Annotated in this window: 44 protein-coding genes and 1 pseudogene; 22 read left to right on the top strand and 23 right to left on the bottom strand. The window is 66.0% G+C overall.

What is annotated here, in order from left to right; all coding sequences use genetic code 11:
- The first annotated feature begins 114 nt into the window (after positions 1-114).
- The 8 genes from ASF32_RS02960 (at position 115) to ASF32_RS02925 (ending at position 13,161) form a co-directional block, all read left to right on the top strand.
- The gene (locus ASF32_RS02960; RefSeq protein ID WP_056423523.1) at positions 115-1,290 is read left to right on the top strand and encodes an aminotransferase class V-fold PLP-dependent enzyme; all 1,176 of its coding nucleotides are present in this window, start codon (positions 115-117) and stop codon (positions 1,288-1,290) included.
- Between the two features lie 123 nt (positions 1,291-1,413).
- Positions 1,414-2,706, top strand: coding sequence for an MFS transporter (locus tag ASF32_RS02955; protein WP_056423520.1), 1,293 nt, complete (start codon positions 1,414-1,416; stop codon positions 2,704-2,706).
- A 320-nt stretch (positions 2,707-3,026) separates the two neighbouring features.
- Positions 3,027-4,250 (top strand): CoA transferase, encoded by a 1,224-nt coding sequence (locus ASF32_RS02950; protein WP_056423517.1) that lies wholly within the window; start codon positions 3,027-3,029, stop codon positions 4,248-4,250.
- 140 nt (positions 4,251-4,390) lie between these two features.
- Complete coding sequence (gene map, locus ASF32_RS02945; RefSeq protein ID WP_056423514.1) at positions 4,391-5,143, top strand: type I methionyl aminopeptidase; 753 nt, start codon at positions 4,391-4,393, stop codon at positions 5,141-5,143.
- Positions 5,144-5,477: 334 nt separating this feature from the next.
- Positions 5,478-6,716 (top strand): MFS transporter, encoded by a 1,239-nt coding sequence (locus tag ASF32_RS02940; RefSeq protein WP_056423512.1) that lies wholly within the window; start codon positions 5,478-5,480, stop codon positions 6,714-6,716.
- On the top strand, positions 6,713-7,426 hold the full coding sequence (gene fhuF, locus ASF32_RS02935; protein ID WP_056423509.1) for a siderophore-iron reductase FhuF: 714 nt from the start codon (positions 6,713-6,715) through the stop codon (positions 7,424-7,426). Before ASF32_RS02940 ends, fhuF begins: the two co-directional genes overlap by 4 nt.
- The gene (locus tag ASF32_RS02930) at positions 7,420-9,201 is read left to right on the top strand and encodes an ABC transporter ATP-binding protein (protein WP_056423506.1); all 1,782 of its coding nucleotides are present in this window, start codon (positions 7,420-7,422) and stop codon (positions 9,199-9,201) included. Before fhuF ends, ASF32_RS02930 begins: the two co-directional genes overlap by 7 nt.
- Before the next feature lie 1,227 nt (positions 9,202-10,428).
- The gene (locus tag ASF32_RS02925) at positions 10,429-13,161 is read left to right on the top strand and encodes an EAL domain-containing protein (protein ID WP_244477872.1); all 2,733 of its coding nucleotides are present in this window, start codon (positions 10,429-10,431) and stop codon (positions 13,159-13,161) included.
- A 127-nt stretch (positions 13,162-13,288) separates the two neighbouring features.
- Here the strand turns inward: ASF32_RS02925 and ASF32_RS25045 are convergent, their stop codons facing one another.
- A complete protein-coding gene (locus ASF32_RS25045; RefSeq protein ID WP_156467658.1) occupies positions 13,289-13,477 on the bottom strand; it encodes a hypothetical protein in 189 nt (62 codons plus the stop codon).
- Positions 13,478-13,779: 302 nt separating this feature from the next.
- Here ASF32_RS25045 and ASF32_RS02920 point away from each other — a divergent pair, with 302 nt between their 5' ends.
- Positions 13,780-14,847 (top strand): spore photoproduct lyase family protein, encoded by a 1,068-nt coding sequence (locus ASF32_RS02920; RefSeq protein WP_056423503.1) that lies wholly within the window; start codon positions 13,780-13,782, stop codon positions 14,845-14,847.
- Positions 14,848-14,887: 40 nt separating this feature from the next.
- Here the strand turns inward: ASF32_RS02920 and ASF32_RS02915 are convergent, their stop codons facing one another.
- The 6 genes from ASF32_RS02915 to ASF32_RS02890 all read right to left on the bottom strand — a co-directional run bounded on the left by ASF32_RS02915 (position 14,888) and on the right by ASF32_RS02890 (position 21,753).
- Positions 14,888-15,571 (bottom strand): class I SAM-dependent methyltransferase, encoded by a 684-nt coding sequence (locus tag ASF32_RS02915; RefSeq protein ID WP_056423500.1) that lies wholly within the window; start codon positions 15,569-15,571, stop codon positions 14,888-14,890.
- Positions 15,572-15,632: 61 nt separating this feature from the next.
- Positions 15,633-16,700 (bottom strand): glycosyltransferase, encoded by a 1,068-nt coding sequence (locus ASF32_RS02910; RefSeq protein ID WP_056423497.1) that lies wholly within the window; start codon positions 16,698-16,700, stop codon positions 15,633-15,635.
- A complete protein-coding gene (locus tag ASF32_RS02905) occupies positions 16,697-17,614 on the bottom strand; it encodes a galactosyltransferase-related protein (RefSeq protein WP_056423494.1) in 918 nt (305 codons plus the stop codon). The genes ASF32_RS02910 and ASF32_RS02905 overlap by 4 nt, the downstream gene beginning before the upstream one ends.
- Positions 17,615-17,662: 48 nt before the next feature.
- Complete coding sequence (locus ASF32_RS02900) at positions 17,663-18,799, bottom strand: glycosyltransferase (RefSeq protein WP_056423722.1); 1,137 nt, start codon at positions 18,797-18,799, stop codon at positions 17,663-17,665.
- A 22-nt stretch (positions 18,800-18,821) separates the two neighbouring features.
- Positions 18,822-19,709, bottom strand: coding sequence for a galactosyltransferase-related protein (locus ASF32_RS02895; RefSeq protein WP_056423491.1), 888 nt, complete (start codon positions 19,707-19,709; stop codon positions 18,822-18,824).
- Positions 19,699-21,753 (bottom strand): HAD-IIB family hydrolase, encoded by a 2,055-nt coding sequence (locus ASF32_RS02890; protein WP_056423721.1) that lies wholly within the window; start codon positions 21,751-21,753, stop codon positions 19,699-19,701. Before ASF32_RS02890 ends, ASF32_RS02895 begins: the two co-directional genes overlap by 11 nt.
- Before the next feature lie 60 nt (positions 21,754-21,813).
- Between ASF32_RS02890 and ASF32_RS02885 the strand changes: the two genes are divergently transcribed.
- Positions 21,814-22,854: a glycosyltransferase family 4 protein gene (locus ASF32_RS02885; RefSeq protein ID WP_056423487.1), complete on the top strand. Its 1,041-nt coding sequence runs from the start codon at positions 21,814-21,816 to the stop codon at positions 22,852-22,854.
- Positions 22,854-24,062, top strand: a complete 1,209-nt coding sequence (locus ASF32_RS02880; RefSeq protein WP_056423485.1) for a glycosyltransferase family 4 protein — start codon at positions 22,854-22,856, stop codon at positions 24,060-24,062. The genes ASF32_RS02885 and ASF32_RS02880 overlap by 1 nt, the downstream gene beginning before the upstream one ends.
- On the opposite strand, the gene ASF32_RS02875 is transcribed toward ASF32_RS02880, so the two are convergent.
- Entirely contained in the window at positions 24,050-25,033 is a 984-nt protein-coding gene (locus tag ASF32_RS02875) for a hypothetical protein (RefSeq protein ID WP_056423719.1), read from the bottom strand. The genes ASF32_RS02880 and ASF32_RS02875 overlap by 13 nt on opposite strands.
- Positions 25,034-25,113: 80 nt before the next feature.
- Here ASF32_RS02875 and ASF32_RS02870 point away from each other — a divergent pair, with 80 nt between their 5' ends.
- Together ASF32_RS02870 and ASF32_RS02865 are read left to right on the top strand one after the other, a co-directional pair.
- Positions 25,114-25,743 carry a hypothetical protein gene (locus ASF32_RS02870; RefSeq protein WP_056423717.1) on the top strand — a complete coding sequence of 210 codons (630 nt, stop codon included), beginning with the start codon at positions 25,114-25,116 and terminating at the stop codon, positions 25,741-25,743.
- A 46-nt stretch (positions 25,744-25,789) separates the two neighbouring features.
- A complete protein-coding gene (locus ASF32_RS02865; RefSeq protein WP_056423482.1) occupies positions 25,790-26,434 on the top strand; it encodes a hypothetical protein in 645 nt (214 codons plus the stop codon).
- Between the two features lie 98 nt (positions 26,435-26,532).
- Here the strand turns inward: ASF32_RS02865 and ASF32_RS02860 are convergent, their stop codons facing one another.
- Positions 26,533-27,441: a LysR family transcriptional regulator gene (locus ASF32_RS02860; protein WP_056423479.1), complete on the bottom strand. Its 909-nt coding sequence runs from the start codon at positions 27,439-27,441 to the stop codon at positions 26,533-26,535.
- A gap of 89 nt (positions 27,442-27,530) precedes the next feature.
- Between ASF32_RS02860 and ASF32_RS02855 the strand changes: the two genes are divergently transcribed.
- The gene (locus ASF32_RS02855) at positions 27,531-27,974 is read left to right on the top strand and encodes a PACE efflux transporter (protein ID WP_056423715.1); all 444 of its coding nucleotides are present in this window, start codon (positions 27,531-27,533) and stop codon (positions 27,972-27,974) included.
- 80 nt (positions 27,975-28,054) lie between these two features.
- Here ASF32_RS02855 and ASF32_RS02850 read toward each other — a convergent pair whose 3' ends face one another.
- The 8 genes from ASF32_RS02850 to ASF32_RS02820 all read right to left on the bottom strand — a co-directional run bounded on the left by ASF32_RS02850 (position 28,055) and on the right by ASF32_RS02820 (position 37,400).
- Complete coding sequence (locus ASF32_RS02850; protein WP_056423476.1) at positions 28,055-28,948, bottom strand: hypothetical protein; 894 nt, start codon at positions 28,946-28,948, stop codon at positions 28,055-28,057.
- Between the two features lie 164 nt (positions 28,949-29,112).
- Positions 29,113-29,808, bottom strand: a complete 696-nt coding sequence (locus ASF32_RS02845) for a response regulator transcription factor (RefSeq protein ID WP_056423473.1) — start codon at positions 29,806-29,808, stop codon at positions 29,113-29,115.
- Positions 29,805-32,519, bottom strand: a complete 2,715-nt coding sequence (locus ASF32_RS02840; RefSeq protein ID WP_056423470.1) for a sensor histidine kinase KdpD — start codon at positions 32,517-32,519, stop codon at positions 29,805-29,807. The genes ASF32_RS02845 and ASF32_RS02840 overlap by 4 nt, the downstream gene beginning before the upstream one ends.
- Before the next feature lie 37 nt (positions 32,520-32,556).
- Positions 32,557-33,162 carry a K(+)-transporting ATPase subunit C gene (locus ASF32_RS02835; RefSeq protein ID WP_056423466.1) on the bottom strand — a complete coding sequence of 202 codons (606 nt, stop codon included), beginning with the start codon at positions 33,160-33,162 and terminating at the stop codon, positions 32,557-32,559.
- A gap of 53 nt (positions 33,163-33,215) precedes the next feature.
- Positions 33,216-35,309, bottom strand: coding sequence for a potassium-transporting ATPase subunit KdpB (gene kdpB, locus ASF32_RS02830; protein ID WP_056423464.1), 2,094 nt, complete (start codon positions 35,307-35,309; stop codon positions 33,216-33,218).
- A 50-nt stretch (positions 35,310-35,359) separates the two neighbouring features.
- Positions 35,360-35,572, bottom strand: coding sequence for a hypothetical protein (locus ASF32_RS25040; protein ID WP_156467657.1), 213 nt, complete (start codon positions 35,570-35,572; stop codon positions 35,360-35,362).
- A gap of 10 nt (positions 35,573-35,582) precedes the next feature.
- Positions 35,583-37,298, bottom strand: coding sequence for a potassium-transporting ATPase subunit KdpA (kdpA, locus tag ASF32_RS02825; protein ID WP_056423461.1), 1,716 nt, complete (start codon positions 37,296-37,298; stop codon positions 35,583-35,585).
- Positions 37,299-37,310: 12 nt separating this feature from the next.
- Positions 37,311-37,400, bottom strand: coding sequence for a K(+)-transporting ATPase subunit F (locus ASF32_RS02820; protein WP_056423457.1), 90 nt, complete (start codon positions 37,398-37,400; stop codon positions 37,311-37,313).
- A gap of 426 nt (positions 37,401-37,826) precedes the next feature.
- Between ASF32_RS02820 and ASF32_RS02815 the strand changes: the two genes are divergently transcribed.
- Positions 37,827-38,039, top strand: a complete 213-nt coding sequence (locus ASF32_RS02815; protein WP_056423454.1) for a DUF4287 domain-containing protein — start codon at positions 37,827-37,829, stop codon at positions 38,037-38,039.
- A gap of 38 nt (positions 38,040-38,077) precedes the next feature.
- Here the strand turns inward: ASF32_RS02815 and ASF32_RS02810 are convergent, their stop codons facing one another.
- Positions 38,078-38,992, bottom strand: coding sequence for a LysR family transcriptional regulator (locus ASF32_RS02810; protein WP_056423451.1), 915 nt, complete (start codon positions 38,990-38,992; stop codon positions 38,078-38,080).
- Between the two features lie 96 nt (positions 38,993-39,088).
- Between ASF32_RS02810 and ASF32_RS02805 the strand changes: the two genes are divergently transcribed.
- Entirely contained in the window at positions 39,089-40,216 is a 1,128-nt protein-coding gene (locus ASF32_RS02805) for an aldo/keto reductase (RefSeq protein ID WP_056423449.1), read from the top strand.
- A gap of 175 nt (positions 40,217-40,391) precedes the next feature.
- Here ASF32_RS02805 and ASF32_RS02800 read toward each other — a convergent pair whose 3' ends face one another.
- The 4 genes from ASF32_RS02800 to ASF32_RS02785 form a co-directional block, all read right to left on the bottom strand.
- Positions 40,392-40,757 (bottom strand): hypothetical protein, encoded by a 366-nt coding sequence (locus tag ASF32_RS02800; RefSeq protein WP_056423446.1) that lies wholly within the window; start codon positions 40,755-40,757, stop codon positions 40,392-40,394.
- A 218-nt stretch (positions 40,758-40,975) separates the two neighbouring features.
- Entirely contained in the window at positions 40,976-41,200 is a 225-nt protein-coding gene (locus tag ASF32_RS02795; RefSeq protein WP_056423442.1) for a hypothetical protein, read from the bottom strand.
- Positions 41,201-41,251: 51 nt separating this feature from the next.
- A complete protein-coding gene (locus ASF32_RS02790) occupies positions 41,252-42,415 on the bottom strand; it encodes an MFS transporter (protein WP_056423439.1) in 1,164 nt (387 codons plus the stop codon).
- Complete coding sequence (locus ASF32_RS02785; RefSeq protein ID WP_056423437.1) at positions 42,412-42,774, bottom strand: antibiotic biosynthesis monooxygenase; 363 nt, start codon at positions 42,772-42,774, stop codon at positions 42,412-42,414. The genes ASF32_RS02790 and ASF32_RS02785 overlap by 4 nt, the downstream gene beginning before the upstream one ends.
- Positions 42,775-42,883: 109 nt before the next feature.
- Here ASF32_RS02785 and ASF32_RS02780 point away from each other — a divergent pair, with 109 nt between their 5' ends.
- Positions 42,884-43,771 (top strand): LysR family transcriptional regulator, encoded by an 888-nt coding sequence (locus ASF32_RS02780; protein ID WP_056423433.1) that lies wholly within the window; start codon positions 42,884-42,886, stop codon positions 43,769-43,771.
- A 144-nt stretch (positions 43,772-43,915) separates the two neighbouring features.
- Positions 43,916-44,266, top strand: coding sequence for a hypothetical protein (locus ASF32_RS25035; RefSeq protein ID WP_156467656.1), 351 nt, complete (start codon positions 43,916-43,918; stop codon positions 44,264-44,266).
- A 467-nt stretch (positions 44,267-44,733) separates the two neighbouring features.
- On the opposite strand, the gene ASF32_RS02770 is transcribed toward ASF32_RS25035, so the two are convergent.
- Positions 44,734-45,525, bottom strand: a complete 792-nt coding sequence (locus tag ASF32_RS02770) for a cyclic nucleotide-binding domain-containing protein (RefSeq protein WP_348271028.1) — start codon at positions 45,523-45,525, stop codon at positions 44,734-44,736.
- Positions 45,526-45,604: 79 nt separating this feature from the next.
- Between ASF32_RS02770 and ASF32_RS02765 the strand changes: the two genes are divergently transcribed.
- The 4 genes and pseudogenes from ASF32_RS02765 (at position 45,605) to ASF32_RS24280 (ending at position 51,169) form a co-directional block, all read left to right on the top strand.
- Positions 45,605-48,037, top strand: a complete 2,433-nt coding sequence (locus tag ASF32_RS02765) for a response regulator (protein ID WP_244477870.1) — start codon at positions 45,605-45,607, stop codon at positions 48,035-48,037.
- 193 nt (positions 48,038-48,230) lie between these two features.
- Complete coding sequence (locus ASF32_RS02760) at positions 48,231-48,590, top strand: response regulator (RefSeq protein ID WP_056423423.1); 360 nt, start codon at positions 48,231-48,233, stop codon at positions 48,588-48,590.
- Positions 48,591-48,636: 46 nt separating this feature from the next.
- On the top strand, positions 48,637-49,671 hold the full coding sequence (locus ASF32_RS02755) for an adenylate/guanylate cyclase domain-containing protein (RefSeq protein ID WP_056423420.1): 1,035 nt from the start codon (positions 48,637-48,639) through the stop codon (positions 49,669-49,671).
- A gap of 622 nt (positions 49,672-50,293) precedes the next feature.
- Positions 50,294-51,169, top strand: a pseudogene (locus ASF32_RS24280) (IS630 family transposase).
- Positions 51,170-57,671: the final 6,502 nt, after the last annotated feature.

Below are 57,671 nucleotides of genomic sequence, written 5' to 3'. Positions count from 1 at the left end.
CCGCATAATAGTTCTTGCCCTCTCAAAAAATGAATGCAATTTTCCGCCCCGTTACCTCTTGAAGCATCGATCCGGGGTACAGCTTTCCCTCGACGGACCATCGCGGAGATCTCGATGACGACACGGACCGGACGCCATTTCCTGCATATTCCGGGCCCCAGTCCGGTACCCGAGCGCGTCCTGCAGGCCATGGACATGCCCGTGATCGACCATCGCGGTCCCGATTTCGCCGGGCTTGGCAAGGCGGTGCTAGAAGGCGCCCAGGCCGTCTTCCAGACGCGCTCGCCGGTGATCATCTATCCGGGTTCCGGCACGGGTGCTTGGGAATCCGCCATCGTCAACACGCTCTCCGCGGGCGACCGGGTATTGATGTTCGAGACGGGCCATTTCGCCACCCTGTGGCGACAGATGGCGGCGCGCTGGGGCATCGAAGTGGAGTTCGTCCCCGGCGACTGGCGCCGCGGGGTCGATCCGGCGCAGGTCGAGGCGATCCTGGCCGAGGACCGCGCTAAGTCGATCAAGGCCGTGATGGTGGTCCACAACGAGACCTCCACCGGGGCCACGAGCCGGATCGCGGACATCCGCAAGGCCATCGACCGGGCGAACCACCCTGCTCTCTTCCTCGTCGACACGATCTCGGGTCTCGGCTCGGCCGAATACGCCCATGACGAATGGGGCGTCGACGTCGCGGTGAGCTGCTCGCAGAAGGGCCTGATGCTGCCGCCGGGCCTCGGTCTCGTCGCCCTGTCCGACAAGGCCCTGGCCGCCGCGAAGACGGCGACGCTGCCCCGTTCCTATTGGGATTGGGAGGACATGCTGAAGCCGAATGCCGGCGGTTACTTCCCTTATACGCCCGCCACGAACCTGCTCTACGGCCTGCGCGAAGCCATCGCCATGTTGATGGAGGAAGGCTTGGCCCAGGTTTTCGCCCGCCATCAGCGTCTCGCCGCCGCCACGCGCGCCGCCGTGGAGGGGTGGGGCCTGGAGGTTCTGTGCCGGGAGCCGTCCGAATACTCGCCCGTGCTCACCGCCGTGGTGATGCCGGAGGGCCATGACGCGGATGCCCTGCGCAATCTGATCCTCGAGAAGTACGACCTCTCGCTCGGCACCGGCCTCGCCAAGGTGGCGGGCAAGGTCTTCCGCATCGGCCATCTCGGCGAATGCAACGACCTGATGCTGATGGCGGCGCTGTCGGGCGTCGAAATGGGCCTCAAGGCCGGCGGCGTCCCGCACACGCGCGGCGGCGTGCTGGCGGCCATGGACGCCCTGCGCTCCGGTATCGACGATTGAGTAGCAGGTCCCCTCCCCCTTGTAGGGAGGAGAGCCGCGCCGATCATACCAACCACGCGTGATCCCACAAACAACCGGTGATCAAACCGGGGCGGGTGGCGCGCTCAACCCGAGGAAACCCCGATGACGCCAGCCAAAAGACGCGTCTCAGCGTCGAACATGGTGCTGTTCCTGCTCTGCCTGATGTATTTCGTCACCTATCTCGACCGGGTGAACATCGCCACGGCGGGCGGCGAGATCATGAAAGATCTCGGGATGTCGAACACTCAGTTCGGCCTGATCCTGTCCGCCTTCGCCTATCCCTATGCCATCTTCCAAGTCATCGGCGGATCGGTGGGTGACAAGTTCGGCGCGAGGCGCACGCTCCTCGTCTGCGGCCTGATCTGGGCCTCGGCGACGATCCTGACTGGAATGGTGGGCGGCCTCATCAGCCTGTTCCTCGCCCGGGTGCTCCTCGGCTTCGGTGAGGGAGCCACCTTCCCCACCGCCACCCGCGCCATGCAGAACTGGACCGCGCCGGGCAAGCGTGGCTTCGCGCAGGGCATCACGCATGCCTTCGCGCGACTGGGCAACGCGGTGGCGCCGCCCATCGTGGCCTTCCTGATCTACCAGTTCGGCTGGCGCCTCGGCTTCGTCATCTTAGGCGTGGCGAGCTTCGCCTGGGTCGTCGTCTGGTTCTGGTACTTTCGCGACGATCCGAAAGAACACCCGGCGATCACCCCGGAGGAACTCGCGGTCCTGCCACCTCCGAGCAAGGTCGGCGCCAAGCAGAACGTGCCTTGGGGCCGCCTCACCCGGCGCATGCTGCCGGTGACGCTGACCTATTTCTGCTACGGCTGGACCCTGTGGCTGTTCCTCGGCTGGCTCCCGAGCTTCTTCAAGCTCAATTATGGGCTCGATCTGAAGAACTCGGCCCTGTTCGCGTCGGGCGTGTTCTTCGCCGGTGTCGTCGGCGACACCCTGGGCGGCGTGTTCAGCGACCGCATCCTGAAGCGCACCGGCGATCTCAAGCTCGCCCGGCTCAGCGTCATCGTGGTCGGCTTCCTCGGCGCGGCGGCGAGCCTCACCGGCGTGTTCTTCACCCGCGACCTGACCTTGGTGGCGTTGCTGCTCAGCTCCGGCTTCTTCTTCGCCGAACTGGTGATCGGCCCGATCTGGTCGGTGCCGATGGACATCGCACCGAAATATTCGGGTACTGCAGCGGGTCTCATGAACACCGGCTCGGCGGTGGCGGCGATCATCTCGCCGATCGTATTTGGAATGATCGTGGACATGACGGGGAGTTGGACCCTGCCTTTCGTCGGCTCCATCGGCCTCTGCCTCCTGGGCGCGGGCCTCGCCTTCACCATGCACCCGGAACGGCCGTTCGAAGAGGAACCGGTGGTACCGCTCGGGCGGGCCGTGCCGGCGGAGTAGTGGGCATTCTACTTTCCCCTCTGCGGGCGGTGGCCTGCGCAGGGGGGCGATTGCAGATGCCAATCTGTCCGGCGGAAACCCACGCGCAGCACTAGGTCATCCCGGGGCCGCGCAGCGGAGCCCGGGATCCAGAAACATAGGTGGTGCAGGACTTTACAGCGTCGGCGGCTCTGGATTCCGGGCTCGCCTGCGGCGCCCCGGAATGACGGCGTGGTGCTCTGCGAGCGAGGCAAGGAGATGCGGGCAGACTTTGCCCCCGTCAGCGACATTCCAGCCGGCGGGCTACGTCCGCCCCCGGCGCAAAACAGGAAACGAGCACGATGGATCACTCCGTGCACGATGGCCCCCGCCCCCTCCCCCTCGCGGGCATCCGGGTTCTCGACGTGACGCAGGTGATGGCGGGGCCGTTCTGCAGCATGCTGCTCGCCGATCTCGGAGCGGATGTCATCAAGATCGAGCCGCCGGGCACGGGCGACCAGACGCGCGGCGCCATGGGGTTCAAGATGAAGGGGCCCGACAGCATGGGCTTCCTCAACATGAACCGGAACAAGCGCAGCGTTGCCCTGAACCTCAAATCCGATGCGGGGCGCGACCTTCTTCTCGATATGGCCGCCACTGCGGACGTGCTGGTCGAGAATTACCGGCCCGGCGTCATGGCACGCCTCGGCCTCGGATACGAGGCGATGCGCGCCCGCAATCCAGGACTCATCTATGCGAGCATCTCGGGGTTCGGCCAGTCGGGCCCCTGGGCGAAGCGCCCCGGCTACGACCTGATGGCGCAGGCGATGTCGGGGGTGATGAGCGTGACCGGCCATCCGGGCGGTCCGCCGGTCAAGGCCGGCGTGCCCGTCGCCGATATCGGCTGTGCGTTGTTCACCGTCTACGCGATTCTTTCCGCCTATATTGGCCGGCAGACCAGCGGCGAGGGCCAGTATATCGATGCCTCGCTCTTCGACGCGGCCTTGGCCTTCTCGATCTGGGACGTGTCGGAATATTGGGGGACGGGCCGGATCCCGCAGCCGCTCGGCACCTCCAACCGCATGAGCGCCCCCTACCAGGCGGTGCACGCCTCCGATGGCTACTTCGTCATGGGCGCCACGAACCAGAAGCTCTGGCGCCTACTCTGTGATGTACTCGGCCGCGCCGAACTCTTCGAGGATAGCCGCTTCGTCGACATTCCCGCGCGGCTCGCCAACCGCGAGGAACTGATCGAGGAGTTGGAGCGGAGCTTTGCCGCCAGGACTGCCGAGGAATGGGTGTCCCTGCTCCTCGAAGCCGGCATTCCGGCCGGCCGCATGAACACCTATCCGGAAGCGTTCGAGAGCGAGCATGGCCGGCACCGGCAGATGCGCATCGAGGTTCCCCATCCGATCGAGGGCACGGTGCCGAATATCGGTTTCCCCGTGAAGCTCACCGGCACGCCGCAGCGCGCGCGCAGGCACGCGCCGCTTCTCGGCGAGCATACCGAGGACGTGCTGGCGGAGTTCGGCCTTTCGACGGACGAGATCGCGGCCCTGCGCTCGCGTGGCGCCTTCGCGGCCTGAGCGGGGTGCCGGCCCTCATATGCATATCGGACCCGTGTGAGGTGATTTGCGTGTGGGGCAACCCAGGCTTTGCCGGGCTCGCGGAGAATGGCAGAACCGCGCGGGCAAAGCCGCCTCCGGCGCCATGATGGGAAGACGACATGACGGTGTCGAACGACGACGAGCTTGCCGGCCTGAAGCAGATCGGGCGCATCGTCGCCGACACCCTCGAGGCGATGGGTAAGGCCATCGAGCCCGGCATGACCACCCTCGAACTCGACGGGATCGGGCGGCGAATCATGGAGGCGGCCGGAGCTCGCCCGGCACCGGAACTAGTCTACGCCTTTCCCGGAGCCACCTGCATCAGCGTCAACGAGGAGATCGCGCACGGCATTCCGAGCGACCGCAGGATCAATCCGGGCGATCTCGTCAATATCGACGTGTCCGCCGAGAAAGACGGCTACTTCGCCGATACGGGCGCGTCCTTCGCCGTGCCGCCGGTGACGCGGGCGGTGGAGCGACTGTGCAGGGACGGGCGCCGGGCGATGTGGACGGGATTGCGCCAGGTCGGCGCCGGCAAGCCCCTGGCCGATATCGGACGGGCCGTCGGAGCCTTCGCGCGGAAGAACGGCTACACCCTGGTCCGCAACCTCGCCAGCCACGGCGTGGGCCTGTCATTGCACGAGGAGCCGACCGAGATCGCCACCTGGCCCGACGCCTCCGAGCGACGGATCATGCAGGAGGGGCTGGTCTTCACCGTCGAGCCGTTCCTGTCCCTCGGCGCCGAGTTCGCCGAGGATGGCGACGATCCCTGGACCCTTTACAGCCAGCCGAAGGCGCTGACCGTGCAATACGAGCATACGGTCATCGCCTCGCGCAACGGGCCGCTGATCCTCACCATGCCGGGGCAATAGAAGCCAGACACGGAGCAAGAGAAGCGAAGGCCGGCGGCACTGCGTCCAAACGGACCTTGCATGAAGATCGGACACGTCATAATCCCAAAGAAAGGCCAATGTTTACAGTAGATTAGACTGTTTAAAAACTATACTCGCCGCGTGAAACAGGGAGGCTCCGGATGTCCGAAGGGAGGCCCTGTCACGTCGCGCGCCGGATCGCGGATCGATCGCCGCGTCATTCGAGGCCATTAAAGTGCCTTCTCGGAGGAGCCGGCGTGACCGGCGCGGGAGTATGGTTCCCAGGGTCCATGCCTATCCTCGACGGGCAACCGGGCCGGGCGGCGCGGAGCGCATGAGCGGGATCTGGTTCGAGGGAGCGTCCAGAGCGTGGCGCCGCGCGCGGCCCCTGCTGCCGTTCTTCTGCCTCTACATCACCTTCGGGACCACGCTGGGTTTCCTGGCCAGCGGCGCCCCACTGATCTTGCGCGCACGCGGCGTCGAACTCGCCGAGATCGGCCTGCTGCAGCTCATCAACTTGCCCGTCGGTCTGACGTTTCTCTGGGCCGTCGCCATCGACAGGCTGCGCCTGCCCGGCCTCCCGCATCGCATCGGCTGGATCGCGCTGATGCAGGGCGCGACCATCGCATTGCTGCTGGTGCTGAGCCTGGGCGAGGCTTGGCCGCTCGGCCTGCTCCTCGGCCTCGCAGTGGCGACCTGCTTCTGCGTCGCCACCATGGACATCGCCCTCGAAGCTTTGGTGGTCGAGACGGTGCCCGCCGACCGGCGGCCCTTCGTGGCGTCGGCCAAACTCTCCGGTGCGTCGCTGGGCGGAATCGCCGGCGCGGGGCTACTGGTCGGGTACTACGACACGGTCGGCTGGCAGGCCGCCGTGCTGGGCATCGCCGGCCTCAACCTTCTCTGCCTGCTGCCGATGCTGCGCTACCCGGAAGTCCGGCTCCGCCGCGGTGCCGCTGATGCGGAGCGCGTGGCAGCCCCGTTCGAACGCCTGCGCCTCCTGGCGCCGCGCATCCTGGTCCTGGGCCTGTACTTCGCGGCCATGTTCGCCCTCTCCGGCCTGAACAACCTCGCCCTGCTGGATCTCGGGGTGCCGTTGCGGGAGGTCGGATTTGTCACCGGTTCTCTCTCGCCTGTCATCAACCTCGTCATGGCCCTGGTCTCGGGCGTCCTCGTTCGACGGGTCGGGACCCTGCGACTGATCACGGTCTCGGCGCTGGGCGTGATCGCTGGAGGCGGGTTGATGATCGCCAGCGCTGCCATCGGTTCGGCCACGCTCGCCATAGCCGCGACGATCGTCGGCATCGTCAGCGGCGGAGGGCTCGGAGTGCCGGTCTTCAACATGATCTATCGCTGGGCGCAGGGGCCTCGCCCCGCCACCGATTACGCGCTCCTGTTCGGGGCGGCATTCTTTGCCGCGATGCCGCTGCGGGTCGCCGCGCCGGCGCTCGCGGCGCATGTGGGCTGGCCGGGCTACTTTACCGCCGCGATCCTGTTCTACACCGTCGCCTTCGCCGCACTGCGCGCGACGATCCGCCGGACCCTTGATGCCGATCGGGTCGCGGGGGTCGCATGATCGATCAACTCGCCGCGCTGGTTCCACCGTCGCTGTCGGCCTTCGGCTGCCGGATCGCCACGGCGCCGTCCGGGTCCGGCACCCGGCCGCTCTCGATCCTCACCAGCAAGGCCAGGTTCGACGAGGTGGTGGACGGGTTCGGAAGGGCATCAGGCGAAGGCTTCGAGACCGCCGACCGCCGCGCCCTCGTCTCGCTCTGGACGCAGTATTACCTCCCCGCCCTGATCATCCCCTACTTCACCGCGCTCAGCCGCCTCGGCCGCGCCCTGCCGATCGGGTTCGACCGGGTCGGCTTCGAACTCGACGAGGGCGGCATCGTCTCCCGCTTCATCGTGGCGGAGGAGGACGACCGGCGCGCAGCCCCGGAGCCCGGGCTCGAACCCCTGATCGAGGGGCATCTGCGACCGTTCTTCGACCTGTGCCAGACGCATTACGGCCTCTCCCGCCATGTCCTCTGGTGCAATGCCGGCGTGACCGCCGATTTCGCCCTACGCGAGTTGAGCGGGGACGCCCTGCCGGCCTCCTCCCGCGTCGAGGCATGCCTCGGACGTTGCGGCAGCGATGCGTTCGGCTGCTGCCCGCTGGCCCAGGCTTTCCGTGGCGGCGAGGAGCGGCGGCGGCGGGTTTGCTGTATGCGCTACCGCATACCGGGCGTCCCTTCCTGCGGTGCCCTCTGCCCCGTCGATCACCTGACGAAAGCATCATGCTGAAGGACTTCCTCGCTTATTACCGCCCGCACCGGACCCTGTTCCTTGTCGATTTCGGCTGCGCGGTCCTGTCGGGCCTGCTCGAACTGGGCTTTCCCATGGCCGTGAAGGCCTTCGTGGATGTGCTGCTGCCGCGCCAGGACTGGCAGTTGATCGTGCTCGCCGCCGTCGGCCTCGGCGTGATCTACGTGGCCAATGCCGGCCTCATGGTGGTGGTGACCTATTGGGGGCACGTGCTCGGCATCAATATCGAGACCGAGATGCGTCGCCGTGCCTTCGATCATCTGCAGAAGCTCTCGTTCCGCTATTTCGACAACCAGAAGACCGGTCACCTCGTCGCCCGCGTCACCAAGGATCTGGAGGAGATCGGCGAGGTCGCCCATCACGGGCCGGAAGACCTCTTCATCGCGGTGATGACCTTGGTCGGCGCCTTCGCGCTGATGGTCTACGTCCACCCGCCCCTGGCCTTCCTGACCGCCGCCATCCTGCCGGTGATCGCCTTCGTCACCCTCCGCTACGGCGGTCGCATGACCCGGAACTGGCAGACGCAATACGGTCGTGTCGCCGCCTTCAATGCCCGGATCGAGGAGAATGTCGGCGGCATCCGCGTGGTGCAGGCCTTCGCCAACGAGCCGCATGAGCGGCGCCTGTTCGCCTCCGACAACCGGAAATACCGCGAGACCAAGCTCGAAGCCTACCGGATCATGGCGGCCAGCCTGTCGATCAATTATCTCGGCATGCGGCTCGTCCAGATCGTCGTGCTGCTGGGCGGCGCGGCCTTCGTCGTGCGCGGTGAGCTCTCGCCCGGTGGGTTCATCGGGTTCCTGCTGCTAGTGGGCGTCTTCTACAGACCGCTCGAGAAGATCGGCGCCGTCGTCGAGACCTACCCGAAGGGGGTCGCGGGCTTCCGGCGCTACGCGGAGTTGCTCGCTACCGAACCCGACATCGTCGACCGCCCCGGCGCCGTCTCCGTGCCGGCGCTGAAGGGCGACATCCGCTTCGAGGAGGTGAGTTTTGGCTACACCGCCGGCCGGCCCGTCCTGTCGGGGCTCGATCTCGACATCGCGGCCGGGGAGACCGTCGCTTTCGTCGGCCCGTCCGGGGCCGGCAAGACGACGTTGTGCTCCCTCATTCCGCGGTTTTACGAGGTAGAGAGCGGGCGCATCACCGTCGACGGCATCGACATCCGCGACCTCACCCTCGCCTCCCTGCGCCGGCAGATCGGCATCGTGCAGCAGGACGTCTTCCTGTTCGCGGGCACGATCCGCGAGAACATCGCCTATGGCCGGCTCGACGCCACCGAGGCGGAGATCGCGCAGGCCGCGGAGCGGGCCAAGCTCACCGCCCTGATCGAGGGCCTGCCCAATGGCCTCGACACCGTCGTCGGCGAACGCGGCGTCAAACTCTCGGGTGGCCAGAAGCAGCGCCTCGCCATTGCCCGCGTGTTTCTCAAGAACCCGCCGATCCTGATACTGGATGAGGCCACCTCGGCCCTCGACAGCGAGACCGAACAGGCGATCCAGGGCTCCCTCGTGGAACTCTCCGAGGGCCGCACCACCCTCGTCATCGCCCACCGGCTCGCCACGATCCGCAAGGCGGACCGGATCGTCGTGGTCGGTCCGGAAGGCATCGTGGAGCAGGGACGGCACGAGGTGCTTCTCTCGGCGAACGGGGCCTACCGGCGCCTCTACAACGCGCAATTCGCCCAGGCCGACGATGCGGCGGACCGGGTGCGGATGGCCGCCCGGAAGGTCATCCTGGAGAACGCTATGCCGTGATCCCGAGGGCCGGCGCGTCCTTTCGGATCGGCCCTGCCGTTCTGACGGCCCCCTTCCTTGGCAATGGCACGAACCAAATGCAGGGACGTCAGGACGCCATTCAAGAGATGCCATCGCGCCGCAAAGGCGGATGCTCGGCTTCTTGCTCCAACACAGTCGCTGAGCGCCGACAACTTCCTGTTCTAGACCGCGCCTTCAAGCGGCAAAGAACGCGGCGCGTGCCATCCCATGGACCGGACCGGAATTGCATCCGAGCCGGCCCATAAATCCCGTCTCGACCGGGATGACCGATGCGAAACGCTTCATTTCGGTCGGCCGGGAGGCGAGCGAGAACCACCAGCATCGTGGATGCGACCGTGTCCGCGACGGTGGAACCGATGCGTTTCGGGCTCCGGGCTCGATTCTTCCTCTCCACGCTCTTGAAGCGACGCATAACGATGCGCGGAGCGGGGATTTCGACGCCCGAACGAGAAGGTCGCCAGCGTAACGACGCGCGCATCGACGACATCAATGGATGAATGTGCAGTTTATCGATAGGTTTTGCTAACTGCCACTCGTGATGCTGTTTGCAAAACGCGAGTTCACCATGCGTAATCCCCTCGCCATGTGAGGATCATTACGATGAAGCCATGCATTCCCGCCCTGGTCGCCATCTGCAGTTTGGCATCGGTGCCTGCGATGGCCTTTCCCATCGCCTCAAATCTTGCGAGTGAGGCTCCGGTGCTGAGCGTTGCCGGAGGCTGCGGGCCAGGAGCGTGGCGTGGCCCATGGGGCCATTGCCGCTCGACGCCTTATGTCGGTCGCCTGCCGGGCGGCTGGTATCAGGCACGGGCCGGCAATGGCTGCCCTCCCGGTTACTGGCGCGGGCCGTGGGGGCATTGTCGCAACACGCCCTATCACGGCCGCTTGCCCGGTGGCGGCTGGAAGTAGCGGGTGCGGTTTCCCGAAGCCTGGGGCAAGGCTCGCTCTCCGTGAGCACCGGTCGCCGGGACCCGGCATCTGAACAGGTCGGCGGCGAGCCAGGAGGTCGCGGCTTTATTGAGGAAATCCCCGTCTCGATCAGACCTCTATTATAACTTAAGGCAAAAGTTCCGAGTTTTTTAAACCGTACCCCGGCAGGCTCGCCCCTAATTGGCGAAAGGCTGTCGTTGGATGTATCGTGCATTTTTGTGCATGACCGAGGAGCATCACTGGTGGGTCGTACCACTGGCCATCCTCGTATGCTGGGTGTCGAGTCACACCGCTCTGCGGCTCGTCCGCCACGTCTTTCGAAGCCAGGGCTTCGAGACATGGGCCTGGCTGTTCGCGGCTGGTTTCTCGGCCGGTGCCGGCATGTGGAGCACCCACTTCATCGGGATGCTCGGCTATGATCCAGGCCTCGCGACCGGCTACGATCTGACGCTCACCCTCGTTTCCCTTCTTGTCGGCATCCTCGGTTCGCTGGTGGCGCTCGCCTTGTCCCGATGGAGCGCAGCCCCCGCGGTGGCTGTCGCGGCCGCGGTGATCCTGGGCATCAGCATGACGGGGATGCATCTCGCGGGGATGGCGAGCCTGCAGGTCGCCGCTACCCCTGTGATGAACTGGCCGCTCCTCGCCACGGCGCTGCTCATCGGCTGGTCGCTGACGGCCATCGCCTTCGTGATTTTTGCACGCGACACGCTTCGATACGCCACCACCGTGGCGGCGACGCTCCTGACGATTTCCGTCGCGGGCGTGCATTTCGCCGCCATGGGCGCAGCCGAGCTGATCCCGAACATGGCCGCGCCCGAAATTGCGTCGAGCCTGCCGCGTTTCGCGCTGGCGTCGGGCATCGCCGCGACCATGCTGACGATTGTCGGTTTCGCGGGACTCGCCCTGTTCGTCGACCGCATGCGCCGGGCCAACCAAGCGTTGCGCACGAGCGAAGCCGCTTATCGGCTTCTCGCGGAGAACACCAAAGACGTCATCATCTGGTCCGACCTCGATACCATCCGCCGTTATGTCTCGCCCGCGTCGGTGGCGGTGCTCGGTTATCCTCCCGAAGACATCATTGGCACCCGGCCCATCGATTTCGTCCATCCCGAAGATATCGCCCAATACCGACATGTTCTCTCCGACCTTGTCGAGGGCCGGATCGAGGGAGCTATCACGACCCAGCGCTATCGTCGGCAGGACGGCTCCTGGGTATGGATCGAAGCGTGCCTCAAGGTCACGCGCCTGCCCGGCTCGTCCGAGCCCATCGGCTACGTGTCGTCGTTACGCGACGTCACCGACCGCAAGGCCGCGGAAACGGCGTTACGATCCAGCGAAGAACGGCTCGCTTTCGCCCTGGACAGCGGCAGCGACGGCCTTTGGGACTGGGACCTCCCGACGGGCAAGGTGTGGCTCTCGGACCGTTGGCAGAGCATGCTCGGCTACGATCCCGGCGAGATCGAGGGGCATATCGAGGCATGCGAACAGCTAACGCATCCCGTCGATGTCGCGACGGTCCGCCGGCTCCTCCTCGACCATATCGGCGGGCGAACGCCGATTTTCGAATGCGAACTTCGCATGCGGAAGAAGGACGGGGGCCATACCTGGATCTTATCGCGCGGCAAGGTGGTGACACGCGACGCAACCGGACGCCCGCTGCGCATGGTCGGCACGCATATCGACATCGCGGAACGCAAGCATGCGGAACATCAGCTCGAACATCTGGCCACGCATGATGTGCTGACCGGCCTGCCCAACCGCGCGCTGTTCCGGGACCGGCTCGGCCGGGAAATGGACAATGCCCAACGACGCGGGCACATCTTCGCCGTCCTCGCCTGCGACCTCGACCGCTTCAAAGCGGTCAATGACAGCCTCGGCCATCCGGCGGGAGACAGCCTCCTTCGAGCCGTCGCCGAGCGGTTGACGTCGGTCATTCACGAGGGCGACACCGTTGCGCGATTGGGCGGCGACGAATTTGCCATCGTGCTGAGAGAACCCGATCTCCTTCAGACTGCCACCACCACGGCGCAGCAGGTGATCGAGGCGCTGCAATCGCCCTTCGACCTCGGCGGCCGCTCCGTCAGTGTCGGCGTCAGCATCGGCATCGCTGTCGGGCCGCAGGATGGCGGCGACCCGGATCAGTTGTTCAAGAATGCCGACATCGCCCTTTACCGCGCCAAGGCGGCCGGGCGGAACACGTTCCGCTTCTATGAGCCCGGCATGGATGCGGCGATCGCCGCGCGCAACGTTCTCGAACTCGATTTGCGCGAAGCCGTGCGGCTGGGTCAGTTCGAATTGTACTATCAACCGATTATCGAGCTTGCCACCGACACGACCAGCGGCTTCGAGGCCCTGATGCGCTGGCGTCACCCCGTCAAAGGCTTGGTTTCGCCGGCTGATTTCATCCCATTGGCCGAGGAGACCGGCCTGATCGTTCCCCTCGGCAGCTGGGCCCTGCGGGAAGCCTGCCGCGAAGCGGCGGCTTGGCCAGGCGACCTCCGGGTGGCGGTGAACGTCTCGGCCGCGCAATTCACGACGCCCGGCCTGGAGCATTGCGTCGTATCGGCTTTGGCCGCGTCCGGTCTGCGGCCGGACCGCCTGGAGCTGGAGATCACCGAGAGCGTGCTCATTGGTGATGCGGACAGCGTGACGGCTTGCCTTCACCGGCTTCGTGCGCTCGGGATCCGCATCGCGCTGGACGATTTCGGCACCGGCTACTCATCCCTCAACTACCTGCGTCGATTTCCCTTCGACAAGATCAAGATCGACCGGTCGTTCGTTTCCGAGATCGCCGATGCGGACACCGCCGCCATCGTCCGCGCCATCGTCGGACTTGGCGGACGCATGGGAGCGAGCATCACGGCGGAAGGGGTCGAGAACGACGTTCAACTGTCCTGCATTCGTCGCGAAGGATGCACGGAAGCTCAGGGCTATCTTCTGAGCAGGCCCCTCCCTGCCCTGGAAGCGTTCGAGTTCGCTTCCACCAGGAAGCAAAGCGCTGCCGCTTGAAGCTGGTCACGAACTCCCGGTGATGGATCGGTCTCCCCCGGGGAGTCAACGCAAAGGAAGACTCGTCAGAAACGTCCTGTCCTACCTGACCGCAAACCCGGGAGACTTCGCATCGGCCAAAGCGGCGTCAGCGGTCTTCACTCAGGATTCTCAAGGCGCAAATTTTCTGGTCGAGCGCGATCAGCATGTCGATGAGGGTGTAAGGCGCGGGTCCGCGATGCGCCATCTCCCGCGCAAGGGCCTGCTTTTCCAATTCCAGCTGATCGATGAGCGTGTCGAAGCAGATCATGCCCGAGATACGCGGCAACCAAGGCAATAGTTTCACCTCCTGTGACGGACGCGTCTTGAGCGCATGTTTCGACACCGCCGCAAAGAGGGCGAGGTTAATTATCTGTTAACGATAGGGTGGCTCATCGGGCCCGGCGGCCAATCTCCGCCTCGGATTTCCGCCGCGCGACGTTCGCTCCCCCGCGATGGCCCGTCACTCGTCCGCTGGACTCGATCGAGCCCCGAAACACGGGCGGCGCGACGACCAGATCGACGGCGAGGGCCATCCCCTCCGGCCCCCAGAGCCCTATCTTACGTGGCACGGGGCGAACGCGCGCCGCAGGACACCGCATGGCCCTTTCCCGCGACATTCTGGATATCAGGACGATCTACCACGAGCCTGCGGTTTCGAATTTTCCGCGCGGCCTCGCCATCCTCGACCGCTTCCCCGACGCCGAGCGGATCGAGGTGCCGTCGCACTGGAACATCCCCTCCCTGCACGGCAACGAAGGCTCGGCGGAGGACTGGCTGCGGATCAAGCGCTCGACCTTGGTGCTCGGGGTGAAGAAGGGCCTGACGATGCGGCCGAATGGGCGCAGCGCCCATTTCATCGCGCCCTCCACCTCGAATGGCTGCGCCATGGCCTGCGCCTATTGCTACGTCCCCCGTCGCAAGGGTTTCGCCAACCCGATTTCCCTCTTCGTCAATGTCGAGCAGGTCTGCGCCGCCATCGCCCGCCATGCCGCGCGCCAGGGAAGGCTTCCCGAGCCGGATACGGTGGATGCCGACCATTGGGTCTACGATCTCGGCGAGAATGGCGATCTCTCCGTGGATGCGAGCCTCTCGGACAACGTGCGCGACATGGTCGGTCTGTTTCGGGATCTCCCGAACGCCAAGGCCTCCTTCGCCACGAAGGCCGTGAACCGGGAGCTGCTGACCTACGATCCACAGGGCAAGACCCGGATCCGCTTCTCCCTGATGCCCGAACGGATCGCGAAAGTGGTGGATGTGCGCACGGCCCCGATGCGTGAACGCATCGCCGCCATCGACGACTTCGTGGCGGCAGGGTTCGAAGTCCATGTGAACTTCTCGCCGGTCATCCTCTACGAAGGCTGGGAGGCCGATTGGCGAGAACTGTTCACCGCCATCGATGACGGGATCGGGGCGGCGGCGAAGGCGCAACTCAAGGCCGAGATCATCCTGCTCACGCACAATGCGGATCTCCACGCCGTCAACCTGAACTGGCATCCCCGCGCGGAGGACCTGCTCTGGCGGCCCGATATCCAGGAGGAAAAACGGTCACAGGGTGGCGGCGACAACCTGCGCTATCGAAGCGGCTGGAAAGGGCGGTGGATCGCGCGTTTCAAGGATCATCTGGCCGAGCTGATGCCCTATTGCCAAGTCCGCTATGCCTTCTGAAGCGATGGCGTCCGAGGTGCCGATGCACCCGGCCTAGGTTTCAGACCGGCTTGAGGAACTTGCACTTCCCCTCCTGCGACCAGGGCCCCTTTACGCCGGCTTCCGCGCAGAAGGCGTCGACCGCCCGCGTGACCCCGGGGAAGCTCCCACCCAGGCGGTCATAATCGTCGGCGACGAACAGGCCGCCCGGGCGCAGAACCGGCCACCACGCCCGAAGGTCCGCCGCCACGGAGGCCTCTTCGTGGCCGGCATCCAGATGGATGACGTCGGCCGTGACGTTGCGTAGGCGCATCAGTTCCGCAGCGTTCACCGAGTCCAGTGGAAGCGGCACGACCCGGTCCGCCAGCCCCTCGCGCAGGACGTTGGCAAGGAAGCTCCGGTAGAGGCTCGGATAGCCGTGTTCGGTGGCAAGTTCGGCGAACAGACCCGAATCCGCCCAATGATCGACGGCGCCGAGCCAGGTATCCACCGCGATGACGGTTCCCTCGATGCCATGCGCCGCCATGGTCCTGGCCAGATGCAGTGTGCTCGCGCCCTTCCAGGCGCCGATCTCCACCACCACGTGAGGCCGGAATTCGATGATGGCTTCGTCGAGATAGGGATGGACGCTGCGCCAGCCCTGGAGATCGAGGGGCCGCAGGTCATCCGGCGGGTTCGCGAAGGGATCGCGGCCGTGCCAGAGGGCGTCGATGACGGCGCGGCGGGTCCAGGGAATGGGGCTCATGGGCGGCTCACGAAGAGGTTGCGCCCAACCTCGGGGCGGGCATCCGGAGGGGCGAGGGAACTCAGGGCCGCTTCACCTGCGCCTGCACTTGCGCGTAGAGGGCCTCGCAGCGTTCCAGCCAGAGATCGCGGGTGAACAGGCGCATGACACGGGCGTGCGGGACCTCGCGCGGGATCGTGAGGGTCTCACCGATCGCGACGGCGAGCGCAGAAATGTCGTCCGGCGGCACGAGGTATCCGGCCTCGCCCACGACCTCCGCGGCGGCCCCCATCATGATCCCGGCCACCGGCACGCCGCAGGCCATGGCCTCGATCGCCACGAGGCCGAAGGGCTCGTCCCAGCAGGGCGTGAACAGGAAGACGGAGGCGCGGCCGACCTCCTTCGCAAGGGTGTCGCCGGAGAGGTGGCCGCCGTAGCGGATGGCGCCGCCGAGCTGCGGGGCGACCCGCGCGTCCCAGTATTCCCGATCCTCGATCGGACCGAACAACGTCAGGGGGAGGCCGGCGCGCTGCGCCGCCGCGACGGCGAGATGAGTGCCCTTGATGGGCGCGATGCGCCCGGACCAGACGGCGCTGCCATCGCCCCGATCACGATAAGGCCAGGCGCGAGGATCGATGCCGTTATGGAGGACGGACACATTCTCCGGTGGCGCATCGGGCCACCAGACCCGGCTCTGGGCCTCCGACGTGACGGTGATCCGGTGCCCAGGCACGAGGCTCTCGTGCACGAACCAGCGCAGGGCGTCGTAGGGCGGGACGTGGAGCGACGTCACGGTCGGCACCGCCGCCAAGCGCCGACGCTCCAGGGGCAGGCGGCTCAGCGAGTTGTTGTGCAGCACGTCGAAGCCGCCGGCCGCGATCCGGTCGCAGGCGGCGGCGTAGCCGGCATCCACATGAGCCTTGAGCCCGGAATCGCCCCGGTGCTCCAGACCGGGGAAGCTGCGCTCGTGATGCACCGGGATCACCGGATCGATCGCGAAGCGCGGGTCGCTGTCCCCGGCGGCGAACAGCACCACCTCGTGTCCCCGCGCCATCAGCCCCTCGGCGAGGGTCCAGCAATGGGCTTCCATGCCGCCGGCGAAGGGAGCCGCCACCGGATGGCGCAGATGGGCGAGGAGCGCGATCCTCACGCGGTGAGAGCCGTGGCCGACTGGGCTTCGAGGTACCGGATGACGGAGGCCGAATTGCTGTAGGGCTGATGGCTCTGCTGGCCGGTGAGTGCGAAATCACCGGGCTCCGGCCGGCGCAGGATGCGGATCGGCTGGTCGGGAGTGTCGTCGATCAGGCCCATCACCTTGAAGGCGTAGAGCCAGTGGCCCATCGTCCGGTAGCCCCACTTGGCCTCGAACAGTTCGGCGTTGCGCACCACACTGTCGAGATGGTGGACAGGTGGCATGTGGTGCGGATGGTACTGGTGATAGGCGAGGCCGCCCTTCATCCAGGCGATGGGAATCCCACCCTGGTCGAGGATCTTGCCGAAATCCGTGTCCTCGCCGCCATAGCCGGTATAGCGCTCGTCGAAGCCGCCGGTGGCTAGGAAGGTCGATCGCCGGATGGCGAAGTTGAGGGACCAGAAGCAGCGATAATCGGGACAGATTTCGAGGCCGGAGGCCGGGGGGCCCCGGCGGTCGGAATGCTTCTCCGCGACCGCTGCAAAATCCGCGATGGTCCAGTCGCCCGCAGTGGCGTGCTCAGGCAGGTGGAGCACCTCACCCATCAGCAGGCCGTCGAGTTCGGCGAGGCCTCTTGCATAGTCGGCGACGAGTTCGGGGGCCGGGATGCAGTCGACGTCGAGGAAGATGACCGCGTCCCCGCTGGCTTCCGCGACACCCCGGTTGCGGGCCGCCGCCAGCGGCAGATCCGTACCCGGCACCAGGATCTGGCGGACCGGGAAGCCGACCTCGGGCAGGTCGTAGGGCATGTCCTGCATCACCGCGATGATGAACTCGGCGGGCCTCTGCGTCTGGCGCTCCAAGCCCCGCAGCACGTTGCGCAGGTGCGCGGGCCGTCCCTTGGCCAAGGTCACGACGGAAACGGTGGACATCGGTCGGTCTGGCTCCGGGCGGGTTTCAACGATGGGGTCGAGGGGCATTCAGCCTGCGGCAACGACGGTGAGCGCGGGACGCTCCGCTGCGCCCTGCCAGAGTTCGTCGGTCAGCCCTTCGAGCCAGCCGGCGGCACGACGGGCGGCGTCCGGCGCGTAGAGGCTGCGCAAGGGCGCGGGGTCGAGGGCGCGGGCCCGGTCGAGGAGATCGCGCCAGCCCTGCAGGTCGCCGGGCCAGACCGGGGCCTGGACGGCCGCACCAAGCCGGACCAGGGCCTCGGCTTTGCGGGTCTGCTCACCGAAGTAGCGCCATTCCGGCATGACGATCAGACGCCCGCCGACGCGCGCGACCTCGTGGATCGTGTTGTCGCCCGCCGACGCCACGACGATGTCGGCCGCGGCGAGATAATCGGTCACCGAGGGTACCCAGCCGAGTTCGCGCAGGTTGGAGAAATCCGTCTCGTGCCCCTCGCGGTGGGTGGGCCCGAGAGTCAGCCAAAGGGCTTCGGGCGCGGCGCGTGCGGCCACCGTCAGGGGGGCGTAGGGGGTGCCACTGCCCCCTCCCCCCGTGACCGCGACGACAACCTCGCGGTCGGGGTCGAGGCCGAGCTTCGCACGTGCCTCGGCGCGGCCCAGGACTCCGTCGACGCTGGTGCAAAGGCCGCCGCTGTAGAAAGTCTTGGCCCGCAGCTGAGCCGGGTAGTCGTCCTGTTCCATGCGTTCGTCGAACGGGGCCAGCATGCCGACACAGGCCTCGTAGGCGCCCAGATGGCCAATGTCGGAGCGGTCCCCGTGCATGCGAATCTGCACCGCCGGAACGCTGGCGATGCGCGCGAGCAGCGCGATCTCTGCGGAGACGTCGACCACGAACAGGCCGACGTCACGTTCGTCGAGATGGTCGAGGATCCGCCGCATGGTCCGGCGCATCTCGGTGAGGCCGAGGGGCACGCAGTGCATCACCTGCGGCGTCGGCTCTGCATAGAGTCGCGGGGTCGGCACCTCGGCGCCGATCATGTTCGGCAGCGTCACGATCTCGATATCGCGGGAAAACCCCTCGAACAGCTGCGGGCCGGCGGTGAGCACGGAAACGGGCCGGTCCCGCGCGAACTCGGCCGCCACCGCCATCGTGCGGTTGGCATGGCCGCGTCCCTGGTGGTGGACGAAGAACGCGATGGGCTTCTTGATCGATGTCACGGGTCGCATTTCGTCAGGAGTAAAGGGCGTCGGGCCGCAGGGCGGCGGCGATTTCGGCGGTACTCGGATGGCGGATGACCCGGATCGCGGGGGAGTCCGCGTCCCAGGCGATCAATCCGGCGGCCTCGAACTGACCGAGCCAGTAGGTCATGCACCAGCGTCCATGCGCCCGGCGGAAGCGGGTGGCATTGGCGAGGATGGGCTCGAAGTGCTGCAACGGCGGCACGTGGACCGGGTGGTGCTGATGGTAGGCGCGCGCCCCCGCGACCCAGAACGTCGGGAGACCGGAGGCGTCGAGGCGGGTGGCGAGGTCGGTCTCCTCGCCGCCATAGCCGGCATAGGCCTCGTCCATGCCGCCGACGGCGCGCCAGGCGCGGGCCGGCAGCGCGAAGGACAGGCCCCAGAGTTGGCCGGGATCGGGCTCCCGGCGCAGACCCGTTCGCGGGACCGCCGGCCGTGCCGGATGTGCCCGGCCGTGTCGGGCCAAAGCCGCGTCGTCGGAAGCCGTCTCCGCATCCAACCCCGGCGGCAGATAAAGCACCTCGCCGAGGAACAGGCCGTCCGTCTCCGACGCAGCCCGGCGATAGGCATCGACGAGGCCGGGCGAGGCAATGCAGTCCACGTCGAGGAAAACCAGCAGGTCTCCGGTTGCGGCCTCGGCCGCGCGGTTGCGGGCGGCGGCCAGCGGCATCGGCTCCCCGGCCACGAGAATATGGCGCACGGGGCAGCCCGGATCGGGCAAGTCCGCCTTCGGTTCTGGCTGCATCCAGGCGATCACGAGCTCATGTGGCCGCACGGACTGCCGGGTCAATCCACGCATCAGATTGCGAAGGCGGTCGGCCCGGCCGCGCACGAGCGTGAGCACGCTCGCGGAAGGCCGGTCCAAAGGCTCAGCCCGCATCGACCAGCATCCTGCGGAAATGGCCGACGCCTTCGATGATGCCACGGGCGTGCGAGGTCCGGGCGACGTAGGAATGCTTCAGGGCCGCATGGCTCGCCAGGTCGTCGGAATAATTGGCGACGATAATCGCCTGCGCCTCGGCGCGCAGCATCTCCACGTCGTTTCCGGAATCGCCCGCCACGAACACGGCTCTCTCCGGCAAGCCGTAGAGGGCGCGGACATGACGCACCGCAGTGCCCTTCGATGCCGCCACCGGGAGGACATCGAGGTAGCGTCCGTGGCTATGGATCACGTTGGCGAGGAGGTCCGCTTGCACGAGGCGGTTTCGTACCGCCTCGGCCGCCGCGGCATCCCCGAAATAGCTCAGCTTGTGCCCGCGCTGCTCCAGCCCCCCCTGGGGCACGAGCCCATCGAGACTGGCGAGCACCGCCTGCATGCCGGCACTGTCCCACCCGGTCGAGACGGCGTCGCGCCAAGCCAGATCCGCCGTGTAGGTCACGCCGTTGGGGTCGAGATGGTAGATCTCCGACCCCACCGAGGTGATCATCACCTGCGGGCGCGGACTGGCCTGCTGTTCGAGGATCGCCATGGCGCTGTGAAAGGAGCGACCGGTGGCGACACCGAAGGCCAAACCTGCCTGCCAGCTGCGCCAGCGCCGGAAGATTCCGAGCGCCGCCTCGCAACCCACCAGCGTGTTGTCGATATCGCAGATCAGCAATTGCCGTGGCTCCGCCATGGGCGGCTTGGGCGCCAGGAGCGCCCACAGCAGATCGTGGTAGCGCGCAGCATGCTGATCCCAGTCATAGGCGGCGGCCGCGCGCGCGCCTCCCGCTACACACCGCGCGTAGAGGTCGGGCTCGCCGAGGATGCGCAGGCACGCGGCCGCGATCGCGTCTGGCGCGCGCGGATCGACGAGGAGACCGTTGCCGCAGGTCTCGACGATGTCGTTGGGGCCGCCGCTGTCGGTGGCGACCAGCGGCAACCCCGACGCCGAGGCTTCCAGCAATGTCAGACCGAAGGGCTCGTTGAGGGCGGGATTGACGAACAGGCCGCCGCGCACGCGGGCATAGGCGTAGATCGCCGGCACATCCTCCGGGTCGTGAGTCTTCGGATAGGCGACGCGTCCGTAGAGATCGTAACGGTCGATCAGCACCAGAATCTCACGCAGGGTGGCAGCCATGTCGCCGTCGAGCGCATCGATGTCCTCGCGCGTGCCGGCCATGAGGACGAGGTTGGCACGGGACTGCAGGGCCGGGCTTTCGCCATAGGCCCGCAGCAGCGCCGCCAGATTCTTGCGCGCCACCGGCCGGGCGAGTGCCAACAGGGCAGGCTTCCCGGGATCCTGCAGAAAGCGGTCGATGGTGGCATCGACCCGCGAAAGGGGCACGGCAGACGCGAACCTCGCGAGGTCGCTGCCCGGTGGTAGGACCCGGATGCGTCCGGGATCGTAGGCGACGTATCCGGCATATTGCACTTCCGCCTCGTCGCGGGACGAGGCGATGACGAGACTGGCGCGAGCCAGCGCCCCCTCTTCTGCAGCGATGCGGTGGGCGAGATCGGCGGAGGTCTCCGCTCCTACACCCAACATCGATGCCTTGACCCGCCCGAGCGAATGGGCGGTGAACACGAAGGGTATTCCGAGTTCATCCGTCACGAGCCTCGCGACCGAGGCGGCATCGGCGTAATGGGCATGGATCATGTCCGGCGCCCGAGGCTGCCGTGCGATCCAGTCCATGAGGCTCCGGGCGAAGCTCGCCACCTCCTCGTGCATCTCCTCCTTGGCGCGGTAGACGGGGGACGCGCTCGCGAGCCGCACGAGCTCGACCTTGTCGGAGATCCGCTCTTCGGGCACGGCGTAATCCGGGCCATGCGTGCCGTCGAACAGACGTGTCGCCATGACGATCCTGTCGATGCCGGCATCCTGTGACGAGGCCGCCACAAGATCGAGCAGGTAGCGGATATGGCCGCCGGTATCGGCGGTGAGCCCGAACACCACTCCACCGCCGCGCAGGCAGCCCTGAAGGGCGATATGCAAGATAAACATCAGGCCGACAGCGTTGTAAGCGCGCTGAGACAAGCAAATTCTGTAGTTGAGGTCCGCTCCGTGATTCGCGTCGCCCAAGTCGCCCCGAACATTTTCCCTGTTCCTCCCGAGCATCACGGTGGCACGGAGCGGGTCATTCATGACCTCAGCACGGCACTACGAAACCTCAGCGTCGAAATAACGCTGTTCGCGCCGTCCGACAGTGCGACAGACTTACCACGCATCGGCGACCATCCCAGTCTGGCGGCCCTCGAAAGCCGTCACGGTCGCGTTGCACCCGGCGTCCCGGCGGCGCTCGACGCACTGCAATTGGAGGCGCTGCGGCTGAGGATGGACGAGTTCGACATCATCCATTGCCATGGCGAGTTCGCGCATGCGGCGCTCCTCGGAACCCGCCGGCGGCACAGCCTGACCACGATCCACTGGCGGGTGGACGAGCTCGACCGAGCGCTGTTCTTCGCGGGGTTTCCCGACCTACCGGTGGCGGCGATCTCGGCGGCACAAGAGGCGGGTATTCCGGCCTCGAACCGCGCCGGTATCGTCCATCACGGCATCGCGCGAGACCGCTACGGCCTGCAGACGCAGCCCGGCGACCATGTCGCCTTCGTGGGTCGGATGACCGACCAGAAGCGGCCGGACACCGCCATCCGTGTCGCGCGCGCCGCCGGCGTGCCGATCCGGCTCGGCGGCACGATCGACGTCGGCAACCCCGACTATTTCGAACGCCACGTGCGCCCGCTCCTCGGCGAGGACGCGACCTATCTCGGCCCCGTGGACGATTCCCGGAAGGCGGATCTCCTGGTAAGCGCGCGGGCTCTGCTTTTTCCCATCGACTGGCCCGAGCCCTTCGGCCTCGTGATGATCGAGGCGATGGCCTGTGGTACGCCAGTGATCGCCTGGAACCGTGGCTCGGTGCCGGAGATCGTCGAGGACGGCGTGACCGGCTTCGTCGTCTCCTCCGAGGCCGAGGCGGTGGAGGCCCTGGGCCGGATCGGCCGCCTCGACCGCGCCGTCATCCGCCGCCGCTTCGAGGCGCGCTTCACCGCCGAGCGCATGGCGGCCGATTACCTCGCCATCTATCGCCGACTGCTTGCTGCCTGATGCGCGTCGCGCTCCTCACATGGGATTATCCGCCGGCACCGAGCGGCCTCTCGACCGCCGCCCGGGAGATCGCCGAAAGCCTCGCCGAGGCCGGCGTCGACGTCACGGTCTTCACCCTCGACCGCGTCGGCCGCGAACGGGTCGAGGGCGTGACGGTTGCGGGGATTGGCCTGCCGCCGGACGGCGCTCTGGCCCGCCTGCGCCGCTGGGGTTCGGCCGGGCACCTCGCCGCACCGCTGGCCTTCCGCCATACCATCCTCGCCGACCATGCCCGAGCTCCCTTCGACGTCGTGGAGGCAACGAACTGGTATGCCCCCGCCGCGCTGCTGACCGGCCGCCGAGACCTGCCGCTGGTGACGCGCAGCTCGACGCCCGCCGCTTTCTCGCGCCCACCCGCCGGCTCGTTGCGCGATGACCTGGACGGAAGAGCCGCCGATGCCCTGGAACGCCACCAGGCATGCGGCAGCGCCGGGTTGATCGCCAACACCGTCGAGCACGGGGCCGTGATCGCCCGAGCCTACGGCCTGTCCGGCCGACAACCGGAGGCAGTGATCGGCCTCAGCCTGCCGCCGGAGATCGCGGCAGCGGCGCGCGGCGCGCCATACCCGGAGGATGAAGGGCCGGCACGCCTGCTCTTCGTCGGCCGGGCAGAAGCACGGAAAGGCTTCGACGCGCTTCTCGATGCGGTCGCGATCCTGGCCGAGGAAGCGAGGCGCGGCGCCGTGCCCGCCTTCGTGCTCGATGTCGTCGGCGTGCCGGCAACGGATCTCCCGGCCGACATCCCTGAAGCGGCGCGGGCCTGCATTCGCGCACGCGGCCGGGTGCCCGCGGAAGACCTCGCCGACGCCTATGCCGAGGCGCACGCAGTGCTCGCCCCCTCGCGCTACGAGAGCTTCGGCCTCGTCTATCAGGAGGCCCTCGCCTATGGCCGGCCGGTGGTGGCCTGTGCGCAGGACGCGAGCGCGCGCAGGTTCGTAGGCGGGCCCGGCGCCGGGCCGCTGGCCAAGGAGGCTACCGGCCCGGCCCTGGCCGATGCCCTTCGTCCGCTGCTGGCCGATCCGGCTCTGCGCCGCACTTATCGGACCAACGCACTGGCGGCGGCTGGCCGCTTCAGCCGGGAGGTGCTCGCCAGAGAGACCCTCGACCTCTATGCTCGGGCCATCGCGGCGGCCCAGGCCCACGGGTCAGCGCGGCCTCACTCCCGGTAGGGCTGCAGCAGCGAGGCCTCCTCCTCGGGACGTCCGCGTCCCGGGTCCAGGCTCTCGTAGCGCCGTGAGCGAGCCAGGACATGGACCCGGCTCAGACGGTGCTCGATCACCCCGTGCAGGGCGATGAAGCTGCGTGGCCAGCCGCCGTCGAGGACCGGCCGCTCATGCACGCGGCCCGCATAGCGAACGGACTTGCGATTGAGCCGATACTGCACGTCCGGGTAGACGTCCGAGAGGATGCCGTCGACACGGTTCCGGCGCGCCAAGCCGACGGAGAGGACGTCGTCCGCCTCCGCCATGGCAGCCAGCGCCGGAAGAAGCTGGCCGGAATCGGCAGTGAGGCTCTCGTCGGCATCGAGCTGTAGCACCCAGGGATTGCGGGCGAGATCCTGAAGGACGTTGCGCTGCGTACTGAAATCACCGTCCATGGGCCGGGCGCCCACCCGCACGGCACTCGGTGGAAATCCGGCCGTGGGCACGGCTCGCGGCGGATGCCCCGGCGCGTCGAGCAGGATCACGACATCGTCGGTCCAGCCCGCATGGCTCGCCACGTTAGCCAGGACGGCGTCGAGCTCGGGCGGCCGGCAGAGCAGGCCCAGAGAGACCGGCACTCCCGCCGCCCCGTCTAGGGCGTAGAGGTCCGCCCGCGCGGCACGGTCGCTATGGGGGCGTCGAAGGTCGGTCCGACCCTCGTCGTCGAGCCCACGAACGCCGAGGCCGAAGCCGGTCGCGGCACTGCGCAGGGTGTAGAGATCCAACCCGTAGCCGCCCTCCGGGTCGGGAAGGAAGCTCGTGCCCGAAAGGCGCTCGGCGAGATCCGCGCGGCATCGCTGAGGGTCTGCATCCGCGACCAGCAAAAGGCCGCAGGACGCGCAGGCGAGCGGAAAGGCGCGGCGGCGTCCACCCGGATAGATGAGGTGCCGGTCGGTCGGCTGCAGCATGGCGGCGCCACAGACAAAGCATCGACGCATCATCGGTCCCCCTCCCCGCTCGCACCTTGCCGCGCGGGTCCGACGCCATACCTCCGCTGTTCCTCGTACCCCTGCCGCAAGTGAACACCCAGGTCGACTCCCCCCTCTCCCACGACGTGCTGCGGTTACCGGATTCGCCGCTCGCCATCGTCGGCAACGCGCCGGGAATCGAGGCCGCCGCCGCCATCGACGCCGCCGCCTCTGTCGTGCGCTTCAACAACGCGGCGGGTTTCGGCGGGAGCACCGGCTCCCGGGTCACGCACCTCGCCCTGGTCAATCGCGGCGGACAGATGCGCGAATGGCTGGCCGACCCGGGCTTCCTCGATCGCCCCGTCGTCCGGTGGGCAGATGCGTTCATCCTGCCATTCCCGATGCTCGCCGCAGAGGAGAACCAGCCTGAACAGATGTGCTGGACCCGCGAGGTGCTGGCCTTGCTGGCTCCCCTCGGCAAACCAGTCCACGTGCTGTCCGACGATCTGCACCGCGAGGGGCGGCGTCGCCTCGCGCCTGGCACCACGGGACGGCCGAACCCCAGCACCGGATTCCTCGTGACGCTGGCGCTCATCCTCGGCCGGCGACCACAATCCGAGCCGGTCGATGCCTATGGCTTCGGCTTTGCCGGCTGGCCCGGCCATCCCTGGGCCGCCGAGCGCGCGTGGTTCGCAGAGGCCGAGGCGGCCGGGCGGCTCCGACTGCACACCTCCACATGAACCGCCCATCCCTGGGCCGGGCTTCTCACAAGACCGAGTTTCCCACATGACCACGCTCATCACCGTCCTGAAGGGCGGCGGCCGTTACGACGCGAGCTGGGTCGAGCGCCTCGCTCGCGGCGTGCGCCGCCACGCCCCAGCCTTCGACACGATACTCTGTCTCACGGACCTTCCCCTCGACGTGACCGGCGTGGAGCGCGTGGCGCTTAGGCACGATTGGCCGGCATGGTGGGCAAAGATGGAGGCGTTTCGTCCCGGCCTGACGCGGGGAACGACGGTTTTGTGCGATCTCGACACCGTCTTCACCGGGCCGGCCGAAGCCCTCGCCTCGCCGGGATTGGCCGCGATGGAGGATTATTTCCACAAGGGCCGTCTCTCCAGCGCCCTGATGCGCTGGGAGGGCGGCGAACTGGATTTCCTCTCCACCGCCTTTGCAGCGGACCCTGCGCGCTGGATGGAGGCGGGGTCATGCGGACCGGTCCCGAACGCCGTGCACGGCGATCAGGTCGTCATCGACCACCTGCTACGACGGGAAGGCGTGCGCCCGGACTATATCCAGCGCCTTCACCCGAACCTGCTCGATTTCTACGATCCGCGCCGGGCCGATCACGGTCCGGTGGTGATCTTCATCGGTGATGCGAAGCCGGACAATGCGGCCGGCCCGGTCCGCGCGGCATGGGAACGGCCTTGACCCATCTCATGCCACCGGTCCGCTTTCCGCTCATGAAGGGCTGATCGCTTTCGTGATGGGAAGGCGTCCTCCACCGGGACGATTTCGCTTTCCGGCCCTCAGCCTGCTTGGCCACCGTCAGACAGGGTGCCGACCCTTTCCGCTGCGAAGCGCTCGCGCAGCCACGCCGCAGCGGGGCCGCAGGGGCGCTGCTTGTGCCAGACCAGTTCCAGGGCGATCGGCCAATCGCCCTTGTCGAATTGCAGGTCCGGCGTGACGAGGTACGGCGCGGTCTGCGATGCCGCGATGACGTGGTCGGTGACGAAGGCCCAGCCGATCCCGTGTTTTACCAGTTCGAGGATCACCCAGTGGCTCTCCACCCACCAGACCTCGGCGGCCACCCGCAGGCGGCGCTTTTCCGGCCCGTCGCTGCGCGCGGCGACGAGGATCTGGCGGTGGCGCTTCAGTTCCTCCCACTCCACGCGTGCTTTCGCCAGCGGGTGATCGCATCCGCAGACGAGCTTGAGCGGTACCCAGCCGATGGTCTGGAAGCCCAGTTCCGTGGGCAGGACCTCCTGGCGCCACATGACACCGAGATCGGCGGCGCCGGATTGAACCATGCGGCTGACGTCCTCCATCAGCGGGAAGAGCAGTTCCAGTTCTACGAAGGGGAAATGCCGCGCGAAATCGGCGAAGAGGGCGCCGAGCGCATGTTCGGGGTAGAGTTCGTCGATGGCGACCACCAGCCGGTTCTCCACCCGCCGCTCCAGGCTGCTCGCCACGCCGATGAGATGCTCCCGCCTGTCGAGCACCACGCGCGCTTCGAGCAGCAGCCGCTCTCCCGCCGGTGTGAGCACCGGGTTCCTGCCCGCCCGGCTGAATAACGCCACGCCCAGATCCGTCTCCAGGTTCGCCACCTGGGTGCTGATGGCCGACTGCGCCTTGCGCAATGTCCGGGCTGCGCCGGAGAAGGACCCGGCCTCGGCCGCTGCCACGAAGGCCTGAAGCTGGTCGAGCGAGACGGCCATCTATCTGGATCCGAGATACATACTAACTTGATGATCTGGGTATCGCAGATAGGAAGCGGTCAACCAACGAGATTGTTCAAGGTATGACCATGCGCAGCACACGCGACCGTATCCGCCACGCCCTCCTGTTCGAGATGTTCGGGCTCGCGCTGATCATCCCGTTCGGCACCGTGCTGTTCGGATTGCACGCCTCCGATATGGGCATGATCGGCGTGGGCAGCGCCGTGATCGCAACGGCCTGGAACTACGTCTACAATCTCGGTTTCGATCGAGCCATGCAACGGCTCGCCGGTCACACGCGAAAGAGCCTCCCCCTGCGGGTGGGGCACGCCGTTCTGTTCGAGGCAGGTCTGCTCATGATCCTGCTGCCGCCGATCGCCTGGTATCTCGGGATCGGCCTCGCGCAAGCCTTCTTCATGGATCTCGCGATCGCGGCTTTCTACGTGGTCTACGCCTTCCTCTTCAATCTCGGCTATGACCGAGCCTTCCCATTGCGGAGCTGGAGCGAGACCGCGGCGGAGCCGTGCCGCTGAGCGGCGCCCGTCGCCTGCAGCAGAGACCCAGGCTTCGAAAGTGCACCCTGGGGGCGGATCGGCGACGATCCCCCCTGCTTTCAGATGGATTCCGCGCTCCTGACGGGCCGTTGCTCACGCGAAACGAAATTCGAGACGATGGCTGAAAATTCGGGCGTGCGAAGGTAGCCGTAGGATTTATGGTGGTTCGGCTCCCCGCCGGGACGCCGGTACGCATTCATGACTCTCCGGTCGTCAATGCGGATGCCGGTCTCGTTTGGTGAGTAGTCCGTCGCCAGATCACCCATGATGGCGACGACGTCTTCTCCATCGGCGAGGTTCGTCCAAGCCGCGACGTTGTTCGGCACGCGTAATGTGTCGTGCTCGGCCTCGAATTTGAGCTTCACCTTCGCCAGGCCCAATGGCGACGCCGCCGTGACGAGGTGGTCGATCCTCAATGAGGGTTCGTCCCGTTCCAGCATCCGCAAGACGTCGTAGGCGATGACCGACCCCATCGAATGGGCGACAAGAAAGATGCGATGGGCGCCGAACGCCTTCAGGCGTTCGATCAGCCGCGTACGAACCCGACGGGCGAAGTCCTGTTCGGCGTGATAGTGCCAGAGGTCGTCGAAGCGATGTTCGAGAATGACATCGTCAACGAGAGTCACGCCGGTCGCCTCCTCGACGGCGTCGATCCCGGCATAGACCGGCGCCAACATGGCGTTGGTGGTGAGCGTCGGCGCGGTCTCCCCGCGTGGCAGAGGTCCCGTCCCCTCGTAAGGCCGGTATGGCTCGCGGTTGCCATCCCCGGACAGCGGCGCGTCGTAGCGAAGATCGGCCCAGTAGACGAAATCGAACGCGAAGTGGGGATCGGCGATGCCTTCGTTGCGAACGAGGCCCTCGTCGATGGCCGCCTTCCACCATCGCGTTTTCTCATCTGCGGGTGGTTTATTCGCGAGACCGTGGATGCCGATAACGACGCAATCGCGCTCCATAGGTCCGGACGGTTCCTCTCGATGAAGGCGCGCGCTTCACCACGCCCGCCTTTGTCAGGTCGGTCCATGAACGCGAATCCCCGGATTTCGATGCATGGCGAAAGGTGAAGTTGGCGACGCATGCCCATCGCCCATGCAGCCGTGGGTGCTTGCGTCTGGGCATGTCAGGTCCGGACATCGTCCTCCGGCGCGCGCAGGCGGTAGCCGATTCCGGTCTCGGTGAGGAGGATGCGCGGCCGCTCGGGATCGGCCTCCAGCTTGAGGCGAAGCTGGCGCATGTAGACACGCAGGTATTGCGGGTCCGACGAGGTCGAAACCTCCTTCATGAGTTGGGCGTGGGTGAGCGCCTTGCCGGCATGCTGGATCAGCACGCGCAGGAAATCGTACTCGCGCGGGGTGAGCTTCACTTCCGCTCCGCGCACCCGGACGATGCGGCGCACGAGATCGACGCTGAGGCCATCGACCTCGAACAGGGCGCGCTCGCCCTGGACGGCGAGCTGATGGCGCAGGGCCGCGCGGATGCGGGCGAGGAGTTCGCCCATGCCGAAGGGCTTCGTCACGTAATCGTCAGCCCCGAGATCGAGGGCCTCGACCTTGCCGGGCTCGTCGTCGCGGCTCGATAGGACGACCACCGGCAGGTCGCGATGGTCTTCGCGGATGCGGCGCAAGAGGTCGTGCCCCCGCATGTCCGGCAGCCCGAGGTCGAGGATGATGAGGTCGATCGCATCTTTGGCCAGGAGGTCGAGGGCGATGCGGGCGTTCGGCGCCTCCAAGATCGCGTAGCCCTGGGTCGCGAGCCCCATGCGCAGCAATTTGCGGATCGGCGGTTCGTCGTCGATGACGAGGATGTTCAGGCTCATGCGGCGAGATCCGCCCGGCTGTGTCCGGGCACCGGCAGGACGATGGTGAAGATCGCGCCGAGGCGGTCACGGCGGTTTCCCGCCGTCAATGTGCCACCCATGGCCTCGACGAAACCGCGTGCGATGGCGAGGCCGAGCCCCGTTCCCGCCCTTACGCTGTCGCCTTTACGGACGCGATAGAACTTGTCGAACACGCGCTCGACATCGGCCTCAGGCAGGCCGTCGCCCTCGTCGAGCACCGCGAGGTGGACCCGCCCACCCTCGGCCGAGCCCCGGACGGTGACGGTGGACTCCTCCGGGGCATATTTGGCGGCGTTGTCGAGGAGGTTGACCAGCACCTGCTCGAACAGGACGGGGTCGAGGCGCAGGGCTGGCAAACCCGCCGGCAGATCCAGCACGACACGGTGTCCGGCCAGAATGGGCCCGAGGCGACGCAGGGCCGTGTCCACGATCTCGGCGACATCCTGCAGGGTGAGGTTGGCGGCGACCGCCCCCGCCTCGAGCCGTGTCATGTCGAGGAGGTTGACGATGAAGCGGTTCAGACGCTCCGATTCCGCGATGACGGTCGTGAGCAGGTCGGCCTTGGCCTCGTGGGCCAAAGCCCCATCGAGGTCGCGCAGGGTCGTGGCCGCCCCCAGCACCGAAGCGAGCGGCGTGCGCAGATCGTGCGAGATCGAGGTGAGCAGTGCCTGGCGCAGGCGGTCGGTCTCGGCGGCGCGCTCGGCGCGGTCGAGATCCTCCACGAGGCGGACGCGCTCGATGGCGAGCGCCGCCATATCGGCCAAAGTGTCGAACAGGCGTCGTTCCTCCGGGGTGAGGATGGGGCCGATGCGATCCGCATCGAGGCCGATCACGCCGACGATGCCGCGCCCCGTGCGCATCGGCAGGAAGAGCCGCCTGGCGCCCGGCAGGGTGTCGGCGCCGCGTCCCGCCGGCCTTTCGTTGTCGAAGGCCCATTTCGCCGCGCCGAAATCGGCCGCATCCAGCCTGTCCTCGGGTGGGAAGCCGGCGCGCACCGAGACGACGTCGTTCTCGGGCAACAGGAGCACGACGCGGACCTTGAGCATGGCGGCGATCTGGGCCGAGGTGGCCCAGAGCACGTCGTCGAGGGTTCCGCAGCCGGCGAGCTTGCGGCTGAAACCGTAGAGTCGCTCCGTTGCACGGGCACGCCCTTGCGAGACCCTGGCCTCCCGGCGGGTCTGCGAGGCGAGGTTCGAGACCACCACGGCCACCACCGTAAAGAGCAGGAACGCGGCGACGTTGGTCGGGTCGGCGATGGTGAGTGTGTAGACCGGCGGGAGAAAAAAGAAGTTGTAGGAGAGAGAGGCGGCCAGCACCGCGGCCAGCGACGGCCCCAGCCCGAGGCGCACCGCCACCGCCACCACCGCGGTCAGCAGGATGAGGTCGGCATTCTCGACGCCGAGATAGGGCTGCAAAACGAGCGCGAGTCCGAGCCCTAAAGCTGTGGCGCTCAGGGCAAGGACATAGTGACCGGGACTGAAGGCACGCACGGCCGGGGCCGTCGCCACCGTCTTCGGCAGAACCGGACCCGCCTCGATCGCCTCGCCGGCGATGACGTGGATACTGATCGTGCCGGAGCGCCGGACGATATCGTGCACCACCGAGCCGTGGAACAGCTCGAACAAGGGCGAGCGGTCGGCCTTGCCGAGAATGATGTGGTTGACGTTCGCCGAGCGGGCATAGGCGAGGATGTCGTCGGCGACACGACGGCCACCCGGGATCGTCACGGCATCGCCGCCGAGGCGGTCGGCGAGGCGCAGGGTGTCGGCGATGCGGTCGCGCGCGGCCTCGTCGAGGGAGAGGGTTCGAGGGCCCTCGACCGTGATGGCGGTCCAGGGCGCATGCAGCCGGTCCGCGAGACGTTTGGCGTGGCGCACTAGGCCGGCCGAGCGCGGATCCTCACTGATACAGACGAGGACCCGTTCGCCCGCGCCCCACGGACCCGCGATGGCATTGGCCCGCATGTGGCTGAGAAGTTCGTCATCGACCCGGTCGGCGGTGCGGCGGAGCGCGAGTTCCCGCAGGGCCGTGAGATTGCCCCGGGAAAAGTAGTGTTTCAGCGCGCGCTCGGCGTTCCCCTTCACGTAGACTTTGCCGTCGCGCAGACGCTGGATCAGGTCGTCGGGGCTGAGATCGACCACCTCGATGTCGTCGGCCCGGTCCAAGACACCGTCCGGCACGGTTTCCCGCACGCGGATGCGGGTGATCTGGGCGACGACGTCGTTGAGGCTCTCGACATGCTGGATGTTAAGAGTGGTGTAGACGTCGATGCCGGCGTCGAGGAGTTCCTCGACGTCCTGGTAGCGCTTGGGATGGCGCGAGCCGGGCGCGTTGGTGTGGGCGAGCTCGTCCACGAGGGCCAGGGCGGGCCGACGCAGGAGCAAGGCGTCGAGGTCCATCTCATCCAGCATCGTGCCGTGATACGCGATGGAATGCCGGGCCATCACCTCGAAGCCCTCGACGAGAGTCTCGGTCTCGGACCGGCCATGTGTCTCGACCACGCCAACGACGACGTCCGTCCCGGCCTTGAGCCGAGCACGTCCGACGGTCAGCATCTCGTAGGTCTTGCCGACGCCAGGAGCCGCCCCGAGGAACACCTTAAGGCGGCCGCGATGTCCCTCTTCCCGGCGGACGGCCTCGAGCAGCGCTTCGGGCGAGGGACGGTCCGGATCGCGATGAGGCTTCAGCATGGGCGGCCCGACATGCGGAAAGAATGACGCGGCAAGATTATCTTGGCTTCAGATCGTCCAGGGCGAGGTTGAGGGCAAGGACGTTCACGCGCGGCTCGCCGAGGATGCCGACGAGCCGGCCCTGGATCTGAGCCTCCACGAGGGAGCGCACCCTGTCCTCCGACAGGCCGCGCTCCCTGGCGACGCGGGGAACCTGGAACTGGGCCGCGTCCGGCGAGATGTCCGGATCGAGGCCCGAACCGCTTGCAGTGACGAGATCGACCGGTACGGGCCGGCCGGGATTCCCGGCCTTCAGAGCGTCGAGGTCACCCTTGACCCGTTCCGCCAGGACGGCGCTCGTCGGACCGAGGTTCGAGCCCGAGGAATTCGCGGCATTGTAGGGCGACGGGACAGTCTTGGTGGAATCGGCCGGGTCGGCGGCGCTCGTCGCCGAGGGCCGACCGTGAAAATACCCCGTACCGGTGAAAGACTGTCCGATCAGGCTGGAGCCGACGATCCTGCCGTCGCGCTCGATCAGGCTCCCGGCGGCTTTCGCCGGGAAGATCGCCCCCGCGAGGCCGGTCATCGCGAGGGGATAGGCGAGCCCCGTAAGTGCCGTCAGGGCGATCAGCAGGACGAAAACGGGGCGAAGCTGGGTCAACATGGACGTATGCCTGTCGTGAGTTGGCTTGGCGGCTCGGACGAGGTGCGGGGAGATCAGACGAGGTGAAGCGCGGTGATGGCGAGATCGATGGCCTTGATGCCGATGAACGGCACCAGGATACCGCCGAGGCCGTAGATCAGGAGGTTGCGCCGCAGAAGTGCGCCGGCCCCCACCGCCCGGTAGGACACGCCGCGCAGCGCCAGCGGGATCAGCACGACGATGATGAGCGCGTTGAAGATGATCGCCGACAGGATCGCGCTCTCGGGCGAGGCCAGCCGCATGATGTTGAGCGCCCCAAGCTGCGGGTAGAGTACGAGGAACATCCCCGGGATGATGGCGAAGTACTTGGCGACGTCGTTGGCGATGGAGAACGTGGTCAGCGCGCCCCGCGTCATCAGCAGTTGCTTGCCGATGCCGACGATCTCGATGAGCTTGGTCGGATCGGAATCGAGGTCGACCATGTTGCCGGCTTCGCGGGCCGCCACCGTGCCGGTATTCATGGCCACGCCGACATCGGCCTGGGCAAGCGCCGGGGCGTCGTTGGTGCCGTCGCCGCACATGGCCACGAGCTTGCCCTGGGACTGTTCCTTGCGGATCAGGGCCAGCTTGTCCTCTGGCGTGGCCTGGGCCAGGAAATCGTCCACGCCGGCCTCGGCCGCGATGGCCGCCGCCGTCATCGGGTTGTCGCCGGTGATCATCACCGTTCGGATGCCCATCTGGCGCAACTCGGCGAAGCGCTCGCGAATGCCGCCCTTCACGATGTCCTTCAGGTAAACGACGCCGAGCAGCTGCCCGTCGCGTGCCACAGCGAGCGGTGTCCCGCCGGCCTTCGCGACATCGTCGGCAATGGCCTGGATCTCACGCACGATGTCGGTGGCGGGTCCGGGGGCGTAGGCCAGGGCGGTGTTCGATCCGCGCGCGGCCACGGGCTGAGGGCTCACCGAGGCGATGATCGACTCCACCGCGCCCTTGCGGATCGAGGAACCGTCGACATCGACGCCGCTCATTCGCGTTTGGGCGGTGAAGGGCACGAAGGTGGCGTTCAGGCTTCCCATGTCGCGGGCGCGGATGCCGTACTTGTCCTTGGCCAGCACCACGATGGAACGGCCCTCGGGAGTTTCATCGGCCAGCGAAGCGAGCTGGGCGGCGTCCGCCAGATCCTGCTCGGAGACACCGTGCACGGGTCGGAACTCGGTGGCTTGCCGGTTGCCCAGAGTGATGGTCCCGGTCTTGTCGAGGAGTAGGGTATCGACGTCGCCGGCCGCCTCCACGGCGCGGCCCGACATGGCGAGGACGTTGAACCGGACCAGCCGGTCCATCCCGGCGATGCCGATGGCCGAGAGGAGCGCGCCGATCGTCGTCGGGATCAGCGTGACGAACAGCGCGACGAGAACGATGACCGGGATCGCGCCGCCGGCATAGCTCGCGAAACTCGGGATGCTCGCCACTGCGAATAGAAAGATGAGGGTCAGGCCGGCGAGCAGGATGTTGAGCGCGATCTCGTTGGGGGTCTTCTGGCGGGAGGCGCCCTCCACCAGGGCGATCATGCGGTCGACGAAGGTCGAGCCGGCGGCAGCGGTGATGCGCACGCGGATCTCGTCGGAGAGCACCTGAGTGCCCCCGGTGACGGCCGAGCGGTCGCCGCCGGATTCGCGGATGACCGGGGCGGATTCGCCGGTGATGGCGGCCTCGTTGACGGAGGCGACGCCGGCTATGACCTCGCCGTCGGATGGGATCAGATCCCCCGCCTCCACCAGCACCACGTCGCCGACCTTGAGGGACGTGCCCGGAACGGTCTCGATCTCGCGGCCGGAGCCGGTGAGGCGCTTGGCCGTCATCTCGGTCCGGGTGCGGCGCAGGCTGTCCGCCTGCGCTTTACCACGCCCCTCCGCGAGGGCTTCGGCGAAATTGGCGAAGATTAGGGTGAACCAGAGCCACAGGATGATCTGACCGGAAAAGGCGAGGTTGGCCCCGCCGGTGAGAACGTCGCGAGCGAAGAGGATCGTGGTCAGGGCAGCCACGACCTCGACCACGAACATGACCGGGTTGCGGATCATCCTGCGGGGATCGAGCTTGGTCAGGGCACCAAGGAGTGCCGGCCCGACGAGGGCGGCGCTGAACAGGCTGGAGGAGTTTGGGCGGGCCATTGCGGGTGTCCGATGGGGAGGCATTTGGGGGCGGCGCCGTCGAGCGGAGCTCAGGGTGCCAGCGCGCGGGTCAGAAGGTCGGCACCCGCCATGATGCAGAGGGCGCCGAGGAGGATCAGGCCGAGCATGCCGAGGATCACATCCGAAATGCGGAGGTCGTGGCGGTCTCGTTGAACCCGGCTCCAGGTCGGGGGACGGGGTCGGTGCAGGGCGAGCGCCCGGCGGACGACGGATCGTTTCGGCGCGGAGTGGGTAAGCGACAAGCGATGCATCTCAGCCCCCCGCCGGAAATGTCTGCCCGAGGCCGCCGGCGAGGTGCTCCACCACCGGTCCGAGAGCGAGCGCCGGGAAGAAGGTCAGTCCACCAACGATGAGGATCACACCCACCAGCAGTCCGACGAACAGGCCGCCATGGGTCGGGAATGTCCCGGCCGAGGCCGGCACGGTCTTCTTGGCCGCCAGCGATCCCGCGATGGCCAGCGCCGGAATGATGACGAAGAAGCGACCGAACAGCATGCCGAGGCCGAGGGTGGTGTTGTAGAAGGTCGTGTTGGCCGTGAGCCCACCGAAAGCGGAGCCGTTATTGGCCGCCGCCGAGGTGAAGGCGTAGAGGATCTCCGAAAAGCCGTGCGGTCCGGCATTGGCGGGCCCCGCGAGGCCGGCCGCGACGACGGTGGCCAGCGCCGTGAAGCCCAGCATCATCAGGGGCAGGCACAGGATGGCGAGCATCGCCATCTTGACCTCGCGGCCCTCGATCTTCTTGCCGAGATATTCCGGCGTACGGCCCACCATGAGACCGGCCACGAAGATCGTCACGATGACGAAGACCAGGATGCCGTAGAGACCCGCACCGACGCCGCCGACGATGATCTCGCCGAGTTCCATGTTGATCAGCGGGATCATGCCGCCGAGCGCCGTGAAGCTGTCATGCATCGCATTGACCGCGCCACAGGAGGCCGCCGTGGTAATGGCGGCGAATAGTGAAGAGCCGAGAATCCCGAAGCGGACCTCCTTGCCCTCCATGTTGCCCCCGGTGAGGCCGAGGCCGTTGAGGACGGGGCTGCCCGCGCTCTCGGCCCAGTAGACGATGGCGGTTCCAGCCAGGAACAGCGCGCCCATGGCGGCGAGGATGGCCCAACCCTGGCGCTCGTCACCGACCATGCGGCCGAACACATTGGTCATCGCCGCACCAAGGGCGAAGATCGAGATCATCTGAACGAAGTTCGAGAGCGCGGTGGGGTTCTCGAAAGGATGCGCGGCGTTGGCGTTGAAGAAGCCGCCGCCATTGGTGCCCAGCATCTTGATGGCGACCTGGCTCGCCACGGGGCCGACCGCGAGGGTCTGCTTCGCGCCCTCCAGAGTGGTCGCCTCGACGGCGCCGGAAAGCGTCTGGGGAATGCCCTGCCAGACGTAGAACAGCGTCAGCACCATGCAGAGCGGGAGCAGCAGGTAGAGGGTCGTGCGAGTCAAATCGACCCAGAACGAGCCCACGGTTTTCGCCGAGGCCCGTGAAAAGCCACGCACGAGCGCGACGGCGAGCGCGATACCAGTGGCTGCCGAAAGGAAGTTCTGGTGCGTCAGGCCCAGCATCTGCGTGAGGTATGACAGCGTCGTCTCGCCACCATAGGATTGCCAGTTGGTGTTGGTGACGAAGCTCGTCGCGGTGTTGAAGGCGAGGTCCGGCGCGACGCCGGCTTGTCCGTCCGGGTTGAACGGCAGCAGCGCCTGGACGCGCAGCAGCGCGTAGAGGGTCAGGAAGCCGAGGACGTGAAAGGCGAGCATCGCCGACGCGTAGGCCAGCCAGTGTTGCTCCTGCTCGGCATCGATGCCGGCGACGCGGTAGAGTCCGCGCTCGACGGGTGAGAGCACGGGCGAGAGCAGCGTACGCTCGCCCGTGAAGACACGGGACATGTAGCCGCCAAGCGGACGGGCAAGCGCGACGACGACCGCGCAGAACAGCGCGATCTGGAACCAGCCGTTGAGACTCATCGGGTAATTCCTTCAGAACCGCTCGGGGCGGACGAGGGCGTAGGTCAGGTATCCGAGCAGCCCCAGGGTCACGAGGGCGCCCAGCATCAGGTCGAGGGTCATGGCGGGGGCCTCAGAGGCGTTCGCAGAGGCCGGCATAGCCGGCGGCCAGGCCGAAGAAGCCGAGGCCCAGGGCAATGAAGGTGAGATCGAGCATGGAGCGTCCGTTTCGGTTCGGCGCGCCGGTGCCGTGACCGGTCGCGCTCGCCCTCCGATGTGGCTCGGAACCGCATTAGGGTTCGAGAGGGACGCGAGGACGATCTTATAAGGATCGCATGAGGATTCGTGCCGTCTTGGATGTCGAGGGTGGTCCCGTGGCAGGACCAGTGCATGGTCGCCATCGGACGCCCGGCACTGAATCCGACGGGCTCCGGGCGATCCGTACCGGCATTTGCGGTCCCGCCGCCGCGCCGACTCATGCGAAGAGGTTGCGATCCAGGCGATTTTTGGTGAAGCTGATACCGGTCAATGCGTGGGAAAAACGCTCACATGTCTACCGAGGCCACCAAGGGACCTGCGTCTTACTTTCCATCCATCGAGAAGAAGTACGGACGCCCGATCGGTGACTGGCAGCGATTGGTGAGAGACCGACTTCCCGCCAAGCACATGGAACTGGTGTCGATGCTGAAGGAAGAGTACGGAATGGGTCACGGTCACGCCAACGCGATCGTCGCTCATGTGCTGTCCGCGCAGAACGCGTAGCCGACCCCGGCCGGCGCTGCGACGTGGCAGCACCGCCCTCATTCCGCGGGGTCGCGTGGTTCGGAATTCTTCCACCGCAACGTATCGACCAATGCCCGAAGCGCGGGCGAGATCTGGCGGTTGGGAAAGTAGAGATGACAGCCTGGAAATGGCGGGCACCAATCGTCCAGCACCTGGATCAACCGGCCGGCCGCCACATCCTCTACGACATCCGTCTCCAGCATGTAGCCGAGGCCCGCGCCCGCACGTATCGCGGAGGCTGCCAGCGCGCCATCATTGACGATGAACTGGCCGCCTGCGCGCACGCGTATGTCGCGTCGGTCCCGAGCGAACTCCCATGGCAGGAGACCGCCTCCGCCAATCAGACGGTAGCTGACGCAATTGTGGTGCTCCAGATCGGCCGGGGTCTCGGGCCGAGGATGGCGTGCGAAGTAATCCGGCGTGCCGACGACCACCGTGCGGAGATCGGGGCCGACGCGCACCGCCACCATGTCGCCTTCCACGGCTTCGCCGAAGCGGATCCCTGCGTCGAAGCTGGCAGCGACCAGATCGGAGAGACGGTCGTCGACGAGAACCTCGACGGAGATCGCCGGATGGTCGAGGAGGAATTGGGGAAGCGACGGTTCGAGGATCGTGCGGGCGGCATAGGAAAACGTGGTGAGCCGGATGGTACCCGAGGGCTCGCTCCGCCAGTCGGCGAGCGCCGCGAGTCCCCGAGCGATCTCTTCCAGCGCCGGGTTGATCGTGCGCAAGAGCCGGTCGCCGGCTGGCGTCGGGGCCACACTCCGCGTCGTGCGGGCGAGGAGGCGAACACCGAGACGCGTCTCCAATCCACGAATCGCGTGGCTGAGGGCCGAGGGCGAAAGGCCGAGTTCGGCCGCCGCGCGGGTGAAGCTACAGGCGCGCGCCACCGCCGCGAAGGCCGCCAGATCGTCGAAATCCCCGCGCCGCATTGATGCATTCCGCTCACAAACCCATGCCGACCAGCGGAGCTAATCGCCGGGTTGCCACGACCCTATCCTCATCTCGGTGATTAGCGAGGTGCAACAATGGATCTGACGTATTATCGGACGCTCGGCCGCTCGGGCCTAGCCGTGAGCCCCCTGGCGCTGGGCACCATGACCTTCGGCACGGCACGCTGGGGCCTCGACGAAGACGGCAGCCGCGCAGTGTTCGATGCCTATGTCGCGCAAGGCGGCAACTTCGTCGACACAGCCGACATCTACGCAAGCGGCGCCAGCGAGACGATGCTCGGCCGCTTCGTCGCCGAGCGGGGCCTGCGCGACCAAATCGTTCTCTCCACCAAGTCGGGTTTCGCCGCTGGGAACGGACCGCATGCGGGTGGCTGCGGTGCCAAGCATGTCCACGCCGCAATAGACGGATCGCTTCGCCGCCTGGGAACGGATTATGTCGATCTGTACTGGCTGCACGTCTGGGACGGACTCACGCCGGCGGAGGAACTGCTCGAGACGATGGCCGGCCTCGTTCGGTCGGGCAAGATCCGCTACTGGGGCTTGTCGAATACTCCTGCCTGGTACGCAGCCAAGCTCGCGACGCTCGCTTCCGTGCGTGGCCTGCCGGGACCGATCGGGTTGCAGTATTTCTACTCGCTCGTGAACCGGGAGATCGAGGACGAGCACATCCCGCTCGGCGCCGAGTTCGGCATGGGGATAGTGCCCTGGTCTCCCCTCGCCTACGGTCTGCTCACGGGCAAGTACGAACGTGCTTCCGTCGAGGCGGGCTCCCCGCGTGGCTCGGGGCTACCAACGGACACGGCCAAGGCTGGACAGGAGCGGACGGCCAAAGACAGACGTCTCGATGGCGCCAACCCCTTCGGGGACAGCCTGTTCACGCCACGCAATTGGGACATCGTGGACGCGGTACGCCAGATCGCTAGCGAGATCGGGCAGCCCCCGGCACGGATCGCCCTGGCATGGGTCGTAGGCCGGCCGGGCGTGGCCTCGACCCTGATGGGCGTGAGCCGGCCAACGCAGGTGACGGACAACGTAGCGGCGCTCGACCTGACTCTATCGCCTGAGCATCGTGCCGCTCTAGATACCGTCAGCGCCTTCGCCGAACCACGCCTCATCTACGGCCTGTCCCGCCCCCCTTTGCAGCAGCAGGTCATCTTCGGTGGCAGTCGGGTCCACGCATCGACCGGGATGCTGCCCCTCTGAGCAGACCGTGCGAACCTGATCCGGCGCCGGATCTCGGCCACTTGCGACCTCGTGGCGTTGCCGAGCGTGATACAGACCTGTTGAGCCATGACCCGGCGTCACCAAGTGACAACCAAAAAACCCGCCACGGCGCGAACCGGGCGGGTCTGATGTCGGTATTATCGCGGATGGACGATCAGCAATCGTCGCCCTTCTTGCCGACGGCCTGATTCTCGCCGGCATTGTTCATTGCGCCAACGGTGCCCGGGGCGGCGGGCTGCTGGCCACCTGCGAGATTCTTGCTGCCGGGCTCCTCATTTCCCTTAGTGGCGGAAGCGCCCGCACCCGGCTTATCGCCAAGGCCCTGATTGGCACCGACATTGTTCATCGCACCGACAGTGCCTGGGGATGCAGGCTGCTCGCCACCAGCGAGGTTCTTGCTGCCGGTATCGGACTTGGAGCTCTTATCGGTGGTTGAACCGGTATTGCATGGTGCAGCCAGAGTAGTCCCGGCCGTGAAAGCAAGAACCATTGCCGCGCCGGCGATCGCAGTAAACTTCATGGGGCGTCCCTCCAAGATCGGTGTCGGGAGGAATAATTCCGAGCCTCAATATTGGTTCCCGTCGAATGGGCCGCAGGTAATACCACTTGCCAATCCGCCTCCCAGTATCACCACCGAAGCAGGATGGAATTCATCACATCCGCAATCACAGAATCCGAGTGATCGAGAAGGCCGGAAAAAACCGGCTCCTCCGCCGCTCATAACTGTGACGGCTAATCTTATTCATAAGAACTTGCCGGCACCGATGACGTTGGCGTTTCCTTCAGAAATCTAACCGGTGGGCGATACAGGCTTGCGTTATCGACATCGTCCCGTCTGACGATCGCGTCCATCGAGACGTCGACGGTGTCATCCAAAAAGGTACGTCCGGCCATGTCGAGGACATGCACGTGGTCGTGCTGGGCATTCTCGCCGTGCCGACGAACGCTGAACAGCAAAGTCACGACGATCCTTCGTGATTGAGTGGGGCACACCCAGCGACCAAGATGGCGCCGTCATGTGTTCGGCTCCAGCTTGGTCACCATGCACGATGCCGCTGCGACGGCTCCGGCCAGCAGGGCGATTCCAGCCCACGACAAGCGGCTCGGTCCGGCGGTTTCGAGGATGATCCCGCCCAGGACGGCTCCGCCGAAGATGGCGATATTCCAAGCCGTGACGATCATCGCCTGCGCCACATCGGCCGCTGGGCCTGCCGTACGTGCCGATGCGGTCTGAAGAACAGTCGCCGACCCGCCGAATGCCAGACCCCAGATCAATACGGCACCATAGATCGCGAGGGACGCTCCACTCGTAACGGCAAGCGTGAAGGCCGCAACAATAAACAATCCGATGGCGGCGAAAAGCAAAGCCCGCAGCCATCTGTCGATCAGCACGCCCGTCAGTCCGATACTGACGAGTGCGGCCCCCCCGAAGACCAGTAGAACATCGTCGATCCGGTCGGGCATGCGGTAGTCGGCCAGGAGGGGCGCGATGTAGGTGTAGAGGAGATTATGGGCCAGCACGAAGCAGAGCGTCACCGCCAGTACCGGCCGCACGCCCGGCACTGCAAAGACTTGAGTCAGCGATGGGCGTTGCGTTTCAGGTTCGCCAGGGAAATCCGGAACTTTTGCGATGATCCAGCCAACCAGTAGCAGCGCGATGAGGCTGAGCAGGCCGAAGGTGAGCCGCCAGCCGGCGAGCATGCCCAGAAACGTACCGGCAGGTACCCCGATAGAAAGTGCCACGGGCGTTCCTGCCATCGCCACGGCCATGGCTCGCCCCGCGAGACGGGGCGGTGCCATGCGAACCGCATAGCCAGCGAGGAGCGCCCATAGCAGGCCGGCCGATACCCCGCCGACAAAACGCGCCGCCATCGCGACGGCGAAACTCCCGGTCAGGGCCGTTATCAGGTTGGCGATCATGAACCCGACGATGGAGCCAAGCAGAAGCGGTCGTCGGCGCCAGCTTCGCGTCGCCGCCGTCAAAGGAATCGCAGCGAGGAGCGATCCCAAGGCGTAGACACTGATCCATTGGCCGGCCATGGCCTCGCTCACCCCCAGCGATCCCCCGATCTGCGGAAGAAGTCCGGCCGGCAGGGCCTCGGTCAGGATCGTGACGAAGCCCGCGACCGCCAGAGCACATAGCCCGGCCATCGGCAGCCGATCGGCTCGCGCCGTCATGCCGAAGCCCTCGGAAGTACAAGGTCGCCCACCGTGTAGGTGTGAAACTCGCTGGACGAAACAGTTTCGAGCGCCTGAAACTTGTCGACGAACACCGGATCGGAGAAGAAAATCTCGACATCTTTCGGATCTGATATCGCCTCGATATTCACGACGGTCAGTCCATCGGTGCTCCTGGCAAGGTTGCTGCATAGAAATCCGGGCTTCCGCTCGGCCACATAGTGAACGACATCCTGGATGAGCCGGAACGCGTCTTCCTGCTTGCCAGGGTGAACGTGAATCTGCTTGCCAGGGTGAACGTGAATTACGTTGACGATGAAGGTGGTCGGGATCGGATGAATCGTGAAGGCTGGGATCATGTTCGCTTCCCTGGTTTTGCTAGGTCCAGGGGATAGCGACCGGACGGTTGCGGAAAAACGGGCCAGCGTTCCGGTGACTGCGGAAGGAAATTCGCTTAACCGTGACGACATGGACAAGCTCACTGCGTTCGATGCCTTCGTGCAGTCGGCTGAAACCGGCAGCTTCGTCGCGGCGGGCCGCAAGCTCGGCCTGTCAGCCTCGGCAGTCGGCAAGGCGGTGGCACGGCTCGAGCAACGGCTGGACGCGCGGCTGTTCCATCGCAACACGCGCAACATGACCCTGACCGAGGAAGGGCGACTGTTCCTGGAACGCTGCCACCGCATCTTCGAGGAGATCGAGGCGGCCGAAGCCGAGCTGGCCCGGTCCAATCGAACCCCGAGGGGCCGGTTGCGTGTGAGTCTCCCGCTGGTCGGCATGTTGCTGACGCCGGTGATGGCTCATTTCATGCGCACTTGGCCCGAGGTTCAACTCGACTTGGATTTCACGGACCGGCTGGTGGACGTCGTGGAGGAAGGGTTCGACGCCGTCATTCGGACCGGGCACCCCTCTGACAGCTTGTTGATGAGCCGCCATCTCGGACGGTTCCGCCTGAAAATCGTCGCGTCACCCAACTACTTGGCGCAATATGGAGTGCCGCTCACCCCTGACGACCTGCACGAGCATCACTGTCTTCATCAGCGTTCGCCGGACACCGGAAAGCTGCGGCCCTGGCCCTTTGTGCGTGCTTCAGGCCAGGGGAAGCCCGTCTTGCCCGAGCGGATGAGCGCGACAGCGGTCGACCCCCTGATCGAACTGGCGAGCGAGGGAATGGGCATCGCCTGTCTGCCGCCCTTCGCGATCCGCGACGAAATCGCCGATGGCCGTCTCGTGTCCATCCTGGACGAGTGGTTGACCGGGACCGATCAGTTCCATGTCCTGTGGCCGGCCAGCCGGCAGATCACGCCCAGACTACGTGCGTTCGTCGATTTCATGGCCGAACATCTACAGCCGCAGTAAAGACGATACGCGAGATCGCCAAGAGTGGTCCCGCTGTCTATTCAAGTGCTCCAGCGATGATCTCAGAAGCGAAACTTAGTCGTTCAAGCTGCACAACACAGGGGTGTCGAGGCGAGCGCAGAAATCCGGCTGGAAGTCTTCAGGGTGTTTCGCACCGGGCTGGAAGAGTCGAGAACCGGCCGGCGCAACATCTCTCGTGCCTACCTACAGCGCTCGACGATGCTTCTGTGTACAATCGGCTCGGTGGCGACGGCGGACGATCTGCTCGGCATGCACCATATCCATCGACATGGCATTCCGATCGTGACGGACTTGAGAGCGTGCGTTTTCGGCACCCGCACTCAAGCTGTTGATTCAGCTCGCGACAGCAACAAATTGATGAAATTGCTTCACGAGAAAGCGATTTCTTTCGGCGATCATCAATCATGGCGAGGAATCCGCACGCAACCAGAGGATATGCTTCGGCAATCGCCGTTGGTGGCCTCGTTGTGCTGATGGTGCAGGAAGTGCCGAACTGGAACGCGACCCTCATAGGTCTGCTCTCCCTGATCGCGTTTGCCGTACTCTGGATACTGGCAGGACGCGAGGTCATCGAGGAGGGGGCGCGCGCGCCGGTTCGGGTCGCCGTCACGGTTCGTGACATCGAGGCCGATGACGCGGCCATGTCAGAGCACCGATTGCTTCTCGGCCCGCCGGGACACCTCGAATTACTCGAACCTCGACGCTCACCGACGATCTTGTCCCTGCGACGTCTCCCGAAGCTGCGTTGGAAATAGTGGCACCCAGCGGGTGCGTGTCCGAGCAAGCGGCTTGACGGACGCGATCCCTTCGTTCGTGGAGCGGTTGTCAGCTCTTCCCTTCTTTCCGGGCACAAGGTGCCGGAAAGACCTGCGCACGGCGCGAACCTGTTTGGGGCCGCAGGATCATGACAGGGTTAAGTCTCATGAGCACCCCTGACTGACTCAAGAGAGCTCCGCTTCGAGGAGCCGATTGGTGTCGACAATCTTGTCGGCCAGTTCCAGAATGAGAAAACGTTGAACGTACAGCGCCAGGTCAGGGCGTTCACGCTCCATCCGGGCCAGAGCGGCCCGATCGATGCCGACGGTGCGGCAGGGGCTTTCGGCGATCGCCGTGGCGGTGCGCCGCCCCCCCTGGGCCAAGCCGATTTCGCCGATGACAGTGCCGGCTGTGGTCGTGCGCAAACGATGGTTGGAGCGGCCGGGCATCTCCAAGCGGATGGAAATGAGGCCGTGTTCGAGGAAGTAAAAAGCGTCAGCAGGCTCACCCTGACGCATCAGCGCCTCGCCCGCCGCCAGAGTGCGGAGACTGAGATACGGTTCCAGTTCGCCAGCCCCGACCGTGCAGCCGAGCCTATCGGCAAGGTGCTGAGCAAACGATGTCGCTTCACCTTCGTCGCTGGTCCCGGCCTCTGACAAGAGAGCCGTCTCCGCTGCCCGCATGGCCGCATCGCGGGTGCGAAAGATCCGTATTCGCGGCTCTACGAGAAGTCCGTCACGTTCGATCTGTTGATGAGCGATTGGGCCGAGATTGACCAGCAGAACGTCGAAGCGCGCCTGCTCGGCGAACTGCCCGATCTTGCGGAAGACAAGCAGCGCGGAACTGTCCAGTCCGACACATTCACGGAAATCCAGAATCAGGAAACGGAAATCGGCGGTCGCTTCCACGTCAGTGGCGGCTTGGCGCAAGATCGTCTGCGCGTTCAGGAAAAACAGGTACCCTTGCAGGATGTAGATCCGCGTCCGCTCCCCTGATGCACGCAGCAGATCGGTGATGTGGCGCGCGCGAATGATACTGCTTCGACGCTCAGCTCCTGTGTCCTATCTCCTGACCGCCTCACCGTCGATGATCTGCAGCTTCGAGGTGGGCGGCCGCAACGCACCGACATTCATCAGTGAGAATGTCCGGGACCTTCTCGGCTACGAGCCGAGCGAGTATCTCGAGGGCCCCGATTTCTGGCTCGAGCGGCTTCATCCCGACGACCGGGACCGAGTTCTGGCCGAGTTCCCCCATCTTCTCGCGAATGGCCACCACGTCGTCGAGTACCGGTTCCGGCGCAAGGACGGTATCTATCGCTGGGTAAGGGACGAGCAGCGCCTGATCAGCGGCCCGCATGGCGAACCTGTCGAGGTCGTCGAATCCTGGAGCGATATCACCGAGCGCAAGGAGGCAGAATTCGCACTTCGGGAGCAGACGACTCTCGTCGAGCTCCTGCAGGTCACGGCAGCCGCGGCCAACGAGGCGCTCAACGTCGAGGATGCCTTGCAGATCTGCCTAGGTCGGATCTCGGCACATACCGGATGGCCGCTCGGGCACGCCTACATGCTTGCCAATGACGGCAGCGAAACCCTGGTGTCGTCCGGCATCTGGCATTGCGATACGCCGGAGCGCTTTGCGCGCTTCCAGGCCGTCGCTTCGGAGACGCCGCTTCCTGTCGGCATAGGGCTGCCGGGACGCGTGTTGGCATCCGGTGAAGCGATGTGGGTCCTCGATCTCGATGCGGAATCCGACCATTCCCGTGCCGGTGCCGCCGCTGCGGAGGGGTTCCGGGCGGCTTTCGGGTTCCCCGTCACGATCGGTCGTGAGGTCGTCGCGGTGCTGGAGTTCTTCGCGGCTGAAGCGCAGGCACCGAACCGGGCGCTCCTCAACGTCATGGCCAATATCGGCGCGCAGCTCGGCCGGGTGATCGAGCGCAAACGTGCCGAGGAGAACCTGCGGGAGGCCAAGGACACGGCAGAGAACGCCAGCAGATCCAAGAGCAGCTTCCTGGCCAACATGAGCCACGAATTGCGGACGCCGCTCAACGCCATCATCGGCTTCACGCGGCTCATCATGCGTCGCGCCAAGGACGTGCTGCCCATCAAGCAGTTCGAAAACTTAGAAAAGATCCTGCTGAGTTCCGAGCATCTGCTCTCCCTGATCAACACCATCCTCGATCTCGCCAAGGTCGAAGCGGGCCGGATGGAAGTGAAGACATCGGAATTCTCGCTCGAATCCACCCTCGACCTCTGTCTCCGTACGTTCGAGCCTCTGGTCAAAAGCGAGCACGTGCGACTGGTCAAAGATTTTGAGGGCCTGCCGGAGACGATCAGCACCGATCAGGAGAAGCTGAGGCAGATCCTGATCAACCTCCTCAGCAATGCCATCAAGTTCACAGAAACCGGCTCGGTGACCCTGCGCGCACGCGCGGTCGGGGACCGGATCGCACTCGCGGTGATCGATACGGGCATCGGCATCCCGAGCGGGGCGCTGACCCTGATCTTCGAGGAGTTCCAACAGGTCGACAATTCCGCAAGCCGAACACATAGTGGAACCGGGCTCGGCCTCGCCATCAGCCACCGACTGGCCCGGATGCTCGGCGGCGACGTGGGCGTGGACAGCCAGGAGGGTAAGGGCTCGACCTTCACCCTCACTCTTCCGCGGCGTATCGACGGCAACGTCGAACCTCAACCCAGCCCTCGGGCGCCTGTGACCGAAGCCGTCAATCGGACCTCGTCCAGGACCGTGCTCGCCATCGATGACGACCCGAACGTCGTCTACCTCCTCAAGGAAAATCTGCTCGACGCGGGCTACGACGTAATCGGCGCCCCCAATGGCGAGGACGGCCTGAGGAAGGCACGGGAGCTTCAGCCGCGCGCCATCACCCTCGATATCATGATGCCGGGAACGGATGGGTGGCAGGTCCTGCATGCGCTCAAGACCGACCCTCTGACGCGTGAGATTCCCGTCATCCTGATCTCGATCGTCGACCAGAAGGAGCTCGGCTTCCACCTCGGTGCCAGCGACTGCATCGTCAAACCATTCGAGCGCGAGTCACTGATCGGCGCCCTTGGGCGCGCGGCCCCCGACAGCGAACGCATCCTCGTGATCGATGACGACCCGAACGTGGTCGACCTCGTCCGGCAGTTGCTGGATACCGAGCGCTGTACGATCGAATGGGCGCGCGACGGCGTCGCGGGCCTCGAACGGATCGCGCAGGCGCGCCCGAGCGTCATTCTCCTGGATCTCCTGATGCCGGGCATGGACGGCCTCACCTTCCTCGATCACCTGCAGGCCGATCCCGTTGCCCGCACGATCCCCGTTGTCGTCTTGACGGCGGCATCCTTGAACGCAGCCGACCATGGCATGCTTCGGGAACGCGTGCGCGGGCTCATCGACAAGCAGGGTCTCGACCGCGACGCACTCATCCGAGAGGTCAGGCGGGTATTGCCTTTGCTGGAAACCCAGGGCGCCGAGATCGCCCAATGATCTGCGCCGTGGAAGCGAGAATGCGTTCGATGAACAGCCTGGTTGGGCGCCGCGGCATCGGCCGGCAGCGAGCCATGGATCGGCGCAGGATTTGCCGAGTCCTCACCGGAAAATCGAGCCGGACAAAAACAGGGCTTGCCAGCACCGGGCAGCGCCCCGGCTATCTCTTCGTAGACTACGAAGGTTTCGCGCGATGAAGACCATCCTCATTGTCGAAGATGGCCCTCTCAATCGCGATCTGCTGACTCAGCTCCTCGAGGACGACTACGCGCTGTTGATCGCCGTCGATGGTGGTGCGGGCGTCGCGATGGCCGCGAGCCATATCCCGGATCTCATCCTCATGGATCTTTCCCTGCCCGTCATCGACGGCTGGGAGGCGACGCGTCGGATCAAGGCCAACCCGGCGACGGGAAACATTCCCGTCATCGCGATCACGGCCAACGCGATGAGCGGCGACGAGGAAAAGGCCAAGATGGCGGGGTGCGACGATTTCATGACGAAGCCTGTCGATGAAGACCTGCTTTTCGCCAAGCTACATCAATGGCTCGATTGAACGCAGCCGGTCCTGAAGCGGCTGCGACCTGGAGATAACGAGACCTGTGGACCCCGCACGCATCCTCATCGTCGACGATGAAGCCTTCAACCTTGATCTGCTGGAGCAGGAGCTCGAGCTTCTCGGACACGAGAGCGTTCGGGCCACCAACGGATGCGCTGCGCTCGATCTCCTGAATACCGAACCGTTCGATTTGGTCCTGCTCGACGTGATGATGCCAATACTGGACGGCTACGCCGTATTGGACAGCATAAAGTCGAACGACCGGCTCCGTCATACCCCGGTGGTCATGATCTCGGCGCTGACAGAGATCAGCAGCGTCGTACGCTGTATCGAGATGGGGGCCGAAGATTACCTTCCCAAGCCCTTCGAGCCGGTACTGCTCGAAGCGCGGATCCGTGCCTGCCTCGACAGGAAGCGGCTGCACGACCGGGAAGTGGCCCATCTGGAAACCATCAAGCTCCAGCAGAAACGAGCGGACGACCTGCTGCACGCTATCCTGACCGTCGCGGCGGTGAGCGAGCTGATGAGCACCGGCCAGGTCAAGCCGCGGCTTTTTTACGATGTCGCAGTGCTCTTCATCGATCTCGTCGGCTTCACGGCGTGGTGCCACAGCAAAGGCCCCGAAGACGTCGTGGCCGAAGTTCAGCGTCTGGCCGAAGCGTTCGAGATCGTGGCGCACAAACACGGCATGGAGAAAATCAAGACGATCGGCGACGCCTTCATGGCAACCGCCAATTTGTTATCGCCCCATACCGATCCGGTGACCGCGGCCATCCGCTGCGCGCAGGACATGGTGTCCATCGCTGGTGATGGCTCCACCGGATGGCGAATCCGGGCTGGCATTCACATCGGCTCCGTCGTTGGCGGCATCGTCGGGCGGTCGAAGTTCACCTTCGATCTCTGGGGCGACACGGTGAACGCGGCCGCTCGTCTGTGTTCGCTCGGCGACGGATGTTCCGTTCATCTCTCCGAGGAAGCCTCAGCCCGCGTGCATGACGGCAGCGCGATCAACCATATCGGCAAGGTGTCTCTCAAGGGAAAAGGCGAGATCGAGGTTTATTGCTTTAAATTTAGGTAGCTCCATAGCCGCCATTCTTATCTCAGACTGATCTGACATCAGATTAGCATGAAAATCAAAGAATATTTCAGTTTGTATAAGAATACACACTTTCATTTCGTATTCGAATATTTCATAGCCCCACCGAAGGAGCCAAAATGCGGACGTCCGATCTCAAATAACTAACGATGACGCACTGGGACGACCCGCAGCGTCATACGACTTAAACTCTTCCGCCCAGGTAAAATCGGCTCATCCCGTAGAAATGCACATCGTTAAGTGAGGAGCCTCCGTTACTCCAACCGGATCGAATTCGCACCCAATGTAGTCTTCGTCGCGGGCTTGATTTCACAGATCGTCCTGGGTGTCTCTGCGCTCGTCACGTTGGGAGTCGTTGCCGCGACCGGCACTCGCATCCTCGATCAGGTCAACTTAGGCCCGCCACTCATTCGAGAGGCCATCGTTATGGCAGCCCCACTCGGTATCGGACTAACTCTTATCGCGCTGCCCCTGTGCTTAAAGTCAGTGTCTGAGGCAGACCTCCTATCGTCAAGGATCTGATCCTGCTGACTGCGCTCGCGGCCTAAATGCCCTGACGCGGCAAGAGGATTCACGATGGGATTGACGCCTGCGAAGCTGGGTGATGGCTCAGTCCGTTTGGATACCTTTCGATGAGCCACCGACGTCACAACTGGCTGCGATTGCCGGTGACCAATCCCGGCCATTCAAGCGCATCGTTCGCGCTCTCAGCATCCTGCGGTCGACCGAGCGCTTGAACGTGGAGAGGTGGCTCGAGAGGCAGGGAACAGTTGGCCTGCGGGAGGGCTCTGGCAAAAGCGCTTTGACAAAGAAGGCGTAGAGGGTCTGCTACCCGACAAGACCTGTCTGCCCGACACCCCGCCGCATTTCACAGGAACGGTGGCGGGAGCTCTGGCACTGACCTGCTTGGTGCCGCCGGATGAGGTCATCCACTGGACCGGCCGCGCCGTCGCTGCGTAGACCAGGATCTCTCCGCTTCGTGCAGCGGGTCTGGCAGGAGCACCGTCTGCAACCGCATCGGGTGCGTACCTTCAAGCGCTCGCACGACCCGGCCTCGCCGAGAATGTGGAGGATGTGGTCAGTCACAACACCAAATCCGCCCGCCCACGCCGTCGTGCTGTCCATCGACGATCCTTCGACAGGCTCAGGATAAGGAGTCCCAGATCCAGGCTCGGGAGCGAACCCGTCCCATGGTCCCGGCCATCCTATCGCTCAGACGCATGACTACACCCGCCACGCGCGATGAACGTGTCCCTCCAACCCAACCTCGGCCTCATGGCTCAATGCGGTCGAGGGCTTCTTCTCCACGCTCACACGCCGCCGCCTCCAGTGGGGTACGTTCAGTGGCGTCGTTGATCTGCAGGTGGCCATCAAACGCTATATCGCCGAGCACAACTGCAGCGCCCGCCCCTTCGTCTGGATAAAGCCCGCCGCCGCCATCTTCGATGCCCGCAACCGAGCCCCTGAACCATCCGTCTGAGTCAATGCAATAGCGGTTGACGTGGTGAAGGGGCAGAAAGCTGCCGGATCGCGTGAAGGCGAAGGCCCATACGGCATGCTCGGCTCTGACCGAGCAGGATTGATCGGCCAGAGCGCATTGCGAAGCTTACGCCACCAGGAAGTCGAGGTGAGTCAGCGTTTCCTTCGTGCCGATGACGGCAAACTGGACGGCAGTGCTAGCCGTCCCGTTGCCGTCGGCATCGTAGGAGAGCGCACCGTTCTTGTGGTTGTAGAGAATGCGATCGCTCGCATCCACCACGGCACCGGCATTGCCGAGATCCTTGAACGCAGTCTCTGCAAGCTGCCCCGTGGTAAGAGCGCGGAACACGGCCCGGGCCAGTTGGACCGTGTCCTCCGGTACTGAGAAGTCGGTAAGGCGGTCGACATTGACAGAGCCGAGGTTCGACGAGAATGCGAACGTATCGCTGCCGCCCTTGCCGTAGAGCAGGTCGGCGCCCGCGCCGCCGTTGAGRACGTTGKCACCGGCATTGCCTATCAGTGTGTTMGCGAACGCGTTGCCGCCGAGCCTGATGGCGTCCAGGCCGGTGTCGCTCATGGTTCTCAGCGTCTCGATYTCCTGACCGGCCGACAGCGTGAAGCTCACACTGGTCCTGACCATGTCGGTGCCGCCGCCATCCGTCTCGAACACGCGGTCACTGGCGTCGTCGACGTCCAGGCCGGTGTCGCTCATGGTTCTCAGCGTCTCGATCTCCTGACCGGCCGACAGCGTGAAGCTCACACTGGTCCTGACCATGTCGGTGCCGCCGCCATCCGCCTCGAACACGCGGTCACTGGCGTCGTCGACGATGTAGCTGTCGTCGCCAGCGTAGCCATAGAGTCGGTCGGCGCCCGCGCCGCCGTTGAGGACGTTGTCACCGGCATTGCCTATCAGTGTGTTMGCGAACGCGTTGCCGCCGAGCCTGATGGCGTCCAGGCCGGTGTCGCTCATGGTTCTCAGCGTCTCGATCTCCTGACCGGCCGACAGCGTGAAGCTCACACTGGTCCTGACCATGTCGGTGCCGCCGTCAGCCGCCTCGATCACACGATCACCGGCATCGTCGACGATATAGGTGTCGTCGCCGTCATACCCGGAGGCGCTCGTCCCCGGGCCGGTCAGCAAGAAGACGTTGTTGCCCGCATCGCCTCGGTTGGAGCCAGTGACAGTCACCCGCAGATGCGAGGAACCGGCGCCACCCTGTCCATCCGAGAGCGTGTAGAGGAAGTCGTCGACGACGCTTGCTCCCACCGCGACCCGGCCCTCGGCATTAGCTTCGTACGTGTAGCTGCCGTTCCCCTTCAGTGTGAGCGTGCCGTAGCGGCCGGCGATCACAATCTCGCCGTCGACGGCCGTCCGGGTCGTGCCGGCGGTCACTGCCCTGATCGCGGTGATCGTCAGGGTGCCGCTGTCGGGGTCGATGTCGTTGCCGAGCACGCCACTCGCCACGGAATTTCGCTGAACAACCTCGATCACGTCGTCGGTCGCGACGGGGGCGTCGTTGACTGAGGCGAGAGTCAGCGCCCGGGTCGCTGCCGTGATGGCCGTGCCGTCGCCGACATCGTAGCTGAGCGTAACCAAACCTTTATAGTCGGCGTCCGGCGTAAGCGTGAAGGTCCCGCCCGTGATCGTCACCGTGCCATGGTCGGCCCTCAGGTTCGTGACCGCGAGCGTTGCACTGTCGGTGTCGGTGAAGCCCTTCAGTAGGTTGGAGAGCAGACCCGTATAGGCAGTGTCCTCCCTGCCGGCCGCCAGCGTCGCCTGGGTGCCGGTGAGACGCGGTGCGTCGTTCACCGCCGTGATCGTGACGGTGGTGGTGCCGGTGGTAGTCCCGACGCCACCCGAGCCCTGGGCGCCGGTATTGCCGTCCGAGAACGTCCAGACCAGCGTGGCAGAGGTCGGAGGCGTGTCGGAGGTGTTGGCGTAGGTGACGGCACGCGCCACCGCCTCGGCGAGATCCGAGGTGGCCACGTTCGTGCCGGTGAAGGTGACGGTGAGGGTGCCGGCCGTGTCGGTGAAGGTGGCGAAGGTCGCCCCGTTCGTGTCGAGCAGGTCGTTGCCCGAGACCGTGAAGGTCGAGGCGCCGAAGCCGAACGTGTCCTGCGCATTCGCCCCGCCCTGGCGGGCAAGGGTCAGCGTGACGCCGGCATAGTCGCCGACGCCGCTTTGCAGCGCGTCGAGTTCGGCATCGGAGAGGATGACGTCGCTGTCGAGGATGACGGCGGCGCCGTTCTCGGTGAACGCCACCGTGCCGCCGAGCGAGCTCTGCAGGTTGAACGTGGTGTCGAGGCTGCCATCCGCGTTGTAGCGCACCACCGCGAAGTCGTAACCGGTGCCGCTCCCGATGCCGTAGCCCGCGACGACGATCTTTCCGTCCGCCTGGACCGTGATGCTTTTGGCAATATCCTCCGCTGTGCGGTCGCTGACCGGGGTGAGGATCTTGCCGGTCCCGTCCGGGCCGAAGCCGGTGTCGAGGCTACCGTCCGCGTTGTAGCGCACCAACGTGAAGTCTTGCCCGCCGCTGCCTATGCCTTCGCCCGCGACGAGGATCTTGCCGTCCGCCTGCACCGTGACGCTGTAGGCCATGTCGGCCGACGTGCCGGCGCCGACCGGGGTCAGGATCTTGCCGGTCCCGTCCGGGCCGAAGCCAGTATCGAGGGTACCGTCCGCGTTGTAGCGCACCAGTGCGAAGTCGTAGCCGGTCCCGCTGCCCTGGCCGTAGCCCGCGACGACGATCTTGCCGTCCGCCTGCACGGTGACGCTGTAGCCGGCGTCGTTCGACATGCCGACGCCAACCGGGGTGAGGGTCTTGCCGGTCCCGTCCGGGCCGAAGCCGGTATCGAGGGTGCCATCCGTGTTGTAGCGCACCGCAGCAAAGTCTTGGCCGTTGCCCCAACCGGAACCCACGACGACGATCTTACCGTCCGCCTGGAGCGTGACGCTGTTGCCCTGGTCTGACGCCGTGCCCGCGCTGATCGGAGTGAGGATCTTGCCGGTTCCGTCCGGACCGAATCCGGTGTCGAGACTGCCGTCCGCGTTGTAGCGCAGCAGCGCGAAGTCTTGGCCGCCGCTGCCCTCACCGTAGCCCGCGACGACGATCTTGCCGTCTGTCTGAACCGTGACGCTGTAGGCAATGTCGCTCGACAGGCCGGTGCCGACCGAGGTGAGGATCGTGCCGGTCCCGTCCGGGCCGAAGCCGGTGTCGAGGCTGCCATCCGCGTCGTAGCGCACCAGCGCGAAGTCGTAACGGTTGTCGGCACCTACGCCATACCCCGCGACGACGATCTTGCCGTCTGTCTGGAGCGCGACGCTACGGCCATAGTCTGACGCCGTGCCGGGGGCGGCGGGGGTGAGGATCTTGCCGGTCCCGTCCGGGCCGAAGCCGGTGTCGAGGCTACCGTCCGCGTTGTAGCGCACCAACACGAAGTCGCTGCGGCCGGTCCCGTCGCCATAGCCCGCGACGAGGATCTTGCCGTCCGCCTGGACCGTGACGCTTTGGCCGACGTCTGACGACCCGTCGGCGCCGACCGGGGTGAGAACCACGCCGGTCCCGGCACCGATGAACGACGGTGCGTCGTTCACCGGGGCGATCACCGTGCTCAGAGTGGCGGGGATGGAGGCCGCGCCGTCTCCGACGCTGTAGCTGATCGTGATCTGGCCGCTGTAGTTCGCGGCCGGGGTGACGGTGTAGCCGCCCGCCCCGTCGCTCACGATGGTGCCGTGATCGACGCTGAGGTTGGACAGGACGAGGGTGGTGTCCTCGGGATCGGCGAAGCCCTGCAGCAGGTCGACCGCTCTCACCGTGAAGGCGGTGTCTTCCGTGCCGGCCAGGAGTGTCGCCTGGGTGCCGGTGAGCAGCGGCGCGTCGTTCGCCGCCGTGATCGTGACGGTGGTGNGTCACCGTGAAGGCGGTGTCTTCCGTGCCGGCCAGGAGTGTCGCCTGGGTGCCGGTGAGCAGCGGCGCGTCGTTCGCCGCCGTGATCGTGACGGTGGTGGTGCCGGTGGCGGTCGCGGCCCCGTCGGGGCCCTGGGCGCCGGTATTGCCGTCCGAGAACGTCCAGGCGAGCGTGACCGAAGAGGCCGGCGCGTCGGAGGTGTTGGCATAGGTGACGGCGCGCGCCACCGCGTCGGCGAGTGCCGAGGTGGCCACGTTCGTGCCGGTGAAGGTGACGGTGAGGGTGCCGGCCGTGTCGGTGAAGGTGGCGAAGGTCACCCCGTTCGTGTCGAGCAGGCTGTTGCCTGAGACCGTGAAGGTCGAGGCGTCGAAGCCGAACGTGTCCTGCGCATTCGCCCCGCCCTGGCGGGCAAGGGTCAGCGTGGCGCCGGCATAGTCGCCGACGCCGCCCTGCAGCGCGTCGAGTTCGGCATCGGAGAGGGTGACGTCGCTGTCGAGGATGACGGGCGTGCCATCCTCGGTGAACGCGACCGTGCCGCCGAGCGAGCTTTGCAGGTTGAACGTGGTGTCGAGGCTGCCATCCGCATTGTAGCGCACCACCGCGAAGTCATTACCGGTATTGTTGCCTGCACCACGGCCCACCACAACGATCTTGCCGTCCGTCTGCACCATGACGCTTTGACCAATGTCTTGCGACGTGCCGGTGCCGACCGGGGTGGTGATCTTGCCGGTCCCGTCCGGGCCGAAGCTGGTGTCGAGGCTGCCGTTGGCGTTGTAGCGGATCAGCGCGAAGTCGCTGCCGGTCCCGGCGCCGTCGCCGAAGCCCGCGACGATGATCTTGCCGTCCGCCTGCACCGTGATGCTGTAGGCAAGGTCGCTCGACGCCCCGGCGCCGACCGGTGTAAGGATCTTGCCGGTCCCGTCCGGGCCGAAGCCGGTGTCGAGACTGCCATCCGTCTTGTAGCGCACCAGCGCGACGTCAATGCCGTTGCCACCGTTGGCGCCGTAGCCCGCAACGAGGATGCTGCCATCCGTCTGCACCGTGACGCTGTTGCCTTGGTCCTGCCCCGTGCCGGCCCCGACCGGTGTGAGGATCTTGCCGGTCCCGTTCGGGCCGAAGCTGGTGTCGAGGCTGCCGTCCGCGTTGTAGCGCACCACCGCGAAGTCGGTGCCACCGCCGCCGGCGCCATAGCCTGCGACGACGACCTTGCCGTCCGCCTGCACCGTGACGCTTGAACCGAGGTCGAACGACGTGCCGGTCCCGACCGGTGTGAGGATCTTGCCGCCCGTACCGAAGCCGGTGTCGAGGCTGCCATCCGCGTTGTAGCGCACCAGTGCGAAGTCGTTACCGGTTTCGCCGCTATTGGCGCGGTAGCCGGCGACGACGATCTTGCCGTCCGCCTGCATCGTGACGCTGTTGCCGACGTCTCCCGACGTGCCGGTGTTGACCGGGGTGAGGATCTTGCCGGTTCCGTCCGAGCCGAAGCCGGTGTCGAGGCTACCGTCCGCGTTGTAGCGCACCACCGCGAAGTCTTGGCCGCCGCTGCCGTTGCCGTAGCCCGCGACGACGATCTTGCCGTCCGCCTGCACCGTGACGCTTGAGCCGGCGTCGCTCGACGCACCGGTGCCGACCGGGGTGAGGATCTTGCCGGTCCCGTCCGGGCCGAAAGTCGTATCGAGGCTACCATCCGCGTTGTAGCGTACCAGCGCGACGTCGAAACCGGTGCCGTTACCCTGGCCATAGCCCGCGACGACGATCTTGCCGTCCGCCTGCACAGCGACGCTTTGGCCGGAATCGTACGATGTTCCGGCACCGACCGGGGTGAGAACCACGCCGGTTCCGACACCGATGAACGACGGTGCGTCGTTCACGGCCGTGAAGGTCGTGCTCAGGGTGGCGGGGATGGAAGCCGCGCCGTCTCCGACGCTGTAGCTGATGACGAGCGGGCCGTTGTAGTCGGCGGCCGGGGTGACGGTGTAGCCGCCCGCGCCGTCGCTCACGATCGTGCCATGATCGACGCTGAGGTCGGAGAGGACGAGGGTGGTGCCCTCGGGGTCGGCGAAGCCCTGCCGCAGCTGGGCCGCCGTCACCGTGAAGGCGGTGTCTTCCGTGCCGGCCAGGAGTGTCGCCTGGGTGCCGGTGAGCAGCGGCGCGTCGTTCGCCGCCGTGATCGTGACGGTGGTGGTGCCGGTGGCGGTCGCGGCCCCGTCGGGGCCCTGGGCGCCGGTATTGCCGTCCGAGAACGTCCAGGCNTCACCGTGAAGGCGGTGTCTTCCGTGCCGGCCAGGAGTGTCGCCTGGGTGCCGGTGAGCAGCGGCGCGTCGTTCGCCGCCGTGATCGTGACGGTGGTGGTGCCGGTAGTGGTCGCGGCTCCGTCGGGGCCCTGGTCACCGGCATTGCCGTCGGAGAACGTCCAGGCGAGCGTGACCGAAGAGGCCGGCGCGTCGGAGGTGTTGGCATAGGTGACGGCGCGCGCCACCGCGTCGGCGAGTGCCGAGGTGGCCACGTTCGTGCCGGTGAAGGTGACGGTGAGGGTGCCGGCCGTGTCGGTGAAGGTGGCGAAGGTCGCCCCGTTCGTGTCGAGCAGGTCG

Origin of the sequence: Methylobacterium sp. Leaf91 (assembly GCF_001422815.1) — a bacterium.
Classification (GTDB): domain Bacteria; phylum Pseudomonadota; class Alphaproteobacteria; order Rhizobiales; family Beijerinckiaceae; genus Methylobacterium.
The sequence above is the reverse complement of the archived record's forward strand: the minus strand, read 5'-3'. Positions and strand labels throughout refer to the sequence as shown.

Bases quoted from the DNA above. Each gene is read 5' to 3' on its own strand.
- ASF32_RS02905 (WP_056423494.1), bottom strand. From the start codon at position 17,614: ATGTCCACCGTTTCCGTCGTGACCTTGGCCAAGGGACGGCCCGCGCAC.
- ASF32_RS02820 (WP_056423457.1), bottom strand. From the start codon at position 37,400: ATGACCCTCGACCTGATGCTGGGCGCCCTCGTGACCCTGGGGCTGCTC.
- ASF32_RS02895 (WP_056423491.1), bottom strand. From the start codon at position 19,709: ATGCGGGCTGAGCCTTTGGACCGGCCTTCCGCGAGCGTGCTCACGCTC.
- ASF32_RS02950 (WP_056423517.1), top strand. From the start codon at position 3,027: ATGGATCACTCCGTGCACGATGGCCCCCGCCCCCTCCCCCTCGCGGGC.
- ASF32_RS02780 (WP_056423433.1), top strand. From the start codon at position 42,884: ATGGACAAGCTCACTGCGTTCGATGCCTTCGTGCAGTCGGCTGAAACC.
- ASF32_RS02880 (WP_056423485.1), top strand. From the start codon at position 22,854: ATGCGCGTCGCGCTCCTCACATGGGATTATCCGCCGGCACCGAGCGGC.
- ASF32_RS02875 (WP_056423719.1), bottom strand. From the start codon at position 25,033: ATGCGTCGATGCTTTGTCTGTGGCGCCGCCATGCTGCAGCCGACCGAC.
- ASF32_RS02845 (WP_056423473.1), bottom strand. From the start codon at position 29,808: ATGAGCCTGAACATCCTCGTCATCGACGACGAACCGCCGATCCGCAAA.
- ASF32_RS02915 (WP_056423500.1), bottom strand. From the start codon at position 15,571: ATGAGCCCCATTCCCTGGACCCGCCGCGCCGTCATCGACGCCCTCTGG.
- ASF32_RS02800 (WP_056423446.1), bottom strand. From the start codon at position 40,757: ATGAAGTTTACTGCGATCGCCGGCGCGGCAATGGTTCTTGCTTTCACG.
- ASF32_RS02840 (WP_056423470.1), bottom strand. From the start codon at position 32,519: ATGCTGAAGCCTCATCGCGATCCGGACCGTCCCTCGCCCGAAGCGCTG.
- ASF32_RS02930 (WP_056423506.1), top strand. From the start codon at position 7,420: ATGCTGAAGGACTTCCTCGCTTATTACCGCCCGCACCGGACCCTGTTC.
- kdpB (WP_056423464.1), bottom strand. From the start codon at position 35,309: ATGGCCCGCCCAAACTCCTCCAGCCTGTTCAGCGCCGCCCTCGTCGGG.
- kdpA (WP_056423461.1), bottom strand. From the start codon at position 37,298: ATGAGTCTCAACGGCTGGTTCCAGATCGCGCTGTTCTGCGCGGTCGTC.
- ASF32_RS02940 (WP_056423512.1), top strand. From the start codon at position 5,478: ATGAGCGGGATCTGGTTCGAGGGAGCGTCCAGAGCGTGGCGCCGCGCG.
- ASF32_RS02920 (WP_056423503.1), top strand. From the start codon at position 13,780: ATGGCCCTTTCCCGCGACATTCTGGATATCAGGACGATCTACCACGAG.
- ASF32_RS02790 (WP_056423439.1), bottom strand. From the start codon at position 42,415: ATGACGGCGCGAGCCGATCGGCTGCCGATGGCCGGGCTATGTGCTCTG.
- ASF32_RS02805 (WP_056423449.1), top strand. From the start codon at position 39,089: ATGGATCTGACGTATTATCGGACGCTCGGCCGCTCGGGCCTAGCCGTG.
- ASF32_RS02785 (WP_056423437.1), bottom strand. From the start codon at position 42,774: ATGATCCCAGCCTTCACGATTCATCCGATCCCGACCACCTTCATCGTC.
- ASF32_RS02815 (WP_056423454.1), top strand. From the start codon at position 37,827: ATGTCTACCGAGGCCACCAAGGGACCTGCGTCTTACTTTCCATCCATC.
- ASF32_RS02960 (WP_056423523.1), top strand. From the start codon at position 115: ATGACGACACGGACCGGACGCCATTTCCTGCATATTCCGGGCCCCAGT.
- ASF32_RS02810 (WP_056423451.1), bottom strand. From the start codon at position 38,992: ATGCGGCGCGGGGATTTCGACGATCTGGCGGCCTTCGCGGCGGTGGCG.
- ASF32_RS02855 (WP_056423715.1), top strand. From the start codon at position 27,531: ATGCGCAGCACACGCGACCGTATCCGCCACGCCCTCCTGTTCGAGATG.
- ASF32_RS02850 (WP_056423476.1), bottom strand. From the start codon at position 28,948: ATGGAGCGCGATTGCGTCGTTATCGGCATCCACGGTCTCGCGAATAAA.
- ASF32_RS02865 (WP_056423482.1), top strand. From the start codon at position 25,790: ATGACCACGCTCATCACCGTCCTGAAGGGCGGCGGCCGTTACGACGCG.
- ASF32_RS02835 (WP_056423466.1), bottom strand. From the start codon at position 33,162: ATGTTGACCCAGCTTCGCCCCGTTTTCGTCCTGCTGATCGCCCTGACG.
- map (WP_056423514.1), top strand. From the start codon at position 4,391: ATGACGGTGTCGAACGACGACGAGCTTGCCGGCCTGAAGCAGATCGGG.
- ASF32_RS02860 (WP_056423479.1), bottom strand. From the start codon at position 27,441: ATGGCCGTCTCGCTCGACCAGCTTCAGGCCTTCGTGGCAGCGGCCGAG.
- ASF32_RS02955 (WP_056423520.1), top strand. From the start codon at position 1,414: ATGACGCCAGCCAAAAGACGCGTCTCAGCGTCGAACATGGTGCTGTTC.
- fhuF (WP_056423509.1), top strand. From the start codon at position 6,713: ATGATCGATCAACTCGCCGCGCTGGTTCCACCGTCGCTGTCGGCCTTC.
- ASF32_RS02760 (WP_056423423.1), top strand. From the start codon at position 48,231: ATGAAGACCATCCTCATTGTCGAAGATGGCCCTCTCAATCGCGATCTG.
- ASF32_RS02890 (WP_056423721.1), bottom strand. From the start codon at position 21,753: ATGTTTATCTTGCATATCGCCCTTCAGGGCTGCCTGCGCGGCGGTGGA.